Source organism: Neobacillus muris, assembly GCF_943193175.1.
Lineage (GTDB): Bacteria > Bacillota > Bacilli > Bacillales > Cytobacillaceae > Neobacillus > Neobacillus muris.
Window position 1 is genome coordinate 1 of the sequence record NZ_CALPDF010000014.1, and the last position, 57,671, is coordinate 57,671.

Annotated in this window: 58 protein-coding genes and 2 riboswitches; of the genes, 41 read left to right on the plus strand and 17 right to left on the minus strand. The window is 41.3% G+C overall.

Translation table 11 applies throughout. The annotated features are described in order from the left end of the window. Positions 1-135: 135 nt before the first annotated feature. Complete coding sequence (locus tag NFS43_RS11410; RefSeq protein WP_251551798.1) at positions 136-984, minus strand: DegV family protein; 849 nt, start codon at positions 982-984, stop codon at positions 136-138. 237 nt (positions 985-1,221) lie between these two features. Between NFS43_RS11410 and hmpA the strand changes: the two genes are divergently transcribed. The 4 genes from hmpA (at position 1,222) to NFS43_RS11430 (ending at position 5,294) form a co-directional block, all read left to right on the plus strand. Continuing rightward, positions 1,222-2,436 carry an NO-inducible flavohemoprotein gene (gene hmpA, locus NFS43_RS11415; protein ID WP_251551799.1) on the plus strand — a complete coding sequence of 405 codons (1,215 nt, stop codon included), beginning with the start codon at positions 1,222-1,224 and terminating at the stop codon, positions 2,434-2,436. Positions 2,437-2,616: 180 nt separating this feature from the next. Beyond that, the gene (locus NFS43_RS11420; protein WP_420910325.1) at positions 2,617-3,393 is read left to right on the plus strand and encodes an SGNH/GDSL hydrolase family protein; all 777 of its coding nucleotides are present in this window, start codon (positions 2,617-2,619) and stop codon (positions 3,391-3,393) included. Positions 3,394-3,406: 13 nt separating this feature from the next. Continuing rightward, positions 3,407-4,321 (plus strand): ABC transporter ATP-binding protein, encoded by a 915-nt coding sequence (locus NFS43_RS11425; protein WP_251551800.1) that lies wholly within the window; start codon positions 3,407-3,409, stop codon positions 4,319-4,321. After that, the gene (locus NFS43_RS11430) at positions 4,314-5,294 is read left to right on the plus strand and encodes an ABC transporter permease (RefSeq protein WP_251551801.1); all 981 of its coding nucleotides are present in this window, start codon (positions 4,314-4,316) and stop codon (positions 5,292-5,294) included. Before NFS43_RS11425 ends, NFS43_RS11430 begins: the two co-directional genes overlap by 8 nt. 149 nt (positions 5,295-5,443) lie before the next feature. On the opposite strand, the gene NFS43_RS11435 is transcribed toward NFS43_RS11430, so the two are convergent. Next, positions 5,444-6,667 (minus strand): NAD(P)/FAD-dependent oxidoreductase, encoded by a 1,224-nt coding sequence (locus tag NFS43_RS11435; RefSeq protein ID WP_251551802.1) that lies wholly within the window; start codon positions 6,665-6,667, stop codon positions 5,444-5,446. A gap of 282 nt (positions 6,668-6,949) precedes the next feature. On the opposite strand from NFS43_RS11435, the gene NFS43_RS11440 reads away from it, so the two are divergent. Then, positions 6,950-7,498, plus strand: coding sequence for a hypothetical protein (locus tag NFS43_RS11440; RefSeq protein ID WP_251551803.1), 549 nt, complete (start codon positions 6,950-6,952; stop codon positions 7,496-7,498). Between the two features lie 126 nt (positions 7,499-7,624). On the opposite strand, the gene NFS43_RS24540 is transcribed toward NFS43_RS11440, so the two are convergent. Both NFS43_RS24540 and NFS43_RS11450 read right to left on the minus strand, forming a co-directional pair. Next, positions 7,625-7,930 carry a twin-arginine translocase TatA/TatE family subunit gene (locus NFS43_RS24540; RefSeq protein WP_338150603.1) on the minus strand — a complete coding sequence of 102 codons (306 nt, stop codon included), beginning with the start codon at positions 7,928-7,930 and terminating at the stop codon, positions 7,625-7,627. 88 nt (positions 7,931-8,018) lie between these two features. Beyond that, a complete protein-coding gene (locus NFS43_RS11450; RefSeq protein WP_251551889.1) occupies positions 8,019-9,041 on the minus strand; it encodes a M42 family metallopeptidase in 1,023 nt (340 codons plus the stop codon). 190 nt (positions 9,042-9,231) lie between these two features. Between NFS43_RS11450 and NFS43_RS11455 the strand changes: the two genes are divergently transcribed. Beyond that, positions 9,232-9,552, plus strand: coding sequence for a hypothetical protein (locus NFS43_RS11455; protein ID WP_251551804.1), 321 nt, complete (start codon positions 9,232-9,234; stop codon positions 9,550-9,552). A gap of 34 nt (positions 9,553-9,586) precedes the next feature. Here NFS43_RS11455 and corA read toward each other — a convergent pair whose 3' ends face one another. Beyond that, entirely contained in the window at positions 9,587-10,537 is a 951-nt protein-coding gene (gene corA / locus NFS43_RS11460) for a magnesium/cobalt transporter CorA (protein WP_251551805.1), read from the minus strand. Positions 10,538-10,730: 193 nt separating this feature from the next. On the opposite strand from corA, the gene NFS43_RS11465 reads away from it, so the two are divergent. From NFS43_RS11465 to NFS43_RS11475, 3 genes are read left to right on the plus strand one after another with little or no spacing between them, the layout of a single operon-like run. Beyond that, a complete protein-coding gene (locus NFS43_RS11465) occupies positions 10,731-12,065 on the plus strand; it encodes a spore germination protein (RefSeq protein WP_251551806.1) in 1,335 nt (444 codons plus the stop codon). Between the two features lie 18 nt (positions 12,066-12,083). After that, the gene (locus NFS43_RS11470) at positions 12,084-13,154 is read left to right on the plus strand and encodes a GerAB/ArcD/ProY family transporter (RefSeq protein ID WP_251551807.1); all 1,071 of its coding nucleotides are present in this window, start codon (positions 12,084-12,086) and stop codon (positions 13,152-13,154) included. Then, the gene (locus NFS43_RS11475; protein WP_251551808.1) at positions 13,151-14,254 is read left to right on the plus strand and encodes a Ger(x)C family spore germination protein; all 1,104 of its coding nucleotides are present in this window, start codon (positions 13,151-13,153) and stop codon (positions 14,252-14,254) included. Before NFS43_RS11470 ends, NFS43_RS11475 begins: the two co-directional genes overlap by 4 nt. Positions 14,255-14,349: 95 nt before the next feature. Here the strand turns inward: NFS43_RS11475 and NFS43_RS11480 are convergent, their stop codons facing one another. Next, positions 14,350-15,519, minus strand: a complete 1,170-nt coding sequence (locus NFS43_RS11480) for a TIGR04053 family radical SAM/SPASM domain-containing protein (RefSeq protein ID WP_420910327.1) — start codon at positions 15,517-15,519, stop codon at positions 14,350-14,352. A gap of 262 nt (positions 15,520-15,781) precedes the next feature. Here NFS43_RS11480 and NFS43_RS11485 point away from each other — a divergent pair, with 262 nt between their 5' ends. Beyond that, a complete protein-coding gene (locus tag NFS43_RS11485) occupies positions 15,782-17,203 on the plus strand; it encodes a PAS domain-containing sensor histidine kinase (RefSeq protein ID WP_251551809.1) in 1,422 nt (473 codons plus the stop codon). Between the two features lie 10 nt (positions 17,204-17,213). Here NFS43_RS11485 and NFS43_RS11490 read toward each other — a convergent pair whose 3' ends face one another. Together NFS43_RS11490 and NFS43_RS11500 are read right to left on the minus strand one after the other, a co-directional pair. Then, on the minus strand, positions 17,214-17,564 hold the full coding sequence (locus NFS43_RS11490) for a hypothetical protein (RefSeq protein ID WP_251551810.1): 351 nt from the start codon (positions 17,562-17,564) through the stop codon (positions 17,214-17,216). A 465-nt stretch (positions 17,565-18,029) separates the two neighbouring features. Next, a complete protein-coding gene (locus tag NFS43_RS11500) occupies positions 18,030-20,102 on the minus strand; it encodes a peptidoglycan D,D-transpeptidase FtsI family protein (RefSeq protein ID WP_251551812.1) in 2,073 nt (690 codons plus the stop codon). A 384-nt stretch (positions 20,103-20,486) separates the two neighbouring features. Here NFS43_RS11500 and NFS43_RS11505 point away from each other — a divergent pair, with 384 nt between their 5' ends. The 3 genes from NFS43_RS11505 (at position 20,487) to pssA (ending at position 22,796) form a co-directional block, all read left to right on the plus strand. Continuing rightward, positions 20,487-21,287, plus strand: a complete 801-nt coding sequence (locus tag NFS43_RS11505) for a TerC family protein (protein ID WP_251551813.1) — start codon at positions 20,487-20,489, stop codon at positions 21,285-21,287. 114 nt (positions 21,288-21,401) lie between these two features. After that, the gene (locus tag NFS43_RS11510; protein WP_251551814.1) at positions 21,402-22,064 is read left to right on the plus strand and encodes a phosphatase PAP2 family protein; all 663 of its coding nucleotides are present in this window, start codon (positions 21,402-21,404) and stop codon (positions 22,062-22,064) included. A 30-nt stretch (positions 22,065-22,094) separates the two neighbouring features. Then, a complete protein-coding gene (gene pssA / locus NFS43_RS11515; RefSeq protein ID WP_277613939.1) occupies positions 22,095-22,796 on the plus strand; it encodes a CDP-diacylglycerol--serine O-phosphatidyltransferase in 702 nt (233 codons plus the stop codon). 41 nt (positions 22,797-22,837) lie between these two features. Here the strand turns inward: pssA and qoxD are convergent, their stop codons facing one another. Genes qoxD through qoxA form a run of 4 tightly spaced genes read right to left on the minus strand, consistent with a single transcriptional unit; the run spans position 22,838 to position 26,677 of the window. Continuing rightward, complete coding sequence (gene qoxD / locus NFS43_RS11520; protein WP_251551816.1) at positions 22,838-23,131, minus strand: cytochrome aa3 quinol oxidase subunit IV; 294 nt, start codon at positions 23,129-23,131, stop codon at positions 22,838-22,840. Between the two features lies 1 nt (position 23,132). Beyond that, the gene (qoxC, locus tag NFS43_RS11525; protein ID WP_251551817.1) at positions 23,133-23,738 is read right to left on the minus strand and encodes a cytochrome aa3 quinol oxidase subunit III; all 606 of its coding nucleotides are present in this window, start codon (positions 23,736-23,738) and stop codon (positions 23,133-23,135) included. Continuing rightward, complete coding sequence (gene qoxB / locus NFS43_RS11530) at positions 23,728-25,707, minus strand: cytochrome aa3 quinol oxidase subunit I (protein WP_251551818.1); 1,980 nt, start codon at positions 25,705-25,707, stop codon at positions 23,728-23,730. Before qoxB ends, qoxC begins: the two co-directional genes overlap by 11 nt. Further along, the gene (qoxA, locus tag NFS43_RS11535) at positions 25,697-26,677 is read right to left on the minus strand and encodes a cytochrome aa3 quinol oxidase subunit II (RefSeq protein ID WP_251551819.1); all 981 of its coding nucleotides are present in this window, start codon (positions 26,675-26,677) and stop codon (positions 25,697-25,699) included. The genes qoxB and qoxA overlap by 11 nt, the downstream gene beginning before the upstream one ends. Positions 26,678-27,060: 383 nt before the next feature. Between qoxA and NFS43_RS11540 the strand changes: the two genes are divergently transcribed. The 24 genes from NFS43_RS11540 (at position 27,061) to NFS43_RS11650 (ending at position 47,347) form a co-directional block, all read left to right on the plus strand. Next, positions 27,061-27,366 (plus strand): iron-sulfur cluster assembly accessory protein, encoded by a 306-nt coding sequence (locus NFS43_RS11540; protein ID WP_251551820.1) that lies wholly within the window; start codon positions 27,061-27,063, stop codon positions 27,364-27,366. 129 nt (positions 27,367-27,495) lie between these two features. After that, positions 27,496-29,211 (plus strand): ABC transporter ATP-binding protein, encoded by a 1,716-nt coding sequence (locus tag NFS43_RS11545; RefSeq protein WP_251551821.1) that lies wholly within the window; start codon positions 27,496-27,498, stop codon positions 29,209-29,211. 146 nt (positions 29,212-29,357) lie between these two features. Next, positions 29,358-30,131: a Cof-type HAD-IIB family hydrolase gene (locus NFS43_RS11550; protein ID WP_251551822.1), complete on the plus strand. Its 774-nt coding sequence runs from the start codon at positions 29,358-29,360 to the stop codon at positions 30,129-30,131. A 75-nt stretch (positions 30,132-30,206) separates the two neighbouring features. Then, positions 30,207-30,407 carry a cold-shock protein gene (locus NFS43_RS11555; RefSeq protein WP_251551823.1) on the plus strand — a complete coding sequence of 67 codons (201 nt, stop codon included), beginning with the start codon at positions 30,207-30,209 and terminating at the stop codon, positions 30,405-30,407. Positions 30,408-30,530: 123 nt separating this feature from the next. Further along, positions 30,531-31,364, plus strand: a complete 834-nt coding sequence (locus NFS43_RS11560; RefSeq protein WP_251551824.1) for an oxidoreductase — start codon at positions 30,531-30,533, stop codon at positions 31,362-31,364. Between the two features lie 116 nt (positions 31,365-31,480). Continuing rightward, the gene (locus tag NFS43_RS11565; RefSeq protein ID WP_251551825.1) at positions 31,481-31,942 is read left to right on the plus strand and encodes a GyrI-like domain-containing protein; all 462 of its coding nucleotides are present in this window, start codon (positions 31,481-31,483) and stop codon (positions 31,940-31,942) included. A gap of 115 nt (positions 31,943-32,057) precedes the next feature. After that, positions 32,058-32,206: riboswitch (FMN riboswitch) on the plus strand. Between the two features lie 127 nt (positions 32,207-32,333). Continuing rightward, the gene (gene ribD, locus NFS43_RS11570; RefSeq protein ID WP_251551826.1) at positions 32,334-33,416 is read left to right on the plus strand and encodes a bifunctional diaminohydroxyphosphoribosylaminopyrimidine deaminase/5-amino-6-(5-phosphoribosylamino)uracil reductase RibD; all 1,083 of its coding nucleotides are present in this window, start codon (positions 32,334-32,336) and stop codon (positions 33,414-33,416) included. A 12-nt stretch (positions 33,417-33,428) separates the two neighbouring features. Then, positions 33,429-34,085 (plus strand): riboflavin synthase, encoded by a 657-nt coding sequence (gene ribE, locus NFS43_RS11575; protein WP_251551827.1) that lies wholly within the window; start codon positions 33,429-33,431, stop codon positions 34,083-34,085. 43 nt (positions 34,086-34,128) lie between these two features. Then, a complete protein-coding gene (locus NFS43_RS11580; RefSeq protein ID WP_251551828.1) occupies positions 34,129-35,322 on the plus strand; it encodes a bifunctional 3,4-dihydroxy-2-butanone-4-phosphate synthase/GTP cyclohydrolase II in 1,194 nt (397 codons plus the stop codon). 24 nt (positions 35,323-35,346) lie between these two features. Next, on the plus strand, positions 35,347-35,814 hold the full coding sequence (ribH, locus tag NFS43_RS11585) for a 6,7-dimethyl-8-ribityllumazine synthase (protein WP_251551829.1): 468 nt from the start codon (positions 35,347-35,349) through the stop codon (positions 35,812-35,814). A gap of 102 nt (positions 35,815-35,916) precedes the next feature. Next, positions 35,917-36,105: riboswitch (cobalamin riboswitch) on the plus strand. 165 nt (positions 36,106-36,270) lie between these two features. Further along, positions 36,271-37,236 carry an ABC transporter substrate-binding protein gene (locus NFS43_RS11590; RefSeq protein ID WP_251551830.1) on the plus strand — a complete coding sequence of 322 codons (966 nt, stop codon included), beginning with the start codon at positions 36,271-36,273 and terminating at the stop codon, positions 37,234-37,236. Beyond that, positions 37,202-38,263, plus strand: a complete 1,062-nt coding sequence (locus NFS43_RS11595) for a FecCD family ABC transporter permease (protein WP_251551831.1) — start codon at positions 37,202-37,204, stop codon at positions 38,261-38,263. The genes NFS43_RS11590 and NFS43_RS11595 overlap by 35 nt, the downstream gene beginning before the upstream one ends. A gap of 3 nt (positions 38,264-38,266) precedes the next feature. Then, the gene (locus NFS43_RS11600) at positions 38,267-39,739 is read left to right on the plus strand and encodes an adenosylcobinamide amidohydrolase (protein ID WP_251551832.1); all 1,473 of its coding nucleotides are present in this window, start codon (positions 38,267-38,269) and stop codon (positions 39,737-39,739) included. Continuing rightward, entirely contained in the window at positions 39,730-40,695 is a 966-nt protein-coding gene (cbiB, locus tag NFS43_RS11605) for an adenosylcobinamide-phosphate synthase CbiB (protein WP_251551833.1), read from the plus strand. Before NFS43_RS11600 ends, cbiB begins: the two co-directional genes overlap by 10 nt. Next, on the plus strand, positions 40,670-41,758 hold the full coding sequence (cobD, locus tag NFS43_RS11610) for a threonine-phosphate decarboxylase CobD (protein WP_251551834.1): 1,089 nt from the start codon (positions 40,670-40,672) through the stop codon (positions 41,756-41,758). Before cbiB ends, cobD begins: the two co-directional genes overlap by 26 nt. Then, positions 41,737-42,303: a bifunctional adenosylcobinamide kinase/adenosylcobinamide-phosphate guanylyltransferase gene (locus NFS43_RS11615; RefSeq protein ID WP_251551891.1), complete on the plus strand. Its 567-nt coding sequence runs from the start codon at positions 41,737-41,739 to the stop codon at positions 42,301-42,303. The genes cobD and NFS43_RS11615 overlap by 22 nt, the downstream gene beginning before the upstream one ends. Further along, complete coding sequence (locus NFS43_RS11620) at positions 42,300-43,493, plus strand: cobyric acid synthase (protein ID WP_338150604.1); 1,194 nt, start codon at positions 42,300-42,302, stop codon at positions 43,491-43,493. The genes NFS43_RS11615 and NFS43_RS11620 overlap by 4 nt, the downstream gene beginning before the upstream one ends. Beyond that, a complete protein-coding gene (locus tag NFS43_RS24545; protein ID WP_338150605.1) occupies positions 43,405-43,809 on the plus strand; it encodes a hypothetical protein in 405 nt (134 codons plus the stop codon). The genes NFS43_RS11620 and NFS43_RS24545 overlap by 89 nt, the downstream gene beginning before the upstream one ends. Further along, positions 43,806-44,594 carry an adenosylcobinamide-GDP ribazoletransferase gene (gene cobS, locus NFS43_RS11625; RefSeq protein WP_251551835.1) on the plus strand — a complete coding sequence of 263 codons (789 nt, stop codon included), beginning with the start codon at positions 43,806-43,808 and terminating at the stop codon, positions 44,592-44,594. The genes NFS43_RS24545 and cobS overlap by 4 nt, the downstream gene beginning before the upstream one ends. Continuing rightward, positions 44,552-45,163, plus strand: coding sequence for a histidine phosphatase family protein (locus NFS43_RS11630; protein ID WP_251551836.1), 612 nt, complete (start codon positions 44,552-44,554; stop codon positions 45,161-45,163). Before cobS ends, NFS43_RS11630 begins: the two co-directional genes overlap by 43 nt. A 17-nt stretch (positions 45,164-45,180) precedes the next feature. Next, positions 45,181-45,564, plus strand: a complete 384-nt coding sequence (locus NFS43_RS11635) for a bifunctional adenosylcobinamide kinase/adenosylcobinamide-phosphate guanylyltransferase (RefSeq protein WP_338150606.1) — start codon at positions 45,181-45,183, stop codon at positions 45,562-45,564. Then, positions 45,561-46,145 carry a cob(I)yrinic acid a,c-diamide adenosyltransferase gene (locus tag NFS43_RS11640; RefSeq protein WP_251551838.1) on the plus strand — a complete coding sequence of 195 codons (585 nt, stop codon included), beginning with the start codon at positions 45,561-45,563 and terminating at the stop codon, positions 46,143-46,145. Before NFS43_RS11635 ends, NFS43_RS11640 begins: the two co-directional genes overlap by 4 nt. Continuing rightward, the gene (locus NFS43_RS11645; protein ID WP_251551839.1) at positions 46,135-46,644 is read left to right on the plus strand and encodes an ECF transporter S component; all 510 of its coding nucleotides are present in this window, start codon (positions 46,135-46,137) and stop codon (positions 46,642-46,644) included. Before NFS43_RS11640 ends, NFS43_RS11645 begins: the two co-directional genes overlap by 11 nt. Continuing rightward, positions 46,628-47,347, plus strand: a complete 720-nt coding sequence (locus NFS43_RS11650; RefSeq protein ID WP_251551840.1) for an ATP-binding protein — start codon at positions 46,628-46,630, stop codon at positions 47,345-47,347. Before NFS43_RS11645 ends, NFS43_RS11650 begins: the two co-directional genes overlap by 17 nt. Before the next feature lie 17 nt (positions 47,348-47,364). Here NFS43_RS11650 and NFS43_RS11655 read toward each other — a convergent pair whose 3' ends face one another. Further along, complete coding sequence (locus NFS43_RS11655) at positions 47,365-49,467, minus strand: PBP1A family penicillin-binding protein (RefSeq protein WP_251551841.1); 2,103 nt, start codon at positions 49,465-49,467, stop codon at positions 47,365-47,367. Positions 49,468-49,791: 324 nt separating this feature from the next. Here NFS43_RS11655 and NFS43_RS11660 point away from each other — a divergent pair, with 324 nt between their 5' ends. After that, complete coding sequence (locus NFS43_RS11660; protein WP_251551842.1) at positions 49,792-51,015, plus strand: MDR family MFS transporter; 1,224 nt, start codon at positions 49,792-49,794, stop codon at positions 51,013-51,015. Between the two features lie 40 nt (positions 51,016-51,055). Here NFS43_RS11660 and NFS43_RS11665 read toward each other — a convergent pair whose 3' ends face one another. Continuing rightward, the gene (locus tag NFS43_RS11665) at positions 51,056-52,000 is read right to left on the minus strand and encodes an aldo/keto reductase family protein (protein WP_251551843.1); all 945 of its coding nucleotides are present in this window, start codon (positions 51,998-52,000) and stop codon (positions 51,056-51,058) included. A 128-nt stretch (positions 52,001-52,128) separates the two neighbouring features. Continuing rightward, on the minus strand, positions 52,129-52,362 hold the full coding sequence (locus tag NFS43_RS24655; protein ID WP_478354352.1) for a YczF family membrane protein: 234 nt from the start codon (positions 52,360-52,362) through the stop codon (positions 52,129-52,131). 183 nt (positions 52,363-52,545) lie between these two features. Between NFS43_RS24655 and NFS43_RS11670 the strand changes: the two genes are divergently transcribed. The 3 genes from NFS43_RS11670 to NFS43_RS11680 are packed head-to-tail and all read left to right on the plus strand — an operon-like array spanning position 52,546 to position 56,482. Continuing rightward, the gene (locus NFS43_RS11670; protein WP_251551844.1) at positions 52,546-54,129 is read left to right on the plus strand and encodes a spore germination protein; all 1,584 of its coding nucleotides are present in this window, start codon (positions 52,546-52,548) and stop codon (positions 54,127-54,129) included. Then, positions 54,126-55,334, plus strand: coding sequence for a Ger(x)C family spore germination protein (locus tag NFS43_RS11675; protein WP_251551845.1), 1,209 nt, complete (start codon positions 54,126-54,128; stop codon positions 55,332-55,334). The genes NFS43_RS11670 and NFS43_RS11675 overlap by 4 nt, the downstream gene beginning before the upstream one ends. A 20-nt stretch (positions 55,335-55,354) precedes the next feature. Beyond that, the gene (locus NFS43_RS11680; RefSeq protein ID WP_251551846.1) at positions 55,355-56,482 is read left to right on the plus strand and encodes a GerAB/ArcD/ProY family transporter; all 1,128 of its coding nucleotides are present in this window, start codon (positions 55,355-55,357) and stop codon (positions 56,480-56,482) included. Between the two features lie 40 nt (positions 56,483-56,522). On the opposite strand, the gene NFS43_RS11685 is transcribed toward NFS43_RS11680, so the two are convergent. Together NFS43_RS11685 and NFS43_RS11690 are read right to left on the minus strand one after the other, a co-directional pair. After that, on the minus strand, positions 56,523-57,026 hold the full coding sequence (locus NFS43_RS11685) for a GNAT family N-acetyltransferase (protein ID WP_251551847.1): 504 nt from the start codon (positions 57,024-57,026) through the stop codon (positions 56,523-56,525). A gap of 201 nt (positions 57,027-57,227) precedes the next feature. Then, positions 57,228-57,380, minus strand: coding sequence for a YpzG family protein (locus tag NFS43_RS11690; protein ID WP_251551848.1), 153 nt, complete (start codon positions 57,378-57,380; stop codon positions 57,228-57,230). Positions 57,381-57,671: the final 291 nt, after the last annotated feature.

Sequence of the window (57,671 nt, forward strand, 5' to 3'; positions counted from 1 at the left end):
AAATCAACCGACAATTCGCATAGACAACTATTAATAATATTATATCATATTAACGCGGTGAATTAATAAAGAATAAAATAAAAGCTGTCGAAGGTTTTTCGACAGCCTGAGGACTTTAGCAGTCCTTTCAATATACTATTCACATACCCATGACAGCCCCATGGTTCCGACGCCTGTATGGACGCCTGCAACAGTTATGAGCATTAATTTCGCTGTTTCAATTTTTGGATAGGTCTCGTTGATTAATGTTTCAATCTCTGCTGCCTTGTCAACATCATTTGCGTGAAGGATGGCTACTTTCTTCACTATATTCTTTGCCAGATCTTCCTTTAGTTGATTTAGCAGCCAGGCAGTAGCCTTTTTTTCAGTTCGGACTTTTTCCTTTATCTTAGCTGCGCCTTCTTCCATTGCCAGTATCGGTTTGATATTAAACAGCGATGCCAAGATTTTTTGGCTTCCGGAAACCCTGCCGCTCTTGTGAAGCTGATTAAGGTTGGAAGGGACTAAATATAATCGTGTATGTTCACGAAGAGCATTAAGCCGGGAGACAACTTCCTCAATTGCCAGTCCAGATTCAGCCAGTTCAATCCCTTTATTGATTAAAAAGGACAGCGGATAAGAACCAATTTGGGAATCGATGGCAAACAATTTAAAGCCTGCCATTTCAGCTGCCATGGCTGATGATTGATAGGTTCCAGTCAAAACACTGGAAGCATGTATCGCTATGCCGAAATCATATTCCTCCTTTAATTTATGATAAAGCTCCACGAAATCATTAATAGATGGCTGGGAAGATTGAAATTTACCTTCTTCATTTTTCATTCTTTCATAGAACTCTTTTTCGGTTATATCGACATTTTCTTTGTAAAATTCATTATTAATTACTACATGTAAAGGGATCACATGTATTTGATGTTCTTCAATAAATTCTTGACTGAGAGAAGCACTTGAGTCAGTAATCCATGCAATCTTAGCTTTCGTCATCGTTTCTCTTCCTCCAGTAGGAAATCTCTTAATAGTTAAAATAACGTTTTCTTAACTGAATATTTTCAATAGGTTTACTTTACTAAAGTCTTAGACTCTAAACTAGTTACATTTATCATGTTTAAAAAATTTTTGTAAAATAATTTTTTAAAGTGTGATTTAAATCACACAATTCAAGTGTTTCCGGTCGTATAATTAACACTATCTTAATAGTGAAAACACAAGGAGGATCTAAAAATGCTAGATAACAAGACTGTAGAAATAATCAAATCAACTGTCCCTGTTTTGGAACAACACGGGGAAACGATAACAACCACATTTTATCAACTCATGTTCCGGAACCATCCTGAATTATTGAATATTTTTAATCATGCCAACCAAAAGCAAGGCAGACAGCAAAGGGCGCTTGCCGGAGCAGTATATGCAGCAGCAAAATATATCGATAATCTTGAAGTCATTATTCCTGTAGTGAAACAAATTGCCCACAAGCATAGAAGCCTTGGGATTAAACCTGAGCACTATCCAATTGTTGGCAAGCATCTTTTAATGGCGATTAAGGAAGTTCTAGGTGAAGCGGCAACAGATGAAATCATCGAGGCTTGGGGACAAGCCTACGGGGTAATTGCGGACGCATTTATCAGCGTGGAGGCAGAAATGTATGATGAAGCCGAGAATCAGCATGGAGGATGGGAAGGCTTCCGAGGCTTTGTAGTAGACCGCAAAGTGGCAGAAAGTGAGGTTATTACCTCTTTCTACTTAAAACCTGAAGACCAGCGTGAAATAGCTGACTTTAAACCAGGCCAGTACATAAGCATTAAACTGGAAATCCCGGGAGAAAAATTTACTCACATTCGGCAGTATAGTCTATCAGATGCACCGGGACAGGATTTCTACCGAATCAGTGTGAAACGGGAAGCAAACACACAAAATCCAGACGGAGTTGTATCCAATTATTTACATGATCATATTAATGAAGGAGATATACTCAAGGTAAGTGTACCTGCAGGGGACTTTGTCCTAGATACTCAAAACACATCTCCACTTGTATTACTAAGCGGCGGAGTTGGATTAACTCCGATGATCAGTATGTTAAAAACCGTTGTTAATCTCCAGCCTAACCGCAAGGTAACTTTTATTCATGCAGCTGCTAACAGCGGTGTTCATGCCCTTAGAGATGAAATAGAAGAGTTTTCAAAGAATCATAATGTTTCGTCTTATGTCTTTTATGATTCACCAACAGAGGAGGACCGTAAGAACCATCGCTTTGATGTGGAGGGATTTGTAACAAAGGAATGGCTGCAAAATAACCTGCACGCCGGCGAATCTGAATTTTACTTCTGCGGTCCTGTGCCATTCATGAAAGCGATGAACCGTGCCTTAAAAGAATTAGGTGTTCATGAAGAACAAATTCATTTTGAATTCTTTGGGCCAAAGGGAGATTTAGACCAATAAAATAGTATGTTAAAAACCGACTCCTAATCAAAAGGAGTCGGTTTTTTATCGCGTGAAAATTGAAAAATAAGTGAACTTGTGTGAAAAAGTCTCTTACATAAAGCGTTTGAAAGTTTGAATCAGCCGCAAACTGTGATTAAATAGGAGAAAAGGTTATTACTTCAGAAAGGAAGATTATTTTTGAGTAAGAACTATGTTCGCTTGGTAACAATCACTGGAGCGGCATTTTTCCTCCTATGGTTAGGTGGTCTCGCCTGGGCTGTCGGGGAGTATTATGCCGGAAGCACAGAATCCATCCAAAAACCAAGTGCCCAGGAAAAGGTAGTCCCCAATAAAAAGGGATTAACGATCACTGCAATAGGGGATTCATTGACAAGAGGGACAGGGGATGAGACTGGAAAGGGGTATGTGGGAGTTTTGGCGGATGAATTAAAAGAAAGGACCAATCAGCCCATCCAGTTAACAAACCTTGGGATCAATGGACAAACCTCTGGGCAATTGAGGGAGCAGGTACAGCAAATTGAGGTGGGGAGGCAGATTCAAAAGGCCGATATGGTTTTAGTCACAATCGGCGGCAATGATTTATTTCGCGGTGGCGAAGGATTGATGGATTTAGAAACCAACACTATTTCAGAAATTGAGAAAAAATACATTGATAACTTGAATTTTATTTTTCAACAAATACGGAAAAACAATGAAGATGCCACCGTATTTTTTATAGGCTTGTATAATCCTTTCATCGAATTGGATCAAGGGAAAGAAATGTCCAAGATCGTGCGCCGCTGGAATTACGATAGTGCGGAAGTTAGTGCAGCTTTTCCTAAGGTTGTTTTTGTGCCAACCTTTGACATATTTGAGTTGAATGTGAATGATTATTTGTATACCGACAAGTTTCATCCGAATACAAAAGGGTATCGCTTAATTGCTGAACGAGTAGCCTCATTGGTTACATGGTAAGGAGTACGAGATGATGGAGAAACCTATAACTTTGGCTGTAAAAGAATTAAGAAAAGTCATTGGCAAAAGGGAAATCATTAAAGAATTGACTTTTGATTTGCGGGAAGGAGAAGTGTTTGGTTTCTTAGGTCCAAATGGTGCAGGGAAAACAACTACGATCCGGATGCTGGTTGGGTTAATTAAACCGACATCAGGAACCATTGAAATCTGCGGGACCAACCTTAAAGAAGATTTTCAAAAGGCATTGGGAAATCTGGGATGTATCGTCGAGAATCCTGAGCTATACCCGTTTTTATCAGGGTATAATAACCTGCTCCATTTTGCGAGGATGCTTCCAAACGTTGGGGAAGAGCGGATTAAAGAAGTAACAGAGCTTGTTGGGCTAACAGAAAGAATTCACGATAAGGTAAAGACTTATTCTTTAGGAATGCGGCAGCGGCTCGGAATTGCACAAGCCCTGCTTGGGCGTCCAAAAGTATTAATTCTTGATGAGCCAACCAACGGGCTGGACCCTTCAGGGATCAGGGAAATGCGGGAATTTATCCGTTTTCTTGCAGAAGACGAGGGCTTAAGTGTCCTGGTTTCAAGCCATTTATTGAGTGAAATCCAGCTCCTCTGTGATCGGGTGGCTATTATAGCCAAAGGGTTGATAATTCGAACAGATACAGTGGAAAGGCTCTTGGCTAATCGGGAGCAGGTAGCTTGGCGTTTGTCCCCTTTTGAGAAGGGACGGGATCTATTATCTTCGTTGACCGTCATTGAGGAAACGGATAACCAAACCATTTTAACGGAATTTCATGAACAAAAAACCCCGGAATGGAACAGGCTGCTAGTCGAAGCGGGGGTTTCTGTCTTGGAGATGAGCCGTAAAATGCCAGTGCTGGAAGACTTGTTCCTAGAGTTAACAGGAGGGGAAGCGATTGAATAAGCTGATCCAAAATGAAATGATGAAGCTGATTGCCAAAAAGCGTTTAGTGGTAATCGCTCTCATTATAGGTGTTTTAGTAGTTCTATTTACCTATGCCCAATATAAGGATGTACAGAGGGAGCGAGATAAGCTCGGAACGAATGATTGGCGGACGATACTTCAACAGCAAATCGTGGATACGACGAACCGGTTGAGCAGCAGCCGCCTATCAGATGAATGGAGACAGGAGCTGCAAATCTCACTTCAACAAAAGCAATATTATTTAGACCACGATATTAACCCAGCTGAACCTGGTGCTCCCACGTTTATAAGAATTTTTTTAGAAAATGCGATTGATTTGTTTATTCCTTTAATGGTGATGGTAATTGCCAGTGACATAGTCTCTTCAGAACATAGCATCGGGACGGTCAAGCTGCTATTAACCAGGCCGGTGAGGCGCTGGAAGGTCCTAATGAGTAAATATATTTCCTTATGTTTAGCGATATCGCTTATTATTGCCATTGCGGGCCTTTTGTCATTTCTAATATCTGGCTTGGTGTTTGGATACAAAGGCTGGAATGCCCCCATTATAACAGGGTTTCATGTCACCGGCTCAGGATTAAATACTTCGGATGTCAAGCTTTTAGATTTATGGAAGTTCTTAATGATGGATTTTGGGCTTGTATGGTTTGTGGCTATTGTTGTAGGGACTTTAGCTTTCATGCTATCCGTATTGATTCGCAGTACAGCAGCGGGGATGGGTGTGATGCTGGCAGCGCTGATTTCAGGGGCTATCTTAAACAATATGGTATCTTCATGGGAATCGGCAAAATATTTTTTTATGGTGAATTTACGATTGACAGATTATATGCAGGGAAACCCGCCGCCCATTGAAGGCATGACCCTTTCATTTTCCTTGATGGTTCTATTTGTCTGGTGGGCAGCGTCCCTTGCTGTTTCGTTTCTGGTCTTTACTAAAAAAGATGTATTTTAGGAAAATAAAACGAAAAGGTATATAACAAAAAAGCCCATTCCAATTTTGGAGTGGGCTGTTGCCTTAAAGTGGGGAACTATAAGGCGGTTAATTGGGATATTTCTATTCGATAACCTAAAAGGAAGAAACCCAGATAATAAAAGAGATCACTATTGTTTAGCAGTTATTTTTACGGGTTCATGGCTGACGCCAAAGTGCTGCTTGAAGATTAGAGCGGGACCACCAAGCATAAATAGATACCGGGCCTCGATTACTTGTTTCATAAAGGCGCCAATTAATCCTGATAACCGGACACTGCCTACCAGTCCAACCGCAGCCCGGGTGCCAAGTGAGGCAACTGAACCTTTATGATGATATTCAAATGTTGTCAAAGCTTCATCGCGTATTGCGGCAACGATGTTTTTGGCACAAACAGGTGCCTGCTGCAGAGCCACTTGTGCAGTTGGAGGCAGCGCAGATTTTTCATTTTTCATAAATAAGGCATTATCTCCGATACTAAAGATATTTTTCATGTTTTTCACTCGTAAATACGGATCAACAGGAATCTTTCCTTTTTCAACAGGAAGACCGAATTTTTCTATAATCGTGTTTCCTTTAACCCCGCAAGACCAAACAACTGTCCGGGTAGGAATGTTTTCGCCATTTTCTAGACGGATTTCTTCTGGTGTGCATTCTAGAATTTTTTTAGAAGTGATTAACCGAACATTGTGCTTTTCGAAAAATTGCGTTGTATATTCAATGGACTCCTTAGGAAAAAACGGGATTACAGATGGTGCAGCTTCAACTGCAACAAGTTTTACCTGTTCAAATGGAACACCATGTTCTTTACATAATTTTGGCATGGCATCTACCAATTCACCGACCATTTCAATCCCGGTAAAACCGCCGCCTGCAACGACAAAGGTTAAACGTGATGGGTCTTGGTCTTGTTTGTACAAATTAAATTGTTTCAAGATATGATGATAGATCGCCTTTGAGCTCCTGAAGCTGCGAATTTCGAAGGCATTTTCTTTAATGCCTGGTATTCCGAAGGTCGCCACCTCGAAGCCTAAGGCGATTACTAAGTAATCGTAAGGAACCTTTTCGCCTCCAACAAGATGAACTTCCTGTTTATTGGCATCGACCGCAGCCACTTCAGCTTTTATGAAATTTGTTTTTTCGGGATTAATTATTTCTGGTATGGAAAGCGCAATTTGCCTGTCGGCAGCAGTCGCTGCCCCGATTTTATGAAGCTGTGTTGTTAAGTAATGATAATCATGTTTATTAATTAAGGTAACTTTGGCTTCGCCGGCTTTTAAAAACTTTTCTAGACGCTTGCTTGTGACCATCCCACCGTAACCGCCGCCTAAGATGACAATATTGGGTCTTGACATACTAACCACTCCTGGCCCCTGAATTTATTTTAAAATAGTTTTATGTGAATTATTTCACAATAATATAGAAAAAATTAAGAACAAGAAAAATTGTTCTTTTGTGAAATATTTCACAAATATTTACTACAATAAGATTACGATAGTTTTGTAAGGAACTCAAGGCTTTTTTTGCAAAAAATATGGCAAATTAGAGAATTTTTATTCAAAAACAGGGAATGATAAATTCGTCCAAAAATAACCAGAAAATGTGGTGGAAGAAGAGGTATGAAAGGAGAAAAATCAATGAAGATGATACTTTTGATTATGAGTTTCGTGATGATGCTGCCTGGGATAGCCGGGGCCGCAGATTATAGCTATGCGGTACCTACGGAAAAACCATGTGATAATTGCAGTGAGGATCATAGAGAACATCACAAAATGATGCACAAAGATTGGCAGGCAGAACAAGCGAAAAGAGAGCAAAAGCTATTAGCATGGGTAAACCAATATACCCCTGATAAAAAACAGGAATGGGCAAAAGCAATCGAGGAAAGGAAACAGCTTCGAAGCCAATGGATGAGCCCAGAAAATGCCAAAAAGCGGGAACAATGGAAAGCTGAAAAAATGGCAAAGATGAAAAAACTTCGGAAACAATTGGAAGAGGGGAAAATGACTAAAGAGGAATTCATAAAACAGATGCATGGAGGAAAAGGTAAGGAAGAATGGAAATCATTCCATGACCTTAAGCTTGCTGTAGAAAAACAGGATAGCGGACAAGCAGCCGATATTTTGAACCAGTTATTGTCCCAGTATAAGGCGAATAATCAAATGTTAAGGGAAAAGTTGAAGTGATCTACCAAGCAAACGATGAAGGAGATTTTTTATGGGCAGAAAATCCATGATGATGACAACAGTTGCTTTAGGGGCAGCCTATTTACTCCGCAATGAAAAAACGAGAAAAAAATTGATGGATCAATTTCAAAATTTATCGGGCAAATCAAAGAGATAAGATCCAAATCCAAACAGAGAAAAACAAGCTGGAGCATATGATTCAGCTTGTTTTTTTGTATTATTTTTTAGGTCTGTTGGAGTTTGTTTGGCTTCTTTAATATCCTCATTTATATCTTTTTTGATATCATCTGTAATTCCTTGGGCAGCATTTTTAAATTCCCGGATCGATCTTCCGACGGCACGCCCCGCTTCAGGGAGCTTACTTGGCCCAAAAACGATTAAGGCAAGAACTAGGATTAAAATCATACCTGGAACGCCAATATTTGAAAGCATCGTGTCATCTCCTAGCAAATTATTATGAGACAGACTAATTATAACCCCTTTGGAGATAGGATTCTAGTAGCTTTGTATGGTTTCAACATTATTGTGCGAACTCGGATTGGACATAATGATATAGAAGCTTCGCTGTATGTTCAATGGATTGCTCGTGAGTCCGCTCAAATGCGTGTGATGAGTCGATTCCAGGACCTATCAGCCCATGGACAATATCATGACCCGAACGGATTGCTGCTGAAGCATCAGATCCGTAATAAGGGTAAATATCTAATTTATATTGAATTTGATTGGCCTCCGCTAAACGCACCAAATGTTTTCTGAGCCCGTAATGGTAGGGGCCGCTGGCATCTTTAACACAGATAGAAACTGTATATTCGTCAGTGGATTGCCCGTCGCCCATGGCTCCCATATCAACGGCTAAATATTCGACTGTCTCTGGAGAAATATTGGAGTTTCCTCCATAACCGATCTCTTCGTTATTTGAAATGAGAAAATGTGTCGTATAGGGGAGCACGATGTTCTCGGTTTTAATTTGTTTCATTAATTGCAAAAGAATGGCAACACTTGCCTTGTCATCTAAATGTCTGGACTTTATATATCCGCTTGGCGTAATCTCCACCCTTGGGTCAAACGAAACAAAATCTCCGACCTCTATGCCAAGGGCACGCACCTCTTGGGCACTATGTACCTTTTCATCAATTCGTATTTCTATATTTTCCTGATTTCGTTCGGCCTTTCCGGCATCCTTATAAACATGGACGGATGTTTGATGCATTAGAATCGTTCCTGTAAATACTTTTCCGCTGCTCGTTTCAATTTTGCAGTATTCTCCTTCAATCGAGTTATACTTGAATCCGCCAATCAAGTCAATCTTAAGTCTGCCGCTTGGTTTAATCTCCTTGACCATCGCACCCAAAGTATCCACATGCGCGGTAAGCATCCGGTGCCGGCTGGAATCCTGGCCGGGAATGGTTGCGATTAAACCTCCTTTTCTGTTTCTGCTTGTTTCCACGCCCGCTTCACCAAGATATTTTTCTACAAACGAGATCACATTACCGGTATTCCCGGATGGGCTTGGAATCGAGACTAATTCAGCCAATAATTTCATCGTGCCATCGATATTGGAATAAACCAATTTTCTATCCCCTTTCTCAAGTAAATACTTTCTTATTATATAACTTATCGGCAATATTTACAGATTTCTTGCATAGGTTACTAGTATTGAAATAGTAAGCAGGTTTAGCCATGATAAAATTGGATATAAATGAGAATAGTCGAAAAATTGTAATTAAAAGGAGATGAGAACGTTGACCAGAGTTGAACTGCATCAAAAAAATCCAAAGCCAATCTCTTGGAAGGGTCCGATTCTTTTCCTTTTTGCGGTCATCATTTTTGCAGGTTGTTTCCTACTATTCCGCCATTATTATCAAAGCACGATCAGAATAGAGGCTCCAGAAGAAAATGCAGGGAAGAAGGTAGTAATCCAACTGCCGAATGGACAAGAAGTTTATACATATGAAAATTTTATTTTTGAAAAAAATGGAAAAATGTATTATAAGGGAGAACAAAATAGAATGGATTTGACTGGCGGTACGATCAAGTACGAAAATTGGAAATAGAAAGGCGGAAGCCATCATTCGTGCTTCCGCCTTTCTATTTAAACCAGCCTTTCTTCATAAACCACCAGGACATGCCGGCTCCTATAAGGAACATGATAATGAGGATGCCAAAGTATCCATATTTCCAGGTTAGTTCTGGCATATGCTGAAAATTCATTCCATATATACCCGCAATAAAGGTCAGCGGCATAAAGATGGTCGTGATCACGGTTAAGACCTTCATCACATGATTGGTCTGGTTGGAATTTATGGAAATATAGCTGTCACGGATGTCTGTAGTAAGCTCTCGGCTAGCCTCAATCATTTCTGTAAGCTTTAACAAATGGTCATGAATATCTGAAAAATATACCATTTTTCCTTGCATCTCTGTCATTCGCTGGGAATTAAGAATTCGATATATGAGGTCGCGCATGGGTGTTACCGTATGCCTCAATGACAGAAGCTGATGCCTTGTATCAAATAAATCCTCCAGTAAGGCTTCCATGGATCGTTGACCAGAGTTTTCGTCAATCTCATTTAACCGATCCTCGATTTTATAAACGAGAGGAAAATAGTTGTCCACCATTCTGTCAATCACATTGTAAAGGACATGTGCCGGGTCCCATTTCTTAGCATGGGCAGATTGGCTGAGCCGATTCCATACCTCACTAATTTCAATGGAAGGCTGGTAATGGAACGTGACAATATAATTGCTGCTTAGGAAAAAATCAATTTCTTCTTTTGTAATCGTATCCTGATTTAGCGCCTGCGTAACAAAGAAGGTGTAATCCTCATAATAATCAAGCTTGGGCCTTTGTAAAAATTGTATGCAATCCTCAATGGCTAATGGATGGAATCCCAATGGATTAATCAGTTTCTCAATTTCTTCGTCAGTCGGCTGGTGAAAATCAATCCAATACCATTTATATTCTCCAGTTACGAGTTTTTCAATTTCCACATCCAGCTTGATTTCAGAATTCTTTGTAATAGCAATGGTTTTGATCATAAGTACCCCTCTATTGCAAATCTATAAACACAACTATAACGGAAAACCAAATAAAATAACAGTGTGCCTTATCGGATTAAGTAATTTTTTGAAGATAACACAGTTCATCGAAGTCGAAAAAGTTATCTTAAGGATATTATGCCAATTTTTGGGCAAATTAGGGGAAAGCAGAACGGATAGGGTGGAATACTTTATGCCGACAATGAAAGTCGAGTCAATTAAAAAGAATATTTTAAACAAAATTGGACAGCCTTCCTCTGATTTGGTCGCAAGAGAAGTGCATACGAAAGAAAAATACATGGAAATTTTATATATTAATACCATCAGCGACGAGTCAATCATACATGATAAGCTATTGACCCCTTTTTTTGAGATCGAGGATCAACAGGATTTTTTAACCTTTTTGCAATCACATCCTAAAATATTGCCCTTTAAGGATGAACAAAAAGCCATTGAAGATTTACTAAAAGGGGTCGTGATTATTTTTTATCAAAATTTTATCTTTACTTTTGACAGCAAAGCAAACCTGGCAAAAGTGACATCCGGAACTGTTGTGGAAACAACGGTTCAAGGACCGCAATCAGGATTTACAGAAAGCCTGCATACCAATGTCGGACTAGTCCGGGAAAGGTATCCTGTGCCTGAATTAACGATTGAATCGCTGTCGATTGGGTCGATTTCGAAAACCGATGTGATGCTGCTCTATGATAGCCGATTTGCTGACCCTGATACAGTCAAAAAGATGATAGATTTCCTGAAGACGGTTCATATTCAAATGTTCCAATCCGGAGAACAGCTGCTTGACAGCATTACTAAACATAACCGATCCTTTTTCCCGACTATGCTTGTGACGGAAAGGCCTGATCGTTCTGCTGTTAACTTATCAACCGGCAAACTGATTATTTTAGTAAATGGCTCGCCGTTTGCCGTCATTGCTCCTTCAGTGATGAAGGATTTTATGTCCTCCATGGAGGATATTTACCAAACTTATTGGGTTGGGCGCTTCCTCCAGCTCCTGCGTTTTGTAGGCTTTAATATTAGTGTGGTCTTGCCTGGCATGTATGTTGCACTTACGGCATATAACCCCGAGGTATTCCGCGTACAGTTAGCATTATCGATTGCTGGCAGCCGAACAGCAGTACCATACCCTGCGTTTGTTGAGGTATTGTTAATGCTGTTTATGATGGAACTTCTGACGGAGGCAAGCATCAGGCTACCTAAAGCCATTGGGCCAACAGCGACAACTGTTGGCGGCTTAATTTTAGGTCAGGCAGCTACGGAAGCTGGACTCGTAAGTAATATTATGGTTATTATCGTTTCGTTTGTGGCGATTACAAATTTTGTCGTTCCGATTAACACCTTTAGTTTTACGATTCGAGTTTTGAAATACTTAATTTGGGCACTCGGAACAATTTTTGGATTAGTTGGAGTCGTACTGGGCTTCTTAATGATAAACGCCTATATGGTAAAATTAGATAGTTTTGGTGTGCCATATTTAACTCTCCTGCAGAGTAAGCCGAAAAATTGACCGCAGGGAGGAAGGCTGTTGAATAGGTACTTTTTATATTTAGTATTAATTAATATGTTTATCAATGCAATTATCTTTGTTCCCTCCATTTTGATCAAGTATAGCTTTGATGGGGCAGTTGCCTCAGTCCTGCTGTCCATTCCATATGGTGTCCTTATGACCTTTCTTTACAGCAAAGCCATTACAAAGTATCCGGAAAAAGGTCTTCCTGAGATATTGGCTAATACCACGAAATGGATGAAGATTCTGCATATATGGTTTATTCAGCTGGCCTTTTTCACAGCAGGCTTGATTACGCTGCTTGGCTTTTTGGATATTATCAGCCGGTTTGTGAATCCTGAGGAACCGAGACTTATTCTTTTAGTCATGTATTTGGCTGCCATTTTTCTTGTCATAGGCATGCCAACACAAAGAGTTATGTATTTTGCAGAAATTGTTCTGTTTTTTAGCATACCATTTCTTGGGTTCATTATATTTAAAGCCTTCTCTAGTAAGGATTTAAGCTGGGATTCTATTTGGGAAGTAACGACCCATGTTTTTGACTGGCCAAGTTTAAAAGCCTTTGCTGCATCTAGTTATGTTTTTTCAGGCTATATAAATCTCATTATCTTTAATCGTGTTATAAAAGGGAAATTGAAAATCTGGAATTATGTTTTTGTTTTTATCGTAGGCATTCTTAATTTGTTTACCACCTTTTTGATCCCGATTGGCTACCATGGGGCTGATGGGGCAAAGGAATACCTATTTCCATGGATTTCCACCGCCGATTCTTTAAGGCTCGTTTATAGTCCCGTAGAACGGGTGATTTTCCTTTTCATTATGCTATATATGGGGGTCACCCTAATCAGCGTTTCTGTTCATTGGCATGTTGCTCTGGAATTAGTAAAAAGCACGTTTAATGAAAAAGCAAAAGAAAAAAAGAAGTGGCTGGTTTTAATGGCTATTGCCATTTGCTCGGCCATTATGGTGCAACAAATTAACACTCTGCAATTAAATCAACTAACCGAATATTGGATGATTCTAAGACTAGCGGTTGAACCGATATATGTTTTGTCCTTCTATTTCTGGGCTGGGAGGAAGATATCGTGATTTTTTCAAGAAAGCGTCATTGGTTCATCCTCATCCTATCTGCTTCGCTCATTTTAAATGGATGCGGATATAAAGACATCGATAAACGTTTTTTTGTCCTTGCCATTGGAATTGACCCTGCGAAGCACAGCACAAAGCGGTATCTTGTGAGCTTAAAGATGGCGATTACTAGGGCCTCAAGAGAAAAGCCTACTGATACAATCATCGTATCTGCTGAAGCTGATTCAATGGGGGAGGCTGTGAGAACGATTAAAACCAAGGTAGAAAGGGAATTGGATTTCAGTCATGCAAAGGTTATTATTCTAGTGGATAAGGTGGCAAAAAGCGGCGGCAATAGCGGGATTATTTACTGGTTTACCAGAAGGAGGGATATACAGGAAGTTGCCTGGGTGGCAATCGGAAAACCTAGTGCCGTTCGTATCCTCCATATTATGCCAAAATCAGAACGGCTCCCAACCAACTCCTTGCTTTTGGCGCTCGGGGAAGATGGATCTGAGACCCCATATATAATACCAGTGTATTTATTTGAACTTAAAAAGCGGCTAATTGAAAGGGGACTAGACCCCCTATTGCCAATCATTGAAGTGGAAGGAAAAAATTTGTTTCAGATTAACTCGGCAGGTGTCGGGAATAAAAGCAAAATAAAACTAATTCTAAGCCAGGAAGAAACGAAAATGGTAAACTACATGTTAAACATGGAGAGCAAGAGTGCCCAATGGGTAGAAAGAGGCAAAGTAAAGTATATTATAGATACTCAAAAAGTGAAGACTGACTACAAAATCATTACACCTAAAGGAAAGAAGCCTTATATTCTGATGAAGGTGTCTCTAAAAGGGAGGCTGGAAGAGACGAGCCGTCGGATTACAAATGGGGAACTATCTAAATACGAAGAAACAGCTGAAAAACAATTGAGCAATGAAATGAAAGCCGTGTTAATTAAGCTCCAAAAAGCAAACTTGGACCCTCTTGGATTTGGGCTGAGGTACCGAGCCCGTCATTTGAATAAGGATGATTGGGAAAAATGGAAAAAAATATACCCAACTTTAGACTTTAAGGTGAAAGCTAAAGTACAAATCTCAGATACAGGATTGATTGAATAACAGGGGACCTGCCCTTTAGAACACATTCCCACACTTTTTAGGAGGATTGTGCCCATGCTCCAGGTCAGGTCCCATTTTTTGGCATATTTGATAAACTAAACTTGCAGTTCCGATTGCTTATTCCGCATTGCTTGTGGAATATAGACGCAGAACGGTTCACTTTCCATATAGTCACCTGTTACTGCATAGGTTCTTGAACGTGAACCTCCACAAATTTTATTGTACTCACAAACTCCGCATTTGCCTTTATAGTTATCGGGCTGGCGCAAATCTTTGAATACTTTTGCGTGGCGATAGATTTCAGCAAGTTGTTTTTCGCGAACATTGCCTCCAGATATAGGGAGCAATCCGCTTGGCAATACGTCTCCAATATGGGAGATAAAGGCAAAACCATTTCCATCATTGACGCCCTTTGGAGCCCGTTTTAATCCATCATGCATGGAGGCAAAATCGGTGGTAATGGTGTCTTCATAATGAATTTCACCTTTTTCTATTAATTGGTCCCGCATTTTTTCCTGTAAAACAACCCGGCGATAGTGCTGAGCGGCTGTCGTTTTGATATCGTACGGAGCGGTTTGGCTAAGTTTATATAACCAGCGGAACACTTTTTCATGTTCAGCAGGGGAGATACAAGCGTCCAGCTGGCCGCGTCCGGTAGGAACAAGCAAGAAAATGTACCACATAACTGCGCCAAGTTCAGCTACCAGCTTAGACATTGCTTCAAGGGAATCATAATTATAACGTGAAATAACGGTGTTGATTTGCAGCGGCATTTCCAATTCATTTAAGTATTTGATTTTTTCTACCGTGAGATCAAATGAACCGGGTGTTCCCCTGAAATGATCGTGGATTTCAGGAGTTGGGCCATCAAGGCTGAAACCCCAGCGGGAAAGCCCCACTTCCTTAAACCGCTTCATTTTTTCGATGGTAACGTTGGCTGTCGCGCTGGGTGTCATAGAAACACGCATGCCTTTTTTTATTGCATAATCTGCCAAGTCATAGAGATCTTCACGCATCATGCAGTCCCCGCCAGTAAAAACCAGCATCGGATTATCCATTTCATAAATTTGGTCAATAAGATTGATGCCTTCCTCATGGGTTAATTCACGCGGATCAGCCGTAAGCTGGGCATCAGCCCGGCAATGCACGCACTTCAACTGGCAGGCTCTTGTCACTTCCCAGATAACAATAAATGGGTTTTCATCGTAATTAATGGTTTTTCCCAGTCCATGGGGATGTCCTTTTCCGATTCCTTGCATGTTCATCACCAAATTCATTTTTATTTTTAAACGTTTATAAAAGGTTCTAGATTAATTATAATTTTGGAAGTGTGGCTGTGAATGAAAGGTTTGTTACAATATTTCTACAATAAGACCAGCCTTGGATTCAATTGAGGGGAAATTTTTTATAAAATTGAAAAAATTTTTAGTTTATCAAATAATGGTTTCCGTTTATACTTAAAGGTATGGTTCAAATTTTCGTCTTCCCCTCGGTTCGCTGATTTGGGGTAAAGCTTTGGAGGGTCCCATGTTACATTCCAGCTTATTTAAAGAAGTCTTTTTCCAATCACGGATCCCTCAGTTGATTGGTAAAAGTGATTTTTCTTTCGTACAATATAATCCCGCTTTTTGCGAATTTACAGGCTATACAGTAGAGGAGTTAGCATCAATGCCCATGGCGTCCATCTCCCATCCAGATGATCAGGTTTTAGATGAAAAGCTATTCTCTGAAATATTAAACGGGGAAAGAAATCAGTATCAACTTGAGAAAAGGTATATACATAAATCAGGGATGATGAAAACGGGGATTCTGACGGTATCCCGAGTATGGGATCCATATACAGGAGAAGAGTTCTTACTTGGGCAAATCCTGGATATTACGGAAAAGAAACAAATGGAAGCTGTGATGAATCATCGTGAAAATAAATACCGATTATTAGCTGAGCATTCCTCTGATATGATCATTCTCCACCATGTGGATTTTTCCTTTTTATATGTTTCTCCATCTGTTAAGACGGTTTTAGGCTATGAGCCCGAAGAGTTGATCGGTAAAAATCCGTTTGATCTTATTCATCCTGATGATGTAACCGCTATTTTCCCTCAACTCCAAGAATTGACTTCTGAGAATAACTCTATGTTATTTACCTACCGTGGCCGGAAAAAAGATGGATCATACCGATGGCTCGAATCTACCATTAAAGTTTTATTTGATTCCGAAACAGGAGAATTACGGGAAATTATCTCGGTTTCCCGTGATATACAGCATCGCTTGGAAACACAGGAAAGATTAAGGAAATCGGAAAAGCTGGCTGTTGTAGGACAAATGGCAGCAGCTGTTGCTCATGAAATTAGGAACCCGTTAACACCTATAAAGGGTTTCCTGCAGCTGTTCCATTTGGAAAAGGAAATGAATCCGGCATATTTACCAATTATTTTAGATGAATTGCAGCGGGTCGAAGGAATCATTTCGGAATTCCTATCGATTGCCAAGCCATATTCCAATAAGGCGCACTTTGTTGACGTGAATAACCTCTTGGAACAAGTGATTAAGCTTATGCATACGGAAGCGGTAATGAAGAAAAAGAATATTTATTTATACACCAATCCTTCTATTCCCTTAATTCAGGGAGATCCCAATTCTTTAAAGCAAGTGTTTGCCAATGTGATTCAAAATGCTCTTGACGCGATTAGCGAGAGAGGGCATGTGGAAGTATGGATCATTCAGGAGCAGGCAGGGGTCCTAATTAGAATAAATGACAATGGCTGCGGAATTCCACAAGAGCGTTTAAAAAAACTTGGGGAGCCATTTTATTCCACAAAAGAGAAGGGAACGGGACTTGGACTAATGACCAGTTTTCGGATCATAGAGAGTCATAATGGCAGGATTACCATCGATAGCGAACTAGGTGCAGGAACGAACGTCTCGATATGGCTCCCGGTGCTGCCCTAACCTCACAGAGTTAAAGAGCTCTTTGAATCGTAAAATCCGGTTTTGATTCAATGGGGATGAACTCTTTAAAAAAGCTTTTTAGAATCAGCCATTTAGCAGGGTATGAAAAAATAAAATCTTCCATCACTTTTGGTGAATAGTGAATAAAACAATCGAGCCATACTGGGTCCTTTTTTAAATCATATAAAAGGGCATGAAGAATCGTATAATGTTCTTTTAGCTGAAGGGGATTCAGCTTGATAATTTCAATATTTTGACCAGATATATATTGCTTGATCGATTGTTCCTGAAGGGTTATGCTCTCCTCGATGGAAAGACCATTTAAACGGATTCGCTCATTAATGAAATAAATTCCTTTCATTTGCCTCTTCCTCTCAAAACATTTAGTAATGTTATTGACAGTTGGAGAGAGAAGTATACTTTTCATTACTCATTTAGGACAAAAAAAATGCCCCGGCCTGATAGCCAGGTACATAAACAATATATTTAAAAGGGGGCGGAGGTTAAAAGGGTTCTTTTTGGAACCTGAAATAATCATACCGGGAGATTATGAACAAATTATGAATAGTTCATTAATAGAATAAGAAACTTTTAAACATGGGGGAAGGGAATGAAAGACTACCATTGCTGTGCTACTTGCAAAAACTTTCTGGCCGAAAGAAAAAACGGCCAAATGGTATACTACTGCAAGCGTTTAGGCTACCAAACCAAAACCGCCTATAAATTCAATTGCTGGGACCCAAGAGAAGACATACAAAAACGGCTGGGAAAGAGTCCCCCAACGCGTTAAAGCATTACTAGAGCGGGGGACAGTCCCCAAGTCTCTTCATTGGTTTTTTAATTGGAAGTAGGTATCTAGTACTCGCCGGCCGATTTTTAGGCTGGCTTTGTTTTCATTGTCGCCTTGGTAAGCCCAAGGGACTAATACGGCCATGGCTACCTCTGGATGGTCGCTTGGGGCATAGCTTACAAGGCTTAGGTTGATAACTGGCGGGGGTTCTTTATATTGATTTCGCATCGGCCCATCATAAAAGGCTTCTGCAGTTCCCGTTTTTCCTGCAGGTGCATACTTCACATTTGGAAAAGAATTATAGGCGGTCCCCCCAGGTTCCTGCATAACCTTCCTAAAACCGATTTTTACTTGATTCAGCCAATCCTTCTTGACATCAATGGTGTTTAGAACAGTTGGGTTTATCGCCCGAACAACAGGTCCAAGCTCATCCGAACGGCTGGCAGCACTTCTGATTTCTTTAACAATATGAGGTTTCATGCGATAGCCGCCATTGGCAATGGTGGAAATATACTGGGCCAGCTGCATGGCTGAATAGGTATCATATTGGCCGATCGCCAAATCAAGTAGGTGGCCGGGAAGTCTGCTCGCCCCTTTATATCCAAATTGTTCGTTGGGCAAATCAATGCCTGTCCTGGTCCCTAAACCAAACGAAGCAAAGTGATTGCGAATATCTTCAAATGCATTTTTATTCATTAACGTTAAAGGTTTATCATATTCATATTTACCTCTTCCGATTCGGATGGCGGTGTGGAACATATACACATTGGAAGATTTTTTTAATGCCTCAATATCATTTAATCTGCCTAAGTAGGCATAAGATTTTTTTAATGGAGTGTCTTTTATTTTAATGCCGGCATCATCCAAAACAGTGCCAGGTGAAATAGCACCTGTTTTAAAGCCGGTTAGAATGGTTGCCCCTTTAACAGCAGAACCAACATTGTAGGTAGTGGTAAATGTCCCAAGGGCATCATCCTGCATTTCTTCTTCTCCAGCTAGAGGATCTTTGACTATTTTTTTTCCAGTCATTGCTAGGATTTCTCCCGTATTGGGTTCCATGAGCACAACATAAGCACGGTCCGTTAAGGCTGTGCCTGGCAGTTTTTTTAAAGCCCAAAGTTCCTCTTCAACGATTTTGTCCACCGCTTTTTGTAACTCCATGTCAATAGTTAACACCAAATCCTTGCCTGTTTTCCCGTCGGTTATAGGAAGAGTTTCGAGGATCATCCCTGTTTTATCGGTAACATTTTTCACCTTCGATTTTTGGCCGCGCAGCACTTCTTCATATTGCAGCTCCAACTGGCTTTTGCCCACACGGTCATTTCGGCTATAGCCTCTTGCTAAAAAGTACTCCAATTGGTCTGCCGGCAAGCCTTCCTTTGAATTGGTCACTTTGCCTAGGACAGAACGCAATGTCAAGCCAAATGGATAGGACCGATCCCAATCGGTTGTGGTATCAACACCCGGGAGAAATTGCAGGTTTTCACTCACGGCTGCGATTTCCTCGTCCGAAACTCCTTCATTTTTGACAATTTGCGAAGTGAACTTATAGCCGCTGTTAAAATCTTTATATATAGAAAGCACTTCAAGATCCTGTACGGTTATTTCAGCCAGTTCTTTGCTGCTGACCCGTTCTAATTTAAGCGCATATAAATCAATGTCTGTCAGCCTTTTGGATTCATATAAAGCTTTTTCTTTCTTGGTAATTTTGGCTTCTGCACGTTCTGGATTTTTTAATATCCAATAATCACGCTTGTCCCGTTCCGTGACCTTATCTGTGCCATTCTCAATAAGGCTGGCCAATTTTTCAGCGGTCTGCATCATCTGTCTGGAACTGAATCCTTCATTTGTAAAGGTAATTGCGTTTTTGGGGACATTATCGACCATCACCTTTAAGTTCCGGTCATACATTTTTCCTCTGGGAACGGGATTAGTCACCGTAATGGTTTCCTTTCGTTCTAAGTCCCGTTTAAAGTTCTCCCCATATACAATTTGAACAAACCCAAGTCGTAAAATAAGTATCGAAAACAGAAAAAAGACGCTGAAAAAAAGGATATTCAAGCGAAATGGAAAGTGGGACTTCGGCTTATTCTGTTTCTGGTTGTCCAATTATGTCACATCCTTACCTGGCAAATCATCATTATTTAGTATGTTTAAAAATTCATTTGTTACTACTTTAGAATGAAATTTCATGAAAATTTTGTAAAAAACAGTATTCTTTTAAACTTGCATTGACAATAAATAAAAATAATTATATAGTGTAAGTAATTAAATATTACCTTTTTAAAGGGGAGTAGCTGCTACAATAAAGTCGTCATTCCGAGGATGCAATCCTCCGGCTTTATTGGCAACATGGACGTTGTTAGCAAGACCTTTACTTTACTGTAAAGGTCTTTTTGATGTTTTTTAGGCCTATACTGTAAAAAGTAAAGGCCTATTTTTATGGGCACTAGGAATATTTGATACTCATATTCTTTGGAGGAGGAACCAGAAATGGAGTTATCTATCTTAATGGAATACGGATGGGTGTTAATAATCTTGGTGGCACTGGAAGGGCTGTTAGCAGCTGATAATGCATTGGTTCTCGCAATTATTGTGAAGGGTCTGCCAGAAGAAAAAAGAAAAAAGGCGTTATTCTATGGATTGGCCGGAGCATTTGTGTTTCGTTTTGCATCTTTATTTGCCATTTCCTATTTAGTCGATGTATGGCAGGTTCAAGCAATTGGCGCTATCTATCTGCTATATATGTCCATTAACCATATTATCCGTAAAACAGCAAAAGGAAAAACGCAAGAAATGGTGAAAACAAAAGATCCTCGTAAGACTGGAGGTTTTTGGAGCACTGTTTTAAAAGTAGAATTAGCGGACATGGCTTTTGCGGTGGATTCCATTTTAGCTGCAGTGGCGATGTCAGTAGTTCTGCCTCAAACCCCGCTGCCAGACATTGGCGGGCTTGACGGCGGCAAATTTTTAGTGATCTTCGCTGGCGGAGTAATTGGATTAGTGATTATGAGGTTTGCCGCTAACTTATTTGTGAAACTGCTTGAACAGCGGCCCGGTTTGGAAATTGCCGCTTTTGCGATTGTCGGCTGGGTCGGGGTCAAATTGGCGATATATACACTGTCACATCCGCAATTAACGATATTAAGTGAGGCGTTTGCCCATTCAACCGAGTGGAAAATTATCTTTTATGCAGTATTGGCAGGTCTTGCCGCAACAGGCTGGTTCTTTTCAAAGGGTCGGAAAACCAAATCCAGCCATCAGGAGCAAAAATCGGCTAAACAAGCAAATTAGATTTCATAAAGGGGATGATCATGCTATCATCCCCTAAAGTATGAACCAGGCAATCAGGTATAATAATAATGATTGGCATCTACTTTTATGTTAACTGGCTGAAAGGAAATTTACATGAGATTAAGATTATACCTAACCATTGCATTTGTATTAAGCGTTGTATGTTTAATTGGTTTTAGTTTGCTTGCCTTGCAGATTAGCGGGAATAGTCTGCTTCATTTTGACAGGCAAATGATTTCGTTTATTCAAGGATTTGAAACCCCATGGCTTACAAGTTTGATGAAGTTTTTTAGTTTTATTGGCTCGGTTCCAGTTGTTATTTTACTTTGTTTGCTTTGCATGTACATTTTATATAAATTGCTGCACCATTACTCAGAGCTGCTTCTGTTTATTTCAGTCGCAATAGGTTCTGCCGTTTTAAATCTAATGTTGAAGCTCATTTTTCATCGGGCACGTCCAGACCTTCACCAGTTGGTTGAAATTTCAGGCTACAGTTTTCCAAGCGGCCATGCGATGAACGCATTTACGGTATATGGAATATTTGCATTTCTAATGTGGAGGCATTTATACACAAAATGGGGGAGAATATGGCTGATAATAGCAAGTACATGGATGATCTTATTGATCGGCCTCAGCCGAATTTATTTAGGGGTACACTATCCAACGGACATTATCGGAGGTTATCTTGCCAGTGGAGTTTGGGTTACAGCGGCCATTTTATTTTTCCAATACTACAAGGAAAAGCGGTATAATAAAAACTATAAGCTAGGCGGGTGATTGGAAAAATAACTGCTTTGCAAAATTGGAGTGATACATATTATAAGAAACAGTATTCCTAACCTATTTACCTTGAGTAATTTATTTTTCGGATTCTTATCTGTCATGTACTCCGCACAAGGAGATTATAAAAATGCAGCGATTCTTATCCTAATTGGGATGATGCTCGACAGTATGGATGGAAGGATGGCAAGAATGCTGCGCGTCCAAAGTGAGCTGGGAAAAGAATTGGATTCCCTTGCTGATATTGTGACATTTGGAGTGGCGCCGGCCATGATGGCTTATTATTCTTATTTTTCGATTTATGGATTATGGGGAATGGCCTTATCCGGCCTCTTTCCGTTATTTGGGGCTTACCGATTGGCGAGGTTTAATATAAATGCTGTTAAGTCATCTCTTAAGTATTTCACTGGTGTGCCAATCACAGCGGGTGGAGGGATCCTGACCTTATTAACCTTGTTTCAAGGAAAGATGCCAAGCATATTGCTGCCGATCGCTTTTTTCGCCATTTGTTTTTTGATGGTCAGCACAATAAAAATTCCAAGTTTAAAAGAAATTCCGCTTCCAAAGTATGGAATCATTATAACAGCGTTTTTAGGATGTGCCATTTTCCTTTTTTATAAAAAGGAGCAATATCGGTTTCCTTATTTTCTTTACATTGCCATTCCGCTTTATTTTGCTTATATAAGTTATCAGCTGGTAAGAAGGCGCAGGAGAATAAACAGAAAATAAAAAGGGTATTGGGCTCAAGTTTGAGCCCAATACCCTTTTTTTTACATCCCAAATGACATAACCCAGATTGAACCGGCAACCGCAACAACTGCGACTAAGAAGCCGGAGATGACGTTGATGGTGTTAGCCGTTCCATCCTCTCCCTCATTCATATGCATGAACATATATAGCTGCAGTGCTGCCTGGATGACCGCTAATGAACCAATCAACCAGATAATCGTTGTAAACGGAAGAGAGGTTTTTAATGCCACTCCAAGTGCTCCAAAGGTGAGAACCAATGACATAATAAACCCGATCACATGAGTTACAGGAAAGCCGTTCTTATGTTTTTCCATATTATCTCACCATCCCTGCTAAATAAACAAATGTGAAAATAAAGATCCAAACAACATCCAGGAAGTGCCAGTAAAGGCCAATAATAAAGGTCTTGCGGGCAGTGACTGGAGTTAATCCCCGCCTCAGTATTTGGATGATCACCATGACTGCCCAGCCAATTCCCATGCTGACATGTAGTCCGTGCGTCCCCAAAAGGGTAAAGAAGCTAGATAACCAGGCACTAGTCTGCATCGTTGCCCCTTCATGTACATAATGGACGAATTCAGTAATCTCCATAAATACAAATCCAGCACCAAGCAACAATGTGATAATAAACCAAAGCAATAAGCCGTTCTTATTGTTTCGGCGCATTTCATAGATGGCCAGACCGCATGTAAAACTACTGGTTAACAGAAGGATGGTCTCAATCATCACATCTTTAATTTCAAAAAGATCCTTCGGAGTAGGTCCGCCGGCAAAGCGGGCATTTAATACCGAATAGACAGCAAACAATGTTCCAAACAGGATAATTTCTGCTCCTAAGAAAACCCAGAATCCTAGAATATTCAACCGATTTTGTTCTGTTTGGTATTCAAGCGGCAAAGCTGTATTCGCATTAGCCGACATGATTCTTCACCCCTTTTCCACCACTTGAGCGCCATGATTTTTCGGTTTCTTTAATTTCATCAACCGTCACATGATAACCGTCATCATAATCAAAGGATCGGATAATCAGCCCGATGATGATTCCGACAGCAGCGACAAGAGCTGCAATTTTCCATTCAAAGACTAAGAAGAACCCAGTAATTCCGAAGATTACTCCCATATAAAATGGCAGTCCGGAATTGCTTGGCATATGAATCTCTTTAATTTCATCATCACTAAGGGTTAAACCTTCGTTATGTTTTTTCATATGCCAGAATGCATCAAGTGTTTTGACCTCTGGCACCTTGGCGAAATTATAGAATGGGGCAGGGGAAGCTGTTGCCCATTCCAGAGTTCTCGCATTCCAGGGGTCGTTTGAAATATTCCGGTCTGCATGTCTGGCACTCCAATAGATGTTATAACAAAAAGCGGCAAAACCTACTGCCAAAATAGCCGCACCAATGGCTGAAACTAAGAATAACGGGGCAAACCCAGATTCCGCTGAATAGGTATAAGAACGTCTTACGGCACCATCTAGTCCCAGGAAGAACATTGGCATGAACGTAACGTTAAAGCCAATTGTAAATAACCAGAAATGGATTTTTCCCAGCTTTTCATTCAGCATATGGCCAAACATTTTTGGCCACCAGTAATAAAGGCCGGCAAAGACTGCAAAGACAACACCAGGGATTAACGTATAGTGGAAGTGAGCCACTAAGAATAACGTATTATGATACTGGTAATCGGCAGCGCTCATCGCCAGCATTACCCCTGTAATTCCTCCAATGAGGAAGCATGGGATAAAGGCAAGAGCCCAAAGCATCGCCGTTGAGAATTCAATTCGGCCTTTTCTCATAGTGAAAAGCCAGTTAAACATTTTAACCCCGGTAGGAATCGCAATCATCATGGTTGTAATCGAGAACACGGAGTTAACCGCAGGTCCTGCCCCCATTGTAAAGAAGTGGTGAACCCAAACAAGCATACTTAAAAAGGCAATCCCGACAACAGAGAATACCATCGATTTATAGCCGAACAACATTTTTCTTGAGAATGTGGCAATAACTTCTGAAAACATCCCAAAGGCAGGAAGTACCACAATGTAAACTTCAGGGTGTCCCCATAACCAGAACAAGTTGACCCACATCATATCCATTCCTCCGCCGCTGAGCGTAAAGAAGTGGGTACCGAAGATCCGGTCTAATGTCATTAAAGCGAGTGCAACTGTGAAAATAGGGAAGGCGGAAACGATTATGACTGATGCAATGAAAGAAGTCCAAGTAAACATTGGCATTTTCATTAGAGTCATGCCTTTTGCACGCATTTTTAAGATAGTAACAATAAAGTTAATACCGCTTATCAGTGTACCGATACCGGCAATCTGGATCGCCACTGCATAGTAGTTATTCCCGATTCCAGGAGTAAACTCTTTACCAGCAAGAGGGAAGTAGGCAGTCCAGCCAGCATCAGGAGATCCGCCAATAACGAAAGAAATGTTAAATAGCATCGCACCGCTGAAGAACAGCCAGAAGCTCAAGGCGTTCAATTGCGGAAAAGCGACGTCACGCGCACCGATTTGCAGAGGAATCACATAGTTCATGATCCCAATCAAAAGCGGCATTGCTGCAAACAAAATCATTATGACACCATGAGTAGTGAAAACCTCGTTATAGTGCTGTGCATCCAAAAAATTCATTTCCGGGCGGGAAGTTTGAGCCTTCATCATTAGCCCATCAACACCGCCACGGAAAAACATTAAAACGCCGGCAAGGATATACATAATCCCAATACGTTTATGGTCAACAGTGGTAATCCATTCGCGCCAAAGCCACTGCCATTTTTTTAGGTAGGTAAGCAGTGCCACGATACCAATTACCACAAGAACGATCGCAATTTGAGAGCCTAATATTAATGGATTTCCGACGATAAAAAAATCACGCCAATTAATGTCCATCTTGCTCACCTCCATCAGTCTTTTCATCCATGTCCATATCCTCCGTGTTTGAGGACTTGTCAGTGGATTCTTCATCTTCAAAAATTTTGCCTTTTACACCATGAACTTCGTAAAGTTCAGGATTTGTGTAAGTTCCAGAATTCATTTTGCCGTGGTCAACCCATTGCAAATGTGTACCAACATAAGTTTCGCGGCCTAAGTGGGTAGGCTTGAGCAAACTTAAATATTTTTTTTCCGTCAATTTAGGAGCTGTATCTTTTACTTCATTGACCCATTTTTCAAAGTCTTCAGGAGTTTTTGCTTCGACTGTGAACTCCATATCGGCATAGCCTCGGCCGTTAAAGTTCGTGTTTCTTCCTAAAAACTCACCAGGCTGGTCTGCAGTCAGATACATTTCTGTTTCCATTTTATTCATCGTATATTTTTGGCCGCCTAGAGCAGGTACCCAGAAGGATTGCATTGTGCCAGCAGAGGTCAATTTAAACTGAACTGGTGTGCCGGCTGGAATATTCACATAGTTGACTGTTTCAATTCCTTGTTCGGGATAGCTGAAAATCCATTTCCAGTCTGCAGATGTAACATTTATCACAATAGGTTCCTTGTCGGCATACTCCTCAGGAGGCTTTTCAAGGCTGTAAACCGTTGTAACGGTTGGAATGGTTAACGCGATAACTATAACAATCGGAATCGCAGTCCAAATCATTTCCAGTTTGGTGCTGCCATGTTCTTCAGGCGGTTCGTAGCCCTCATTTTCCGGCCGCGCACGATATTTCCATATCACATAGGCAAATAAACCGAAAACAACGACAACGATAAGTGCCATAAAAACTAGCGACCAGTTAATTAAATCCAAGATATCCCTGGCAGCAGGGCCCTTAGGATCAAAGACCACTAATTTGCCGTCACAGCCGCTCAACAATGAAACGGGCAAAAGTGAAAGCAATGGAATAAACCATCGTTTTTTAAACATTTTTTACTAAATCTCCTCTCCATTATCATGTATTCAACAGGACAATTCGATGTGAATATATTCACAATCTTTTGTACACTTAGCCAAAAACCTAAAGCCTTTTGGCTGCCAAATTTGTAATCATTGTTTGTTTAGAATAATTACTGATATGGTTTTTTCATAAAATTATATTACCAAGATGTCTGTGATGTTTATATAGGTTTTTGAACAAATTTGTGACAAATTTGTTAAGGTTTTAAATACCTTTTCAAGTATTATTTTGGAAATAAACTTTTGGATGCTGTCAAAAGGTTAATTTAATCAGATTTATTTGCAATAGATGAGCGATTTTACTATAGTAATGAAGTAATAGTAATGAATTTTTGAAAGAGGAGTTTTCAATTATGAAGGTAAAAATTAACCGCAATGCGGCAAAGGCATTAAAGAAAATGCTGGAAGCAGAAGAAGCGCAAGGAAAAATGTTCCGCGTATATGTGACAAATATCCATGGAGATCATGCCCACTATGATCTGATGCTTGATACACCAACGGAAAATGATGAAGTGGTGAAATCAGATAAAGATATCGATTTTATTTTAGAAAAAGGCGACCGCTATTTAGATGGCGTTTGGATCCAATATTTCCAGGTTCCACAGGAAGAATGGGTGATTACAAACCCTGCCATGGGCGGTCATCACCATCACCACTAGAAGCAAAGTGAAGCTGGCCCAAATTGGGTCAGTTTTTTATGCTATTTGGTAAAAATTCGAAATGCTTGAAAAAATAGGGGGATGTTTCATATAATCCTATTATTGTGATAAAAATCAAAGGGGACTTTTATGATAAAACGCTTTTTTTCCTATTATAAGCCTCACAGAAAACTGTTTATGTTAGATTTTAGCAGTGCTGTGGTGGTTGCCGTATTGGAATTGGCCTTCCCGATTGCAGTACAGTGGTTTATTGATGACCTGCTCCCTAAAAGTAATTGGCAGGCAGTGGTTCTTGTGAGCGTTGGGCTTTTTATGGTCTATTTGTTTAGTACTTTTTTGCAATATATTGTGAATTATTGGGGCCATAAGCTGGGGATTAATATTGAGACAGATATGAGGCAGCAGCTGTTTGAACATGTTCAAAAACAGTCATTCCGGTTTTTTGATAATATGAAAACCGGCCATATCATGAGCCGGATCACCAATGATTTATTTGATCTAGGGGAGCTTGCTCATCATGGGCCTGAGGATCTATTTATTTCATTCATGACTTTTATTGGGGCTTTTTGGATCATGTTTAACGTCAATTTCAAACTAGCTCTTGTTACAATAGCGATTCTGCCGTTGTTGATCTTGCTGGTCGCCGTATGTAACATCAAAATGAATAAAGCTTGGGAGTCAATGTACTCCAGCATTGCGGATGTTAATGCCCGAGTGGAAGATAGTGTATCCGGAAGCAGGGTGGTACAATCTTTTACTAATGAGGAATTTGAAATTGCAAAATTTAAAAAGAATAACCAAACCTACCGATCTTCCAAACTCGGGGGATACAAGGTGATGTCCTTCAGCCTTTCCGGCATTTATATGATGACTCGTCTTATTACCGTCATTGTATTGGTTTATGGAGCCTGGCTAAGTTTTTCAGGACAGCTCTCCTACGGTGAATTAGTTGGGTTCGTACTTTATGTGAATGTTCTATTTAAACCAATCGATAAAATCAGCGCCATTATGGAATTGTATCCAAAAGGTATGGCGGGCTTTGCACGGTTTATTGAGTTGATCGATTCTGAACCCGATGTTAAAGATAGAGAAGATGCGATTGAGGTTCAATCATTAGCAGGTAACATTGTATTTGATCGTGTTTCATTTCAATATGATGAGCATAAAACTGTACTGGAAAATATTGATTTAAAAATTCCTGCCGGTGAAACTGTGGCCTTTGTTGGTCCCTCTGGGGCTGGAAAAACAACAATCTGCTCGCTGATTCCGCGATTTTACGATGTGACAGGCGGCTCGATAACGATTGACGGATTGGATATTCGTCAAATGACCAAGAAATCCTTGCGTTCCCAAATCGGTATCGTGCAGCAGGATGTATTTTTGTTTACAGGGACGATTCGAGAAAATATTGCTTATGGGAAAAATGAGGCGACGGATGAAGAAATTTATGATGCGGCACGCAGAGCCCATCTGGAAGCTTTTATCCAAACACTGCCGGATGGTTATGAGACGCAGATAGGCGAACGGGGATTGAAGCTGTCTGGCGGGCAAAAGCAGCGGCTGGCGATTGCAAGAATGTTCTTGAAAAACCCGCCGATTCTTATATTGGATGAGGCTACTTCTGCTCTAGATACGGAGACAGAAAAGGTGATTCAAGATTCCTTAAATGAACTGTCGAAAAACCGTACAACCTTGGTGATTGCCCATCGATTGGCTACAATACGGAATGCTGACCGGATCGTCGTTGTCACCGAAGCGGGTATAGCCGAGGAAGGACAGCATGACGATTTAATTAAACAAGGCGGAATATTTGCTGCATTACATCAAGTGCAATATCAACAATAATAAATCAAGGGAGTCCTGCTATTAGGCAGGATTTTCTATTTTTATTAAAGTTACAGTAATTATATTATGTTAACTAAACGAATAATTTTTGTGATAGAAAAATAAACATGTTAATCTAAATGGTGGAGAAAGGAGCATCAGTGTTTATGAAGAAAAGTCTGACAAATGATAAAAAAATAAAATTGGTAGCCCTTGATATGGACGGCACTTTATTAAATAGTAGGCATCAAGTTTCTAAGGAAAACAAGGAAGCCATTCAAAAAGCCCAAGAACAGGGGGTTGTTGTTGTTCTTAGTACGGGACGCTCTATTAGTACTTGCAGGGAGCATGCGGATGCCTTAGGGCTGACTTCATATTTAGTAACCGTCAATGGCAGTGAGATTTGGGATGAGAACCGGAACCTGTTTCGGAGGGAACTATTAAAAAACGAGCAGATTGAATGGATGTATAATCTGTCACGCCAATATAACGCAGGTTTTTGGGCCATTAGTACAGAGCGGAATTGGCATGATGAAATGCCGGAGGATTTACATAATTGGGAATGGATGAAATTTGGCTTTAATATTGAAGATCAGGCAATCAGAGAAACTGTGTTCCGAAAATTGCAGGAAAAGGGAGAATTTGAATTAACAAATTCATTTATCCACAATATTGAAATTAATCCTATCGGCATTAATAAAGCAAAGGGATTGGAAATTGTTTGCGGCCGGTTGGGAATAAAAATGGATAACGTCATGGCAGTTGGGGACAGCCTGAATGACATGGCTATGATTAAAGAAGCGGGTCTAGGAGTTGCCATGGGGAATGCCCAAGAAAAGGTCAAGCTGGCAGCCGATTGGGTGACAACAACAAATGATGAAAATGGTGTAGCCATTGCTATTCAATCTTGGATATTAAATAATGAAAAATTGAGCGAATAAAAAAAGAAATAAGGGAAAAGATAGAAGATGAAGGATTTAAAATTGCTTTAATTATTTAGGGAGGCTTCATTTAGAATGGAACATGGCAGAGTAAAATGGTTTAACAATGAAAAAGGTTTTGGATTTATTGAACGTGATGGCGGAGACGATGTGTTTGTCCACTACTCAGCCATTCAAGGCGAAGGATACAAAGCCTTAGAAGAGGGTCAAGAAGTCACATTTGAAATTGAAAACGGCCAGCGGGGGCCGCAAGCCGTAAACGTACAAAAACAATAATAGACAGTAAATACAGACTCCTATGCGGGTCTGTTTTTTTATTTTTCTTCCTAAATTTTAGCTGACCATGGTTTGAGGCAGGGTTCTATAAGATATAATTATTTTACAAAGGGGGAGAGGAAAATGGGCAGATCCATTGCCATCGTTACGGGTTCTTCAAGCGGTTTCGGTTTACTCACCGTTTTAGAGCTCGCCAAAGCAGGCTTTCAAGTGGCTGCAACCATGAGGGACATACAAAAAGCCGTTCCATTAATAGAACACGCCAAAAAACTGAACATTGAAACGAGTATTATTATCCATGAGCTGGATGTGACTCGGGAGGAATCGGTAAAAGAGTTACGCTTGCTGATTGAAAAAATGGGCAGGGTGGATGTCCTGGTCAACAATGCAGGATACGCAGCGGGGGGTTTTGCTGAGGAAATCTCCATAAAATCCTATCAAAATCAATTTGAAACAAATGTATTTGGGGTTATTCGAGTGACTCAAGCAGTACTGCCGTTTATGCGCAAACAGGGGAGCGGAAAAATTATTACCATTAGCAGTATCAGTGGAAAAATCGCCTTTCCGGGGTTATCCCCATATGTCGCTTCAAAGCATGCCATCGAAGGCTGGAGTGAATGCCTCCGCTTAGAAATGAAACCGTTTGGGGTGGATGTTGTGTTGCTAGAGCCAGGTTCGTTTAAAACAAATATTTGGTCAACTGGCAAACAAGTGACAGACTCACAGCCAGATTCCCCTTATTATCCTTTTATGAGAAAAATAGAAAAGTATCTTGAGGCAGGGGCAGATCGATATGGGGACCCTCAAGATGTTTCCCTCATAATATCTAAGATAGCGGCAATGAACAAACCAGGACTTCGCTTTCCGATTGGGAAAGGGGTCAAATTATCTATCTTTCTTAGGAATTTACTTCCATGGAGACTGTGGGAAAAGATTGTTTGGAAAAAATTAACATAACATATAATTTTTTGAAAATAATAATATGTGGGAAAAAGTCGAATTTTTTTTGAAGGATTTTAAGGAAAGGGTGAGAATATTTAGAGATAATATACAAATAAGGGGAGGGGTTAGAATTGGATATTAAAGTAATAGAGAAAGATAGTATGAAAGTCGTAGGCATTTCTTGGAATGGCTGCTACTCCCAAACAAAGTCGATCCCGAGTCTGTTTAAAGTTATGGAGGAACGAGAAAAGGAGATCGCATTTAGGCTGGAAGAACCGGTTTTAATTGCACCATTCCATAGTAGAGAAACAGAGTTTACTTATTATGTAACAACACCTGTTGAAAAACTGGAGAATATCCCGGAAGGAATGGTAGGTTTCACCATCCCGAGAAAAAACTATGTGCATACAACCCACATTGGCAAACCTGAGGACATTCAAAGTACATACCTTCAGTTAATTACCTGGATGAATGAGTATGGCTATGACCAGGACCATCAAGCTTTATGCCTGGAAATATATAAAAATAAGTCACAGGATCGTGATGGGAATCTTTATTTAGAAATTTACTTGCCGGTCAAGACTTATAAGTAGTTTCAAATAGGAAAATCAGGAAGATCCTATATCTTCTCCTTTTTTTGGTTGATTGAATTCAATCATTTTCACTTTTCATTCTAATGCTTTATAATGGGGACAAGTTCATATTTGATATTTCCTTCGGGGTCAGGTGAAATTCCGAACCGGCGGTGATGAAGCGAATGCTTCTTAGTCCGTGACCCGGTTAACTCTAATGGTTAAACGGTGGATCTGGTGAAACTCCAGGGCCGACAGTTAAAGTCTGGATGGGAGAAGGAAAATAATTGGTTTAAATACAAGGAAAAAAAACTTTGTGTTTAAGCTCTGATTTCCTATTGCCAATTTTTCGTGACCCTGAAGTGTAGTGTACTTCAGGGTCTTTTTTATCCTTAAAAAAGGAGATGATTACATGAACGATGCAGATTATATGAATTTTGCATTAGATCTTGCCAGAAGTGGATTAGGGCAGACTTCTCCCAATCCAGCAGTCGGGGCAGTTCTTGTGAAGGATGGCCAACTGATTGGCATGGGCGCTCATCTAAAAGCAGGAGAACCCCATGCTGAAGTTCATGCGATTCGAATGGCGGGTGACAAAGCCAAAGGAGCCACCTTGTATGTCACGCTTGAACCATGCAGCCATTTTGGAAAAACACCGCCATGTTCTGATCTGGTGATTCTATCAGGAATCAGAAAAGTGTTTGTTGCTGTAACGGATCCCAATCCTAAAGTGGCTGGGACCGGAATTGAACGAATGAGAAAGGCTGGTATAGAAGTCGAGGCGGGGCTGCTGGAGCAGAAAGCCCGTGAATTGAATAAGGTCTTTTTTTACAATATCCAAACGGGCCTTCCATACGTCACCTTGAAATCGGCTGTCAGCATGGACGGAAAAACCGCAACTGTATCGGGGGAAAGCAAGTGGATTACTGGAGAGGAGGCAAGAATCGACGTCCATCATTTTCGGCATCAGCATGACGGCATATTGGTCGGAGTGAATACAGTTGTAAAGGATGATCCAGCGTTGACAACAAGGCTTCCTTCAGGGGGGAAAAACCCAGTACGCATCATTCTGGATACGTATCTCCGAACTCCAATAAAGTCCAGAATGCTTACCGACGGTGAGTCGCCAGTTTGGATCGTGACTGGCGGTGAAACGCCGCCCGGCCAAGAAGCACCATACAGAGAGGCTGGAGCAGAAATCCTCAGGATGGAAAGCCCGGAAATCTCTATTCAGGAAATGCTTGCAATCCTGGGTAAACGTGGAATCACTTCGCTATTTGTCGAAGGAGGAGCAGAAGTTCATGGAAGCTTCTTAAAGGAGCGCGCCTTCCAGCAAATCATTACGTATATTGCCCCGAAACTGGTTGGCGGAAAAGAGGCACCTGCATCCTTTGGAGGAACGGGAATTGAAAAAATCAATGAAGCTGTCAATCTAACTATCAAACAGGTCGATTTTGTTGGCAGTGATTTACGAATTATTGCAGAACCAAAGTAAGGAGCAGGAACTATGTTTACCGGAATCATTGAAGAAATAGGTACAGTGGCCGACATCAGGCGGGCAGGGAACTCATTCGTCTTGTTGATAAAAGCCAAAACAGTTCTGGAAGCTGTCCATATTGGCGACAGTATTGCGGTTAATGGGGCTTGTTTGACAGTTACCTCTTTTTCAAACAGTCATTTTGCCGTCGATGTTATGCCTGAAACGGTAAATGCGACTAGTTTAAGAGATTTAAAACGAGGATCGAAGGTAAATCTTGAACGGGCCATAGCTGCCGGGGGCAGATTCGGCGGGCATTTCGTTTCAGGCCATATCGATGGTACCGGAATCATTAAACGTAAACAAGCATATGAAAATGCGGTTTATTTTGAGATCGAAACCGCGCATGATTTGATGGAATATATCATTTTAAAGGGGTCTATCGCAGTCGATGGAACGAGCCTGACGGTGTTTGGTGTGGGAGAGAACCATTTTACAGTTTCATTAATCCCCCATACCTTGTCAGAAACTGTTTTAGGCATAAAAGGCGCAGGAGAAATCGTCAATCTGGAATGCGATATGATTGGGAAATATGTGGGGCATTTTTTAAAAAATGCATCGAAGGCAAAACCATCGAAACCAGAAGGGATATCAGCTGAGTTTTTAAAAGAAAATGGATTTTTTTAAGAGCCAATGGCATACGGCTTCAAAATGTAAGGAGAGATGCAGCATGTTTGATACGATTGAGGAAGCGTTAGAGGACTTAAAAGCGGGCAAGGTCATTATTGTATGCGACGATGAAGACAGAGAAAATGAAGGGGATTTGATTGCTTTAGCAGAAAAGGCAACGCCTGATGTCATTAATTTCATGGTTACTCATGGAAGAGGGCTTGTTTGTGTTCCGATTGAGGAAGAAATAGGGATAAAGCTTGATTTAATGCCAATGGTATCCTTAAATACCGACCCCCATGGCACTAACTTTACGGTCAGCATTGACCACAAGCATTCGACAACAGGCATCTCAGCGTTTGAGAGGTCAGCTACTATATTAAGCATGATTGCCCCTGATGCCCAGCCTGCTGATTTTAAACGGCCGGGCCATATTTTTCCTTTGGTGGCCAAAAAAGGGGGGGTTTTAAGAAGAGCCGGCCATACGGAGGCAGCTGTGGACCTTGCCAAACTTTGCGGAGCAAAACCGGCAGGCGTCATTTGTGAAATTATGAATGAAGATGGAACGATGGCTCGCGTTCCTCAACTGCGGAACATTGCAGACCAGTTTCGTTTAAAAATGATAACGATAAAAGATTTAATTCAATACCGCAACAAGCAGGAGAAACTGGTTAATCGGGAGGTAGAGATTAAGCTGCCAACGTCGTTTGGCGAATTTATTGCCATTGGGTATTCTAATCTAATCGATGACAAGGAACATGTGGCTCTAGTTAAAGGAGAAATTGATCCAGAAAAACCAATCCTAGTCAGGGTTCACTCCGAATGCTTAACCGGGGATGTTTTCGGTTCCTACCGTTGTGACTGCGGACCGCAGCTTCATTCTGCATTAAACCAGATCGAACAGGCAGGCAATGGCGTTCTGCTTTACTTGCGTCAAGAGGGCCGAGGGATTGGACTTTTGAATAAGCTTAGGGCCTATAAACTTCAGGAGCAGGGCTATGATACCGTTGAAGCCAATGACAAGCTTGGATTTCCAGCCGATCTACGGGAATATGGTATAGGTGCACAAATACTGAAAGATTTAGGGATCAAGAAAATGAAGTTGTTAACTAATAATCCCAGAAAAATTAAAGGTCTGCAAGGATATGGCCTAGAAGTAGTCGAGCGGGTACCGCTCCAAATGGAAACGAGAACAGAAAATGAGAACTATTTACGTACCAAACATGATAAACTGGGACATTTGCTTCACCTATAAACAATAATTTTGGAGGATAAAACGATGGGACAACTTTTTGAAGGACATTTAGTCGGCACAGGTTTAAAAATTGGCATCGTGGCAGGGCGTTTTAATGAATTTATAACAAGCAAGTTATTAGGCGGTGCGCAGGATGCCCTAAAAAGACATGGTGTTAACGAGGAAGATGTGGATGTAGCTTGGGTTCCCGGGGCTTTTGAAATCCCATTAATCGCTCAAAAGATGGCAAAAAGCCAAAAATATGATGCGATCATTACACTGGGAACCGTTATTCGTGGAGCGACACCGCATTTTGATTATGTTTGCAATGAAGCGGCAAAAGGGGTATCGGCGGCTTCGCTTAACAGCGGCGTACCTGTGGCTTTTGGCATATTAACAACCGATTCCATTGAGCAGGCGATTGAAAGGGCTGGCACAAAAGCGGGAAATAAAGGATGGGACGCAGCAACAACAGCCATCGAAATGGCCAACTTATGCAGAAATTTTGATTGACCATTAGAAACACCAAGATACATGGCTGGAAGAATAGATAATTATTTTAAAAAAAATCTATACATTTATATGTAAGATTCGTATAATTAACCTGTCATAAAAAAATACATATAAGAATTAGGTGTTAAAATCTTTGCGGATTTTAACTTAATTGGGAAGTTGGTGAAAAGCCAACGCGGTCCCGCCACTGTAAATGGGAGCAACCTATAAATTGTCACTGTCGAAAATGATGGGAAGGCATAGGAAGCGATGATCATGAGCCAGGAAACCTGCCTATTTCTTGCGCGCCAACAAACCTACGAGGATAGGGAGGTGTGGAAGACTAGACTCTTTTTGCTTTTTAGTGATCGAATCTACTCGTACCAACATCTCCATGGTTTTTGGAGATGTTTTTTTATTGGTTCAGCGCATTTTTATGATAAGAATTCATCTATTTGAAATTCAGGAGGAAGTCAAATGAAAAAATGGTATTCACTATTGTTTGCCCTGTTATTGACATTCGGCGTGTTAGCAGGATGCGGGCAGCAGAACGATCAAGGGAATGAAAAGAAAGGAACAGGCGGGGAAAAGACAACTGAACAAGCTGCTTTTCCAACCACAATAAAAGATGCCTTAGGAAATGACGTTACCATTGAGCAAAAGCCTGAAAAAATTGTATCATTGATCCCAAGCAACACAGAAATTGCTTTTTCATTGGGTCTTGGGGATAAGATAGTAGGTGTTTCAGATTATGATAATTATCCAGAAGAAGCGGCAGCAAAGGAGAAAGTTGGCGGTACGGAGATCAACCTAGAAAAAATTATTGCGCTAAAGCCGAATATCGTATTAGCTCATGCATCTTCAGCGCATAATTCAGAAGCAGGACTGAATCAGTTAAGGGATGCAGGCATTCCAGTTTTAGTCGTCAATGATGCCCAAAATTTTGATCAAGTTTATGATTCGATCCTTATGATTGGGAAAGCAACCGGTGAAACCACGAAAGCAAAAGAACTGGTTACAGGAATGGAAGAGAAATTAGCCGAAATTATATCAAAGGCTGCAGAAATCAAAGATAAGAAAAAAGTGTTTGTAGAAGTCTCTCCAGCTCCTGAAATTTATTCGCCTGGCAACCATACGTTTATGAATGAAATGCTGAAAGTGATTAATGCCGAGAATATTTCAGGCGACTTGGACGGCTGGGCCAAAGTCGATCAAGAGGCAATCATCAAACGCAATCCCGACGTTATCCTCACTACATATGGCTACTATGTGGATAATGCTAAAGAACAAGTCCTAAGCCGAAGCGGCTGGGAATCTGTCAACGCTATTAAAAATAAACAGATCATTGATGTGGATTCAGACCGTGTAACCCGTACAGGACCAAGGATTATTGAAGGAGTAGAGGATCTTGCCAAGGCTGTTTATCCGGAAGTATTTAAATAATCTATATGTAGCCTATTTAACAGCAGGATTATTTCTGCTCCTATCAATCATTTTGGGGATATCGATTGGAACGGTGGGTGTATCTGTTCCAACACTCCTGAAAGTTTTCCTTGTTAAAATATTCGGTTTTCTGCCAGAAAATGAGATTGATCCGATGTATATAAGTATCGTCATGGATATCCGCTTGCCAAGGGTCATTTTATCAGGTCTAGTCGGGGCGGCTCTTGCTATTGCAGGGGCAGCCTTTCAAGGCCTGCTAAGAAATCCGTTAGCTGACCCGTATACATTAGGGGTGTCGTCCGGAGCCTCTGTAGGGGCCGTTTTTACCCTATTTCTCCAACTATCACTTCCATTTATCGAATCCTTTACACTGCCATTAGTTAGTATCCTATGCTCATTTATCACCATCTTTTTCGTGCTGGCATTTGCAAGGAAAATCGACCGTTCTATGAGAGTGGAAACCATTATTTTAACAGGCATCATTTTTAGTTCTTTTTTAGGGGCACTTATTTCCCTTATGATTGCTTTGACCGGAGATGAACTGCGGCAGATTATTGGCTGGCTGCTTGGAAGCGTATCAATGCGCGGCTGGGAATATATTAAAATGATCCTGCCATTTTTTATTCTCGGATCCGGCATCCTTTTCTTTAATGCCAAGGAATTGAACGCCATGTCGTTCGGTGAGGAACGCGCACAGCATTTAGGGGTAAATGTCCAGAAACGAAAATTGGTTGTGTTAACGGCAGGATCAATTTTAACAGGAGCATCTGTTTCTGTGTCAGGCACAATAGGTTTTGTCGGTCTGGTTATTCCCCATCTTGTCAGAATCATATGGGGGCCTGATCATAAACATCTCCTGCCTTTGTCCGTTTTGATTGGAGGGGGGTTTCTCATACTGGCCGACCTTGTTTCCAGGACGATCATCTCTCCAACGGAACTGCCGATTGGTGTCATCACCGCTTTAATTGGTGCACCGGTTTTTGGGGTTATATTAATAGAAAGAAAAAGAACGGAAAGAAGAGGATAACAAATGCTTAACCTGAAACATGTGTCGGGAGGTTATTCAGGAGAAAACGTAGTAAAGGATGTCTCCTTTGCAGTTGAAAAGGGAGAATTGTTTGGAATTCTCGGTCCTAATGGAAGCGGAAAGACGACTCTTTTAAAAATGATCAGCGGTGTTTTGCCCATCCAATCAGGCGAAATTTTGATCGGAGGGAAAAAGCTTCAGGATTACAGCCAGAAACAGCTTGCCCAGAAAGTGGCTGTCCTGTCCCAGCATTCAGCGGAATCCTTTTCTTATACCGTCAAAGAAACAGTGGCACTTGGGCGCTATGCTCACCAAAAAGGAATATTTCAAACATGGAGCAAACAGGATGAAGCAGTGGTCCAAAGGGTTATGGAACAGGTAGGGGTCGGTGCTTTTCAGGATAAAAACATCCAAGCCCTTTCAGGAGGTGAAAAACAGAGGGTTTTTCTGGCGCAGGCTCTTGCCCAAGAACCGGAAATTCTCTTGCTGGATGAGCCGACCAATCACTTGGATTTATCCTATCAAAAAGAATTGCTCGACCTATTAATACATTGGACCACTGAAAACAAATTAACGGTCATCTCGATTTTTCATGATTTAAACTTGGCAGGACTGTATTGCAGCCGGCTGCTCCTTTTGGAAAAAGGAACGATTCATATACAACATGTTCCTGCCGAAGTGTTAAAGGAGGAAAGAATCAGGGAGGTCTACCAAACCAGTATTCAACAGCAGCCACACCCGACTGTTGCCGCACCGCAAATGGTGCTGCTGCCGGATTTTCAAAGGAAAAACAGTCCGATTGAGATAAACGAATCGATGCTGTCGGTTACACCAGAGTTGATTACGCTAAAATCTCCTGTCTATTTGCGAACAATGTCCTCCGGTGTGATTGGTTCTGGAACCGGCTGGCATCGAACTTTTGTCAATCGGCATGTAGATAAGAATTATAACTGCAGTGACCCTATTCAGGAAATGGCTGGATTTTTGCGGTCAAAGGGTTATGAACCAGCAGATACCGTAGGAATGATGACAGCCGTCTACCTTGAGGATGTGGTGTTTAAGGGAATAGCTGGTGAGGGTTTCTCCATTTTTGTTGCAGTAACAGCGGGAGTTGGAAATGCCATAGACGTATCCCAAAGTGAGGCGCATACTTACAGGCTTGTTCCGGGCACGATTAATACCTGGATCTTTGTTAATGGAGAGCTGACAGACGCAGCATTTATCCAAAGCATCATGACCGCAACGGAGGCAAAGGCAAAAGCAATGACCGATCTAAAAGTAGCAGATACGATGACAGGCACGATTGCAACAGGTACATCCACTGACAGTATTTTGGTTGCTGCGGCACAGGCGGGCAGAAAATTGGATTTTGCTGGAACGATTACACCTCTGGGCAAGCTGATTGGAAAAGGGGTTTATGAGTGCACATCTGCTGCCATTCAAAAATCGCTAAAAAGGAAATCGCTATGTTTTTGAACCACATAATTTCCATCTCTCTTGCCTGCTTATTGGATCTGTTAATAGGGGATCCGCCCAATTGGCCTCATCCGGTCAGATGGATCGGCTCGCTCATTTCGTTCCTGGAAAACCGCTGGAATAGAGGAAAGGCGAGGAAAGGGAAAGGCATTGCCATGCTGCTGGTAATTATGTTAACAGTCATGGCTGCCTCCATCCTTCTTATTCTGTTCGCTTACCATGTACACCCCTATCTGGGTATTGCTTTGGAAGCAGCGATCATTGCTTCGACTATTGCCCAAAAAAGTTTGCAGGAAGCTTCCATGGCTGTTTATCAGCCGTTAACGAATGGCGATTTGGCAGAAGCGCGGAAAAAGCTTTCTTATATTGTCGGCCGAGATACAGAGCAATTGGAGGAAGGAGAAATCGCCAGAGGGGCAATTGAGACGGTGGCTGAAAATACAAGTGATGGGGTAACGGCTCCGCTATTTTGGGCATTGCTCGGTGGAGCGCCGCTTGCCATGGTATACCGGGCAGTCAATACTTGTGATTCGATGGTGGGGCACGTAAATGAAAAATATAGAGAATTTGGCTGGGCTTCTGCCAAATGGGATGATGTCATGAATTGGATTCCCAGCAGGGTAACGGGAATGATGATGCTTTTAAGCAGCCGGCCGCTTCTTTGCAATCGACGCAAAGCGTGGGCTATCTTGTTCCGCGATGCAGCGAAGCACCCAAGTCCGAACAGCGGTTGGGGGGAAGCGGCAGTAGCAGCCATACTTGGAGTCCAGCTGGGGGGGATTAATTATTATAAAGGTATAGTGTCGAACAGGGCTAAAATGGGGGATTCTCTGCAGCCGATTCAGCCGGAGCACATCATTCAGGCAAATGTTATATTAAGGAAAACCGTATTTTTATTTATCCTATTTATATGGATTGGAGGGATATCCCTTGAAGCTGCCTTCACATGGCGCTAATCCGCAGTACTTATATGAAGCATTGAATCTAGCGCTGCCAGATAAATTTATCGATTTCAGCGCGAATATTAATCCGCTTGGACCTCCAGAGTCCATTAAGGAAAACTGGAATGGGTTTTATCAAGACATTTTGACCTATCCAGACCCATATGGATTAAAACTTAAGGAGGCAATTGCCGAAAAGGAAGGAATTCCTGTGGAATCATTAATGATTGGCAATGGCGGAGCCGAGCTGATTGCGCTTGTTGGGAGAAAGCTGGCGGGTAAAAAGGTTCTGATTATCCAGCCCGCATTCTCTGAATATGAGGCAGCCTGCAGGGCCAATGGCTGCGAGGTTATTTATCATCAATTAAAAGAGCCAGACTTTTCGTTTGATTTGGATGAATTTCGTTCCAAAGCCGCAACGGCTGATGCCGTATTTTTATGTAATCCCAACAATCCAACTGGCATTCCATTTTCTTCGCCATTGCTATTGTCTATCCTTGAGGAATGTGAAAAACTGTCATGTATCGTGATAGTGGATGAAGCCTTTTATGATTTCCTAGAAGAATATGATTCTTGCTTTCCATACATCCACCAATATTCTAAATTACTGATTATTCGCTCAATGACCAAGATGTTTGCGATTCCCGGGATTCGGCTGGGTTATTTAGCAGCCTCACCGGCTGTTATTGCAGAGCTAAGCTATCTGCAGTCCCATTGGAGTATTAATTCGATTGCTTTAGAAGCAGGCGTGCTTTGTTTGAAGGCCGACTCTTTTTTATTGAAAACGAAAGAGTTTATTGCCCAAGAAAGGAACCGATTGTTTCAATTTTATATGGCTTGCCAATTTCAAGTCTCCGCTTCAAAAGTGAATTTTTATCTCTTTAGGGATCCGAATTGTGAGAATCAATTCGAGTTGTTTAACTATCTATTGCAGTATGGCATTATTCCACGCCATACCTTCAATTTTCCGGGATTGGAAGGGCAATGGCTGCGCTTTGCCATTAAGGGCAAAGAGGATAATGATCAACTGATGGAGGTGCTTAGGCATTGGCGCATGTGCCATCCTTCGTCTTTGTAACTGGAGGCGTCCGCAGCGGCAAAAGCCATTTCGCGGAGAAACTGGCAGTTGATTTCGTCAAGCAAACTGGAGGCCAGTTAACTTATTTAGCAACTGGTGTTCCGTCTGACACCGAGATGATGGAAAGAATCCAAAAACATAAACAGGATCGGAACCTAGGAGAACAGCACTGGAGAACAATTGAGAAGCCATTACGAATTGGGGAGGCCGCAAATCAAATTCGCCAACAGGATATTGTGTTATTGGATTGTGTCACCACACTTTTGAACAATGAATTGTTTTCAAGCGGACAAACCTGGAACCCTGAATTTTTAAGGGAAGTAGAAAAAAACATTTTAACTGGAGTAAATGAAATTAGGAAGCGTGCCAAGGCTTTTATTCTAGTAAGCAATGAAGTATTGCATGAGGCTTTAGCAGGAAAAGAGCTTGTTTTTACATATGGAAGTCTTTTGGGACAGCTGCATCAGCAATTTGTTTTTGAGGCTGATCAAGCCTATTTAATCGAAGCAGGAATTCCTATTTTGATGAAAGGGGTGAAGGAATGAATGGAATAATGATTCAAGGGACATCCTCTGATGCAGGAAAAAGTTTCATTGTGACCGCCCTGTGCCGGATCTTTGCAAATGAGGGCCTAAAGGTCGCCCCGTTCAAGTCGCAAAATATGTCCAATAATTCGTATGTGACAAAGGATGGGAATGAGATAGGAAGGGCACAGGGCATTCAGGCAGAGGCGGCCAAAACGGATGCAGCCGTCTGGATGAACCCGATTTTATTAAAACCCCGCTCGAATCAAGAGTCAGAGGTTGTTTATTTAGGAAAAGCCATCGAAACACTTTCCGGGAGAGAGTACCGAGACAGCTTCTATACGCGGGGAATTGAGGTCATTAAACAATCGCTCAAGCGCTTGGAGAAGGAATATGACTTCATCGTAATTGAGGGAGCCGGCAGTCCAGTAGAGATTAATCTGAAAGAACGCGAGCTTGTAAACATGAGGGTGGCAGAACTGGCTGATGTGCCTGTCGTGCTGGTGGCAGATATAGACAGAGGCGGGGTATTTGCCAGCATTATCGGTACCCTTGAACTGCTTGAGCCAAAGGAGCGGGAGCGGGTTGTTGGGATAGTCGTTAATAAGTTCCGCGGTGACCTCAGCTTGTTTGAAGATGGAATCAATTGGCTGGAGGAAAGAACCGGCATACCAGTTTTGGGGGTGGTCCCGTTTATCGACCATCATATGGTTGACGGGGAAGATTCATTGTCCATCAGTGAGCAATTCACTAAGCGAAGTACAGGTGCCATTGATTTGGCTGTTATCCATCTGCCGTTTATTTCGAATTACACCGACTTGGAACCCTTTTTATTTGAAGAGGATGTCAGGGTTCGTTGGGTTAAAAAGGCAGATGAATTTGGCGAGCCTGATGCAGTTATCATTCCGGGAACTAAAAGTACGATTTGGGATTTAAAAAAACTTAGGGAAATGGGTCTCGATAAGTGCATCCTGCAACACGTTAAAGGCGGCGGATATACAGCCGGCATTTGCGGCGGTTATCAAATTCTTGGTAAAGAAATTATCGATGAAGCGGGTTCCGATACAGGAGTTCCTAATAGCAAAGTGCCAGGATTAGGGGTGATCCCGGCAAGGACGATTTTTGCACAAAGAAAAAGAGACGATCAGAGTAACAGCTCACTGCCATCCAAATACAGGCCTAGAGATAGAAGAAGCTTTGGAAGGCTATGAAATCCATCTAGGCAGAACGATTTTAATGGAATCGGCCCATCCTTTTTTAGTCACTGAAGCGGGCAGAGAGGAAGGCTATTTCGGTGAAGGCGGGAGGATTATTGGAACGTATTTTCACCATTTGTTCCATAATGATGCATGGAGAAACCAATGGCTAAATCATATCCGCAGAAGAAAAGGGATTCCTGAACGAGAGATAAATAAAATTAATGATTACAAGGATAGAAGTTTCGATGAACTTGCAGTAAAGCTAAAAGACCATCTAAACTGGAATTTAGTAAAAGCAATCCTTGGCCAATGGGGCAGTCAAATATGAAATTTTTTAAAGGCTTTTTGATTGGGCTGCAATTTTTTACAGTGATACCAATTCCTAAAGCATTTCCAATGGATGAGGAGCACCTAAAACGGACCATTCAAGCTTTTCCGCTGTTGGGATTGCTGCAGGGGATTATTTACGCCCTATTCATGCATAGTATGGTTGAATTGACACCCTTCTCACATCTGGCTTTCGCTTTTCTGCTATGGCTGCTGACAATTCTGTTGACAGGGGGCATTCATCTGGATGGCTGGATGGATGCGAGTGATGCTTATTTTTCCTTTCGGAATCAAGAAAAAAGATTGGAAATTATGAAGGACCCGAGAATAGGCGCGTTCGGCGTTCTGTCTATCATTATTCTTTTAAGCAGCCGGTTTCTTTTTATCTACGAAATAACGAGCAATCTGCAGCCTCTATTATTCATTTTAATAGCCAGCATTCCTTTTTTTAGCAAAATGGTCATGGGGGTTCTGCTGTTAACCGTTCAAGCTGTAAAACAGGAGGGGCTCGGCCATTTGTTTCAAGAGGCTGCGACAGCTAGAGTTCTATGGATTTATCCTATCTATTTACTCCTATTTTTTATAGCTGTAGTGCTTTTAGATATAAAGTTTTTGCTTGCAGGTGTGCTGGCTGGTGCAGCGGCTTATTGCTTGCATTTTTGCAGACACAAATCAGTCAAATGGTTTGGAGGAATTACGGGAGATGTGTTAGGTGCTTCTGTAGAAGGGACGGAGCTGGTGTTATGGATGACCGTGTGGTTATTGCATTATTTCGTCATGGCATGACAGTAGAAAATCAACGAAAAGCGTATTTAGGCTGGAATGATTCACCATTGTGCCAAGAGGCAGCGAGACTGGCCTGCAGCAAGGAATATGAAGGATATTTTTCCAGCGATTTGCAGCGGTGTGTATTGACAGCCAAACGTTTATTTTCCCCATCACATTTTCAATTGCTTAAGGAATTCAGGGAAATGGATTTCGGAGAATGGGAAGGGAAAACCTATGAGCAACTGAAATCAATAGAGCATTACCAGCGGTGGCTGTCGGATCCTTTCCACATATGCCCGCCAAAAGGAGAGTCATTCGAGCAATTCAGCAGCCGGGTCCAATCCGGATGGAAGAAGCTTACAGCGGAGTTGATTTCAAAAAAACTGCAGAGCTGTGCAGTTATAACACATGGAGGGGTTATTAAATATTTGCTATCCGTATATGCTCCTAGAGAACAGGATTTTTGGAGCTGGCACACCCCTTATTACCAAGGTTTTGAATTATGCTTTACACTTGATAGTTTAAGGAGGGGTGAAAGGTGCACTTTATTACAGGAGGTGCCTTTAATGGTAAACGGGCATGGGTGAAACGTAGTTATACTTTCATGGAAACTGACAGTTGGCTTTCTGCCTATGACGGCCATGTTCTGCCAGTAGAATTAAAGGAAAAGGATGTGGAGCTGCTTGTTTTAGAAGGCATAGAGATTTGGATAAAGCGGTTAACTGACCAATATGATGCTGGTAAGTGCCGTGAAATCTGGGATCAATGTTTGATCAATTGGGAACGTTGGGAAAAAGAACAGGAACAACACCAGCTAATCATTATCGGAACAGATATCATGAAAGGAATTGTCCCAATCGAAAAGGAGAATAGGATTTGGCGTGATGCTGCGGGATGGGCATTTCAAGACTTAGCAGCAAAGGCGGACAAAGTAGATTTGATATGGTACGGGATTAACCAGACAATTAAAGGAGGAGAGAACGGATGAGAATATATACGAGAACTGGGGACAAAGGAAAAACGAGTATTATAGGAGGAAGAGTCGACAAGGATGATACGCGGGTGGAGGCTTATGGAACGGTAGATGAGGTGAATGGTTTTGTCGGCCAGGCCATGACACAATTGGATACAGAGTTGTTCAAGGATGTGGTTGAAGATCTGGAAAAAATTCAGCATGAATTATTTGACTGCGGCGGGGACCTTGCCAATATCACTGAAAAACGGCAATTAAAGCTGCAGCAGGAATCCATTGATTACCTAGAAAAAAGAATTGATGAATTTATTAAAGAAGCCCCAGAATTGGAGCGGTTTATTCTGCCTGGTGGAACAAAGCCTGCCGCATCCATCCATATAGCACGCACTGTAACCAGGAGGGCAGAACGGCTGACGGTCAAACTGATGAAGGAAGACCCGGTAACGCCGCCACTTGCGCTTTCCTATTTAAACCGGCTCTCAGACTATTTTTTTGCATTGGCAAGGGTCATTAATTTTCGCCTGAATGTGAAGGATGTTGAATATATTCGCAGTGCCAAGGTGTTTAGGGATGGGAAGCGGAAAGATGAAAAATAAAGCAAAAAGACTAAGCTGGCTGGCGATGTTTACTGCCTTGTCTGTGGCTGGAGCGGCGATAAAGATACCAGCTCTCATTGGCAGTGTCGCTCTTGATAGCTTTCCAGCGTTATTGGCTGCCGCCCTTTTGGGGGGAGCGCCAGGTGCCATTGTTGGCGCATTGGGACATTTGTTGTCGGCCATGCTAAGTGGATTCCCGTTAGGACTGCTGCACTTTTTGATTGCTGGTGAAATGGCGGTATTAGTCTGGTTGTTTGGGATCCTTCATAAAAAACATAAACTGATCTCCAGTACTGTATTTGTTCTAGGAAATTCAATTATTGCCCCACTGCCGTTTATCTTCTTAATCAATATGGGCTTTTTTGTCGGAATGATCCCATCTTTAGTAACTGGATCGATACTTAACATTTTCATCGCTCTAGTTCTGGTGCCCCGCCTTGAAAGAGTGGCGGCCCATGGCTTTCATGAAAGGATGCAAAATGATGAGAAATGCCATTGAAATTACAATAGGCGGGGGAGATTGTCTGATTTTGGCTAGTGATAACAGCGGCGGCATAGGCATGAAGGCGGAAGACCTTGTTCATGTCCCATACCAGACGGTTGCCTATTATTCCTTTCGCACTGCCAGTATGGAGTGCATCGCTTCAGGAGGCAAAATTATTTCCGTAGTGCTTCACAATTTTTGCGGTAACGAACCATGGACTGAGCTTGAAGAGGGGATTCGAGCGGGTTTACGTGAACTCGGATTGGCCGATGTTCCCATTACAGGCAGTACAGAAAGCAATTTTCCTTTATTGCAATCAGCGGTTGGATTGGTCGTAATTGGAAAAAAAGCATGCAGCGATGCAAAAGAAATACCGGATTTTGATGATATGAAACTAGCTGTCATTGGCTTGCCGCTAGTAGGAGATGAGGTAATTGAGCAGAAGGACCACATTGCATCGTTGTCCTTGTTTCAGGAAATCAATTTATTAGGTGAAGTGGTGACATGGCCAGTTGGTTCGAAGGGGGTCCTTCATGAATTGAATCAAATTTTTCCTGATCAATGGATTGAAGAAGATAATGTGGTATGCGACGTAAATATTCTTAAATCCTCTGGACCTGCAGCCTGCTTTATTGCGGCTTTTTCCGAAAGTCAAGGAGAGAATGTGAGGAATCTGGCCAGTGATTTGTTTCATCCACTAACAATTATGAAAGAATAGCACGCCCAAGGGGCGTGCTATTCTTGTAGGTTTTTAAGTTTTCCAATCAATGAATTTACCGCTTCACCAACTTGATTGATTGTATTGTTCAGTTTGTCTTTCCAGCCTGGCGCGTTTTCTCTTATCACTGATCCGATTTTATCGGCGTTTTCCTTCAGTTCTTTGCTAATCTTCTCAGCTTGGTCTTTTACGCTTTTTCCAGAGGCTTCCTCCCCTGCGAGCTGAGCATTGACAGAAACAACCTCAAACTCCTCTTTTGGAAGAAATTGTACGGATGTCCTCATGATTTCTTTAAAGATTGGAACGACATTCGCTGAGCTGGTGCTAGGCAAATAGTGCGCTTGGTCTGTCTTGTCATAGCCGATCCAAATCGCACCGACTAGATTTGGGGTATAACCGACCATCCATTGGTCCTTCGTGCCGTTGACCCCTGTAAAAGGAAGCTGGGTGGAACCGGTTTTTCCGGCCAGCTGAATCCCAGGGATAATGGCGCGTTTTCCAGACCCAGTTTCCACTACATTCAAGAGCATGGCAGTCATTTCATTTGTCACCTTTTTGGAGGTAACTTTAGTTGACTTTTCTTTATGCTCCGCTATGATATTGCCCGTTGGACCGACAATTTTTGTTATCAGATGGCTGTCATGGCGCTCTCCACCATTAGGAAAAACGGAAAAGGCATTGGCCATTTGTATAGGTGAAACACCTTTACTCATTCCGCCCAAGGCAATGGCCAGGTTTTTATCATCCTTTTCAACTGGAATGCCGAAGCGTTTTAGTGAATCAAGGCCTTTGTCTAGTCCAATCTCATTTAACAGCCAAACCGCAGGGACATTTAATGATTCTTCCAAAGCCTTATACATGGGAACTTTCCCTTGGAAGGTTTTTGTGAAGTTCTCAGGCTTGTAATCTCCAAATGAAATCGGTTCATCAACCAGCTCAGAGGAATAGTCGTAACCTTCTTCCAAAGCAGGGGTATACACGGCAAGAGGTTTTATCGATGACCCTGGCTGTGCCCGTAATTGAGTCGCTCGGTTAAAGCCGCGGAATACATGTTCTCCGCGGCCTCCGATCAGCGCACGAACGCCGCCGCTTCCAGGATCCATTAGAACAGATCCGCTTTGAACGATCTCACCGCCCATCCCTTTTGGAAATAAGGCGGTATTGGCATAAACTTTTTCAAGACCAGCTTGTAGATTTTGGTCCATTTCTGTATATATACGATAGCCTCGTGTCATAATTTCATCTTGTGTCAGTCCGTATTTAGATTCAGCCTCATTCAACACAGCATCCACATAATAGGGGTATTTCCGTTCTACATAGCTGCCCCCGCCATCATGAAGGGTGATTTTTTCTGCCTTTGCCTGTTTATACTCGGCGGAACTGATCATGTTCAGTTCCTTCATTTTGGCGAGAACCACATTGCGCCGGTCGATGGCTTCGTCATAATTCTTGTACGGGTCCAGATAATTCGGTGCATGAAGCAGTCCAGCCAATAGGGCAGCCTCGCTAATCGTAATATCTTTAATGTTCTTATTAAAATACTTCTTGGATGCGTTCCCGATTCCCCACGCTCCGCTGCCAAAATATACTTGGTTCATATACATTTGCAGTATTTCATCTTTTGTATATACTTTTTCGATTTTGACGGCTAAAAATAATTCCTCTGCTTTTCGTTTGTAGGTTCTTTCTGGTGACAGCAGGGCATTTTTGGCGAGCTGCTGGGTGAGAGTGCTCCCGCCTCCGGTAATTCTCCCAGCCAATAGGTTTTTAAAAAACACCCTGACAATTCCTTTGACGTCAAATCCATTATGGTCATAGAACCTTTCATCTTCAATGGCGACTATAGCATTTGGCACATGCTTGGGAAGCTCTTCAATTTTAATCCCTTCAGTCCGATTGGTCGCTACATTGGATGCTACATCGCCATCTTTATCATAAATAACAGTAGGCTGGCTTAACCCTTCCTTTAAGGATTGGACATTGGCTCTTGAGGCCAGCCATGCAAAATAAATAATCGTTGATAGTACAGCTACTAAAATAATTAATAGGAAGATCTGTGTTAGATGTCTCTTTTTCCAGAAATGAACCAGCATTTCCCAAAGTGGTCGCAGTTTCTCCATTGTATCTCCTTACCTTCTTAGGAATGGTTGATTTTTTTATTATAAAATTTCTATTTGAAAAAAACCAATAGAAAAGCCTGAACTTGATAAAAAAATCATAAGAAAAACTTATGGAAAAAAATAAATACAAACTAATTTCATTATCACTTAAACGATGATAATCTTTTCTATGAAGCCGGCTGGTAATCTGAAAGAAATCTAGGTATATGGGTTTGACCCCTTGGTCATGAGCGGCCTCTTTTGATTCTCAAAGGCAATTCTTTACTTTTTCATAAAATAATAGTTTACTAGAAAAAGCAGTCTATTAAAGTGTGGGGATTACATATGAATAAACTAAAGCAATATATTCACCAGTTCCATCCAATTGTCTGGGTACTGCTCATTGGGACTGTCTTATCAAGAGGTTCCTCTGTTATGACGCTCCCATTTTTGTCGCTCTATTTATCCAGAAATATGGAAATTTCACCAGTCCTTATTGGAATTACCGTTGGAATGAGTCCGTTGATGGGTACCGTCGGCGGATTTATAGGCGGGCATTTGTCTGACCGGTTTGGGCGTAAGCCGGTCATGCTTGCCGCATTATTTATGCTGGCATTCGTCTATTATGGGTTTATTGCAGCAAATGCCCCCGGGTGGTTTATCCTGCTCAATGCTCTAAACGGATTGAGCAATTCGTTTTTTGAGCCTACAGCCCAGGCTTTGATGGCGGATTTGACTGAGCAAAAAAATAGGATGAAGGTCTATTCATTAAGATATACGGCCATTAATATTGGGGCTTCCGTTGGACCGTTTTTAGGAGCCTACTTGGCGAGCACATCAGCAAAGCTTTCCTTCGCCATTACCGGTTCAACCTACTTATTATATGGGATTGTGCTGCTTATCCTCATGCAGAACATGTCCTTTTCAAACGGGGAATCTACTAAAAAAGTTACTTCTTTTATCGATGCCTTTCATATTATTCGGACGGATAAGGCGCTAAGATATTTAGTGGCAGGAATCATTTTAATAAATATCGGTTATTCCCAAGTGGATTCTAATTTTCCGCAATTTTTAGAAAAAAATATCGAAAATGGAGTTTATCTTTTCTCTGTATTGCTGACGATTAATGCGGTCATGGTGGTCGTGCTGCAAATGCCAATAAGCCATCTTGCCGAAAAGCTTACCTTAATGCAAGGGATGATTGTCGGTTCACTATTTATCGTTGCGGGATTGGCAGGCTTTGGTTTTGTTAGCGGCTGGGTGAGCGCTGTCTTGGCAATGGTTTTATTTACCCTTGGAGAAATTTTAATTTTCCCATCCAACAGTATGATGATTGACCGGCTTGCTCCGGAACATTTAAGGGGAACTTACTTTGGGGCGGGACAATTTCGCAAAATTGGGAATTTTGCAGGCCCCATCATCGGAGGATCGTTATTAAGCCATTTTAGCGGTCACACGATGTTTTGGGCGATATCCCTCGTTTCAATGCTAAGCATCGTTTTTTTCGCGGCGGGAAATAAAGCCTTCACGCACAGTCAAACCATTGGAGAAGGGCAAGCTAGTCAATAAAAAAAGCCTCTGGAACCAACATCCCAGAGGCTTTCCAATTTTATTTTAAGATTTCTTCAATTCTTGCTATAGTTTCATCGCTCAATTTGATACCAGATGCTTTCACGTTTTCTTCTACTTGTTCTGGACGGCTGGCGCCAACAAGTGCGCTGGCAACATTTTTCTGCCTTAAGATCCAAGCTAATGCAAGGGTAGGAAGGCTAATATTATGATCTGCTGCTACTTCTTTAAGTAATTCCACTCTGTCTAAGTTTGCTTCCGTTAATAAACCGCCAAGAGCTTTAAAATTCTCTTGTGCTGCACGACTTCCTGCAGGGGCAGCCTCGCCCTTTTTGTACTTGCCTGTTAACACACCCTGGGCTAAGGGAGACCAAACCACCTGCCCAATCCCATGCTTTTCACTTACAGGGATGACTTCTTTTTCGATATATCGCTGCAGCATGCTGTATTGCGGCTGGTTAACGACAATTCGGTCAAGCAGCTTCTTATCAGCTAAATGAACAGCTTCAGTGATTTGTTCAGCTGTCCATTCGCTGACACCAAGGTAAAGAACTTTTCCCTGACGGACTAAATCATCCATGGCGCGCAATGTCTCTTCCAATGGCGTTTCTTTATCAAATCGATGGCAATAATAAATATCTACATAATCCGTATTCAATCGCTTAAGGCTTGCATGGCATTGCTCCATAATATGTTTGCGTGATAAGCCGCGGTCATTTGGGCCGTCACCCATTGGCCAGAATACTTTCGTTGCTAAAACATAGGAATCGCGCTGATATTTTTGTAGAGCTTTACCAACAACAATTTCTGCCTCTCCCCGCATATAAACATTGGCGGTATCGAAGAAGTTAATGCCAAGGTCGTATGCTTTATCAATTGATGCGGTCGCGTTTTGTTCCTCTACATATCCTCCATATGTAAGCCAGCTGCCTAAACTGATTTCACTCACTTTTAAGCCGGTATTGCCCAGTCGACGGTATTCCATGAAAACATCCCTCCAAAAAAATTTCGTCATACAAAATAAAAATACTACACTCAGACTTTTCTGTCTACTTGTTGAACTCAGAGTATAAAGGAAACACTTTTAATTGGAGAGATACTCTTGTTATCGGATTAACTTTGTTTTTTTGGTGCTTTTTTCTGTTTTCGATAGGTTATAAAGCTATCGATTAAAAAAACCGAAACAAATATAAGTATGATTACCATTTCGGCTGGCTCTATAACTCGGAAGGGATTGATTGCTTTCCAGACTACTTTGGATGGATCAACGCCCATTAACATGTCTAATAGGATAATTAGAATGAGCAACCCAGCTGCTAGGAGTACTGATACTAAAAATAATTTCATGGGTTCACCTTTTAAAATAGGAATAGATTTATTTTCTGATACTGCTGCAGTTCTTATGCATTAGCATAAAAATCAACCGTAGAAATGGATAAACAACCATAAGTTGGTTAATCTAACCATGATTAGAAAACCCAATAATTTTCTTTGAGTGAGGCGGAAATTGTGTTGATTTTGTCTAAAATCTTGAAAACAAAACGTAAAAAAAGACAGGATGATAATATTAGACAAAAACTGGATCCCAATCTGCCAAAGGATTTGCCAATCCTAAGAAGCAGCCAAGATAATATTGTCCGCTTAAAAGAAGAACTTGGAAAGAGTTCAGATGTTGTGATAAGAGAATTTAAGGGCAGCAATTATCAAGGTGCCCTCGTATTTATCGATGGTTTGGTCGATAACAAAGTGATAATGGACTTCCTTTTGGAACCTCTAATCGATACAAAGCCACTGCCAGAAAGAGTGGATATTTTTCAGTATCTCAAGGAACATGCGGTGGCAGCCGGGAGTATTAGTACCATAGAAAATTGGAATCAAATCTACGATAATTTATTCTCAGGAAATACGGTTATTTTTATTGACGGATACAATAAAGCAATCAGCGCGGAGACAAAAGGATGGGAAAAAAGATCCATATCCAATCCGACTACGCAGCTGTCAATCAGAGGTCCTCAGGATGCCTTTACTGAAACACTGAGAACCAATACAGCTTTAATAAGAAGACGGATAAAGAGCCCTAATTTATGGATAGAAACCATGAAAATAGGGAAAGTGTCCCAAACGGATACCGCCATTTTATATATAAAAGGGATTGCCAATGAAAAAATAGTCGAGGAAGTAAGGAAAAGATTAAATCGAATTAATATTGATGAGTTACTCGAATCAGGCTATATTGAGCAATTAATTGAGGACCAAAGCTGGACGACCTTTCCCACAACCTATCATACAGAGCGGCCAGATGTTGTTGTATCTCAGTTAGTAGAAGGCAGGGTGGCCATAGTAGTAGACGGATCTCCTTTTGTAATAACGGCTCCGGCCATCTTTATCCAGTTTTTTCAGGCCCCTGATGATTATTATTCAAGATTCGATATCTCAACGGGGATCAGACTGCTGAGGATTATTGCCTTCCTGATTGCACTTATCGGCCCTTCTACATATATTGCTGCTACCACGTTTCACCAAGAAATGATTCCAACCACATTGGTCATTGCAATTGCAGCACAAAGGGAGAATGTTCCATTTCCGGCATTCGTGGAGGCTTTAATCATGGAAGTAACCTTTGAGATCCTCAGGGAGGCTGGCCTGCGCCTGCCGCGTACGGTGGGACAGGCAGTTTCCATTGTAGGCGCACTCGTTATCGGCCAAGCGGCAGTACAAGCAGGAATCGTATCGCCAATTATGGTTATTGTGGTTTCCATAACCGCAATAGCCAACTTTTCCACACCGGTTTTCGCAATGGCGATTGCCGCTAGGCTCCTGAGGTTTGTGTTAATGGGGCTTGCCACAATTTTAGGCTTTTATGGAATGATGTTAGGCCTCATGTTTATGTCGATCCATTTATGCTCCATCCGCTCCTTTGGGGTTCCTTATATGATGCCATTAGCACCATTTAATATTCGAAATCAACAGGATGTATTTGTCCGGTTCCCCATATGGCAGTTTACCAATCGGCCGCCTTTTATCAGTAAAGGAAATATCGCCAGAATCGGACAAAACCAGAAACCAGGCCCGCCTGATCCCCATGATGATCGTTCAAAGGGTGAAAAATCATGAGAAAAGGGTTAATTTTTGTATCTTCCATTGTCATCATGATCCCATTTTTAACAGCCTGTTGGAACCAGAAAGAGCTGACGGATCTTGCCTTTGTGATGGCTATGGGTGTTGACAAGGGAAAGGAGAAAAAGTTTGAAGTTTCCTTTCAAATTGTGAATCCCGGCAATGTTGCACCAGGGCAAATAGGAGGGGGACAAGGGCTTCCGATTGCCGTATATAAAAGTACGGGAGACACGTTAACAGAAGCCGCAAGAGCTGCGACAAAGAAGGTTTCAAGACGTCTTTATTATGCGCATACCAACTTGGTGATTATCAGTGATGATGTAGCTAAGAAGGATTTGCTGCTCTTATTGGATGCGATGGACCGGGACCCAGAATTTCGGACAACTACCGAATTAATTATCGCTAAGGGGAAAACAAGGGCAGAAGATCTTGTTTCAGCCCTAACCATCCTTGACAAACTTCCGGTTAACAAAATTACGAAGGAAATACAATCTACTGAAAAAATGCTGGGTGAAAATATGAGTATTAATATAGATGATTTTATTACGAATTTAATCAGCAAAGGGAGAGAACCAATTTTAAACGGGTATAAAGTGGTAGGCAAAATAGATAAAGTAAACCAAGCTGTCAATCTAAAAAAAACAACCACAGACGCTTATCTGGCAGCAGACGGTTTAGCCGTGTTTAAAGATGGGAAGCTTCGTGGATGGATAAACAACAATAATGCCCGCGGAGTGCTTTGGATCTTAAATAAGGTGGAAGGAACGGGGATTAATCTAACATGGAAGGATATGAAAAATGCTATTTCCATTGCTCTTATTCGATCGAAAACAAAGGTTTCGGCCCAATTTAAAGGCGGCAAACCAATGATAAATGTAAAGATAGAAAACGAGGGATGGGTCAGTGAGGTAAATACAGCGATTGATTTAACCAATCCAAAAGAAATTGAAAAAATTGAATCCATTTTGATGGAAGAAACGAAGAAACAGATCCTTACTTCGGTCAAAAAAGCGCAGAAATTAAAGGTGGATATCTTTGGGTTTGGAGAAAAAATCCACCTTGAAAATCCTAAACGCTGGAAAATGCTTCAGAAAAACTGGGATGAGGAATTTTCCAAACTTCAAGTGAATGTGGAGGTGGAATCGTACATTCGCAGAGAAGGAATCCGGACAAAACCGTTTTGGAGCGAATTTAGTAAATGACCCTAGGAAGTGGGGACCAAATGGAACAGACAAAAATTAATGCTACACAACTATTTGTTTTAGTTGTCTTATTTGAAATGGGCAGTGCCATTCTAGTCGGACTTGGAACAAACGCCAAACAAGACGCCTGGCTAGCTATTTTATTGGGTTTAGTCGGCGGACTTTTGGTGTTTCTTGTTTATTATAGGTTATATCTTTATTATCAGGATCTTCCTTTTACCAGTTATGTGCAAAAAATTGTCGGGAAGTGGATGGGACGTCTCATTGGCTTAATGTATGTGGTTTACTTTATGTATTGTGCTGCCCGGGTTTTACGAGACTTTGGCGAACTCCTGTTATCTACCATATATACCAACACTCCCTTGATAGTGATCAATTGCTTGATGATGCTGACGATCATTTATGCGACTTATAAAGGGCTAGAGGTTTTTGCAAGAGTGGGGGAGCTATATTTTCTTGTCGTCTATTTAATAGCTGTAGCGGGATTCATTTTGATTTTGGCATCAGGATTAATTCATATAAGTAATTTAAAACCAATATTAGAAAATGGTATTATGCCAGTGGTAAAAACAGCTTTAGGGGAAACCCTGAATTTTCCATTCGGTGAAATGGTTGTCTTTACCATGATTCTTCCACACTTGAATGAGTCAAAAAAGGTTAAACTGGTTTGCTTGAGCGGCATAGCCCTAAGCGGGATTAATATTGTCATTACAACCATCGTTAATATTACAGCCTTAGGGACCGACCTTTTTGAGAGAGCCAATTTTCCGTTATTATCAACAATTAGTAAAATTCAATTAGCCAATTTTATTGAACGGCTTGATGTCTTATTTATGCTCTATTTAGTTGTAGGCGGCTTTTTTAAAATTACCATTTTTTTTTATGCGGCCGTGACAGGTGCTGGTGATATTTTTAAAATGAAATCACAGCGGAAACTTGGCTTTCCTATTGGGGTAATCGTGCTATTTGCCTCTGTTACCATTGCATCCAATTATGCAGAGCATATTAAAGAGGGATTGGATATAGTGCCGCTTTACCTTCATTGGCCATTTCAAATCATTATTCCGTCCTTGCTGCTTGTGATTGCATTTTTCCGGAACAGGAAAAAGAACCCCCGCTCCTCAAAAGAAATGAATAAAGACGTATAAAAAACTGCCTTTCCTAAGATAGAAGGGCAGTTTTTATCGGTCAATCGATTCTTTTCCCCATGATAATCAGGTCACGTTCAACACCATCTAATTCAGCCACTCTCGGCAGATGCGCCCATTTTTCAAAGCCAAATTTGGTAAACAGCCGAATACTCGGTTCGTTATGGGCAAAAATAAATCCAAGAATGGTTTTAATGTTTAGTTTGGCGCATGCAATTTCGGCTTTTTCCATAAGGAACCTGCCAAGTTTTTTTCCTCTAAACTGCTCATGGATATAAATGCTGATTTCTGCTGTATGTTGATAGGCTGGCCTTCCATAAAATGATTGGAAGCTTAACCAAGCACAAATCTGTCCTTCATCCTCCACAACCCATAATGGGCGGACATCAGGGGAGTGGTCATTAAACCAAGGGATACGGGTTTCCACAGTAACTGGTTCCACATCAGCCGTTACCATTCTGCTTGGTATGGTGGAATTATAAATCTCAACAATGGCAGGCAAATCATCTAAATTTGCGTCTCTGATTATTAGTTGGTCGAACATATTATGGCTCCTCAAAATTAGTTAGGTAGAAACTTGTAATTATCATAAACTTTGAATCATCTAAAATCAATAACAGATATCCGTCAATGGCTGCAAACTTCTTCAAAAATGGAGAAAACCTTTTCCCGGTTGATTAAACCGAGAAAAGGTTTTCTGTTTGGAATAGTATGATACTCCTTTTACCGTTTCATGCCAATTGTTTTACCAATGGTGTGCTTTGGCATTGCTCCTTAAGATGTACGTGTTTTGTGTTACCCTTGTTTCTCCATTTACCTGTGACTTTTGGCGCTTAGGCCTTGTCCATGTATGGTGGAAAAGCTCAGAACGTGAATCTAATCGCTCTCGGTAGGTCATCCAAATCACCTCATCAAAGGATTTTGAAACGATGATATTCACAAAAAGAATATCTGTATTATCTTTTGCAAAACCATTAAAATTAAACGGTAAGATTAAGAATTTTTACCTGGGATCCTTTTGGAAAAAACTATGATAAAATGATTGGGTTATTACAGACAAAAAATATTTTTCTTTCAAAATACTACTTGTATTTTCAGAAATTTCGAAATAAAATATAAGTAACATACCAACCGGTAGGTATGTTTTTTACGATCAAGCATAAAATGAAATAGCTGCAAAAAACTAGAT

Bases quoted from the DNA above. Each gene is read 5' to 3' on its own strand.
- NFS43_RS11410 (WP_251551798.1), bottom strand. From the start codon at position 984: ATGACGAAAGCTAAGATTGCATGGATTACTGACTCAAGTGCTTCTCTC.
- NFS43_RS11435 (WP_251551802.1), bottom strand. From the start codon at position 6,667: ATGTCAAGACCCAATATTGTCATCTTAGGCGGCGGTTACGGTGGGATG.
- NFS43_RS24655 (WP_478354352.1), bottom strand. From the start codon at position 52,362: ATGAAATTATTTTTAGTATCAGTACTCCTAGCAGCTGGGTTGCTCATT.
- NFS43_RS11455 (WP_251551804.1), top strand. From the start codon at position 9,232: ATGAGAACGTTGACCAGAGTTGAACTGCATCAAAAAAATCCAAAGCCA.
- NFS43_RS11510 (WP_251551814.1), top strand. From the start codon at position 21,402: ATGAGATTAAGATTATACCTAACCATTGCATTTGTATTAAGCGTTGTA.
- NFS43_RS24540 (WP_338150603.1), bottom strand. From the start codon at position 7,930: ATGCTTTCAAATATTGGCGTTCCAGGTATGATTTTAATCCTAGTTCTT.
- NFS43_RS11600 (WP_251551832.1), top strand. From the start codon at position 38,267: ATGCTTAACCTGAAACATGTGTCGGGAGGTTATTCAGGAGAAAACGTA.
- NFS43_RS11620 (WP_338150604.1), top strand. From the start codon at position 42,300: ATGAATGGAATAATGATTCAAGGGACATCCTCTGATGCAGGAAAAAGT.
- NFS43_RS11450 (WP_251551889.1), bottom strand. From the start codon at position 9,041: ATGAAATTATTGGCTGAATTAGTCTCGATTCCAAGCCCATCCGGGAAT.
- NFS43_RS11580 (WP_251551828.1), top strand. From the start codon at position 34,129: ATGTTTGATACGATTGAGGAAGCGTTAGAGGACTTAAAAGCGGGCAAG.
- NFS43_RS11555 (WP_251551823.1), top strand. From the start codon at position 30,207: ATGGAACATGGCAGAGTAAAATGGTTTAACAATGAAAAAGGTTTTGGA.
- NFS43_RS11540 (WP_251551820.1), top strand. From the start codon at position 27,061: ATGAAGGTAAAAATTAACCGCAATGCGGCAAAGGCATTAAAGAAAATG.
- NFS43_RS11505 (WP_251551813.1), top strand. From the start codon at position 20,487: ATGGAGTTATCTATCTTAATGGAATACGGATGGGTGTTAATAATCTTG.
- NFS43_RS11675 (WP_251551845.1), top strand. From the start codon at position 54,126: ATGAGAAAAGGGTTAATTTTTGTATCTTCCATTGTCATCATGATCCCA.
- NFS43_RS11635 (WP_338150606.1), top strand. From the start codon at position 45,181: ATGGAAACTGACAGTTGGCTTTCTGCCTATGACGGCCATGTTCTGCCA.
- NFS43_RS11660 (WP_251551842.1), top strand. From the start codon at position 49,792: ATGAATAAACTAAAGCAATATATTCACCAGTTCCATCCAATTGTCTGG.
- NFS43_RS11440 (WP_251551803.1), top strand. From the start codon at position 6,950: ATGAAGATGATACTTTTGATTATGAGTTTCGTGATGATGCTGCCTGGG.
- NFS43_RS11640 (WP_251551838.1), top strand. From the start codon at position 45,561: ATGAGAATATATACGAGAACTGGGGACAAAGGAAAAACGAGTATTATA.
- NFS43_RS11425 (WP_251551800.1), top strand. From the start codon at position 3,407: ATGGAGAAACCTATAACTTTGGCTGTAAAAGAATTAAGAAAAGTCATT.
- NFS43_RS11560 (WP_251551824.1), top strand. From the start codon at position 30,531: ATGGGCAGATCCATTGCCATCGTTACGGGTTCTTCAAGCGGTTTCGGT.
- NFS43_RS11590 (WP_251551830.1), top strand. From the start codon at position 36,271: ATGAAAAAATGGTATTCACTATTGTTTGCCCTGTTATTGACATTCGGC.
- NFS43_RS11665 (WP_251551843.1), bottom strand. From the start codon at position 52,000: ATGGAATACCGTCGACTGGGCAATACCGGCTTAAAAGTGAGTGAAATC.
- qoxC (WP_251551817.1), bottom strand. From the start codon at position 23,738: ATGTCGGCTAATGCGAATACAGCTTTGCCGCTTGAATACCAAACAGAA.
- cobS (WP_251551835.1), top strand. From the start codon at position 43,806: ATGAAATTTTTTAAAGGCTTTTTGATTGGGCTGCAATTTTTTACAGTG.
- NFS43_RS11480 (WP_420910327.1), bottom strand. From the start codon at position 15,519: ATGAACATGCAAGGAATCGGAAAAGGACATCCCCATGGACTGGGAAAA.
- NFS43_RS11550 (WP_251551822.1), top strand. From the start codon at position 29,358: ATGAAGAAAAGTCTGACAAATGATAAAAAAATAAAATTGGTAGCCCTT.
- NFS43_RS11650 (WP_251551840.1), top strand. From the start codon at position 46,628: ATGAGAAATGCCATTGAAATTACAATAGGCGGGGGAGATTGTCTGATT.
- corA (WP_251551805.1), bottom strand. From the start codon at position 10,537: ATGATCAAAACCATTGCTATTACAAAGAATTCTGAAATCAAGCTGGAT.
- NFS43_RS11485 (WP_251551809.1), top strand. From the start codon at position 15,782: ATGTTACATTCCAGCTTATTTAAAGAAGTCTTTTTCCAATCACGGATC.
- ribE (WP_251551827.1), top strand. From the start codon at position 33,429: ATGTTTACCGGAATCATTGAAGAAATAGGTACAGTGGCCGACATCAGG.
- hmpA (WP_251551799.1), top strand. From the start codon at position 1,222: ATGCTAGATAACAAGACTGTAGAAATAATCAAATCAACTGTCCCTGTT.
- NFS43_RS11630 (WP_251551836.1), top strand. From the start codon at position 44,552: ATGGATGACCGTGTGGTTATTGCATTATTTCGTCATGGCATGACAGTA.
- NFS43_RS11655 (WP_251551841.1), bottom strand. From the start codon at position 49,467: ATGGAGAAACTGCGACCACTTTGGGAAATGCTGGTTCATTTCTGGAAA.
- NFS43_RS11645 (WP_251551839.1), top strand. From the start codon at position 46,135: ATGAAAAATAAAGCAAAAAGACTAAGCTGGCTGGCGATGTTTACTGCC.
- ribH (WP_251551829.1), top strand. From the start codon at position 35,347: ATGGGACAACTTTTTGAAGGACATTTAGTCGGCACAGGTTTAAAAATT.
- cbiB (WP_251551833.1), top strand. From the start codon at position 39,730: ATGTTTTTGAACCACATAATTTCCATCTCTCTTGCCTGCTTATTGGAT.
- qoxA (WP_251551819.1), bottom strand. From the start codon at position 26,677: ATGTTTAAAAAACGATGGTTTATTCCATTGCTTTCACTTTTGCCCGTT.
- NFS43_RS11465 (WP_251551806.1), top strand. From the start codon at position 10,731: ATGCCGACAATGAAAGTCGAGTCAATTAAAAAGAATATTTTAAACAAA.
- NFS43_RS11490 (WP_251551810.1), bottom strand. From the start codon at position 17,564: ATGAAAGGAATTTATTTCATTAATGAGCGAATCCGTTTAAATGGTCTT.
- NFS43_RS11685 (WP_251551847.1), bottom strand. From the start codon at position 57,026: ATGTTCGACCAACTAATAATCAGAGACGCAAATTTAGATGATTTGCCT.
- qoxD (WP_251551816.1), bottom strand. From the start codon at position 23,131: ATGGAAAAACATAAGAACGGCTTTCCTGTAACTCATGTGATCGGGTTT.
- NFS43_RS11690 (WP_251551848.1), bottom strand. From the start codon at position 57,380: ATGACCTACCGAGAGCGATTAGATTCACGTTCTGAGCTTTTCCACCAT.
- ribD (WP_251551826.1), top strand. From the start codon at position 32,334: ATGAACGATGCAGATTATATGAATTTTGCATTAGATCTTGCCAGAAGT.
- NFS43_RS11680 (WP_251551846.1), top strand. From the start codon at position 55,355: ATGGAACAGACAAAAATTAATGCTACACAACTATTTGTTTTAGTTGTC.
- qoxB (WP_251551818.1), bottom strand. From the start codon at position 25,707: ATGGACATTAATTGGCGTGATTTTTTTATCGTCGGAAATCCATTAATA.
- NFS43_RS11545 (WP_251551821.1), top strand. From the start codon at position 27,496: ATGATAAAACGCTTTTTTTCCTATTATAAGCCTCACAGAAAACTGTTT.